The sequence below is a fragment of the Candidatus Dedyshia acidiphila genome (genome assembly GCF_051025295.1).
GTDB lineage: Bacteria > Acidobacteriota > Terriglobia > Terriglobales > Acidobacteriaceae > KBS-83.
Map to the genome: position 1 here is coordinate 1 of NZ_JBMGJV010000004.1, position 57,671 is coordinate 57,671.

44 protein-coding genes (1 of these 44 running past the window's edge) are annotated in these 57,671 nt (G+C 63.2%); 18 read left to right on the forward strand and 26 right to left on the reverse strand.

All coding sequences use genetic code 11. From position 1 onward, the window contains the following. Nucleotides 1-18 precede the first annotated feature (18 nt). From AC5IJH_RS02625 to AC5IJH_RS02690, 14 genes are all read right to left on the reverse strand, one after another. Nucleotides 19-1,131: a glycosyltransferase family 4 protein gene (locus AC5IJH_RS02625; RefSeq protein WP_491901240.1), complete on the reverse strand. Its 1,113-nt coding sequence runs from the start codon at nucleotides 1,129-1,131 to the stop codon at nucleotides 19-21. Beyond that, nucleotides 1,119-2,426, reverse strand: a complete 1,308-nt coding sequence (locus AC5IJH_RS02630; protein ID WP_491901241.1) for a TIGR04295 family B12-binding domain-containing radical SAM protein — start codon at nucleotides 2,424-2,426, stop codon at nucleotides 1,119-1,121. Before AC5IJH_RS02630 ends, AC5IJH_RS02625 begins: the two co-directional genes overlap by 13 nt. Further along, nucleotides 2,423-3,511 (reverse strand): NAD-dependent epimerase/dehydratase family protein, encoded by a 1,089-nt coding sequence (locus AC5IJH_RS02635; protein WP_491901242.1) that lies wholly within the window; start codon nucleotides 3,509-3,511, stop codon nucleotides 2,423-2,425. Before AC5IJH_RS02635 ends, AC5IJH_RS02630 begins: the two co-directional genes overlap by 4 nt. A 21-nt stretch (nucleotides 3,512-3,532) precedes the next feature. After that, nucleotides 3,533-4,660, reverse strand: coding sequence for an NAD-dependent epimerase/dehydratase family protein (locus tag AC5IJH_RS02640; RefSeq protein ID WP_491901243.1), 1,128 nt, complete (start codon nucleotides 4,658-4,660; stop codon nucleotides 3,533-3,535). Next, complete coding sequence (locus AC5IJH_RS02645; protein ID WP_491901244.1) at nucleotides 4,657-5,595, reverse strand: glycoside hydrolase 5 family protein; 939 nt, start codon at nucleotides 5,593-5,595, stop codon at nucleotides 4,657-4,659. Before AC5IJH_RS02645 ends, AC5IJH_RS02640 begins: the two co-directional genes overlap by 4 nt. A gap of 248 nt (nucleotides 5,596-5,843) precedes the next feature. Beyond that, nucleotides 5,844-6,728, reverse strand: coding sequence for an SDR family oxidoreductase (locus AC5IJH_RS02650; protein ID WP_491901245.1), 885 nt, complete (start codon nucleotides 6,726-6,728; stop codon nucleotides 5,844-5,846). Between the two features lie 71 nt (nucleotides 6,729-6,799). After that, on the reverse strand, nucleotides 6,800-7,378 hold the full coding sequence (locus tag AC5IJH_RS02655; protein WP_491901346.1) for a DUF2231 domain-containing protein: 579 nt from the start codon (nucleotides 7,376-7,378) through the stop codon (nucleotides 6,800-6,802). Between the two features lie 101 nt (nucleotides 7,379-7,479). Next, nucleotides 7,480-7,980 (reverse strand): c-type cytochrome, encoded by a 501-nt coding sequence (locus AC5IJH_RS02660; protein ID WP_491901246.1) that lies wholly within the window; start codon nucleotides 7,978-7,980, stop codon nucleotides 7,480-7,482. Continuing rightward, nucleotides 7,967-8,341 carry a cupredoxin domain-containing protein gene (locus AC5IJH_RS02665; protein ID WP_491901247.1) on the reverse strand — a complete coding sequence of 125 codons (375 nt, stop codon included), beginning with the start codon at nucleotides 8,339-8,341 and terminating at the stop codon, nucleotides 7,967-7,969. Before AC5IJH_RS02665 ends, AC5IJH_RS02660 begins: the two co-directional genes overlap by 14 nt. Before the next feature lie 52 nt (nucleotides 8,342-8,393). After that, the gene (locus tag AC5IJH_RS02670; protein WP_491901248.1) at nucleotides 8,394-9,842 is read right to left on the reverse strand and encodes a DUF1501 domain-containing protein; all 1,449 of its coding nucleotides are present in this window, start codon (nucleotides 9,840-9,842) and stop codon (nucleotides 8,394-8,396) included. Between the two features lie 22 nt (nucleotides 9,843-9,864). Next, a complete protein-coding gene (locus AC5IJH_RS02675; RefSeq protein ID WP_491901249.1) occupies nucleotides 9,865-13,086 on the reverse strand; it encodes a PSD1 and planctomycete cytochrome C domain-containing protein in 3,222 nt (1,073 codons plus the stop codon). Further along, nucleotides 13,083-13,991, reverse strand: a complete 909-nt coding sequence (locus AC5IJH_RS02680) for an ABC transporter ATP-binding protein (protein WP_491901250.1) — start codon at nucleotides 13,989-13,991, stop codon at nucleotides 13,083-13,085. Before AC5IJH_RS02680 ends, AC5IJH_RS02675 begins: the two co-directional genes overlap by 4 nt. Continuing rightward, nucleotides 13,976-14,836, reverse strand: a complete 861-nt coding sequence (locus AC5IJH_RS02685) for an ABC transporter permease (protein ID WP_491901251.1) — start codon at nucleotides 14,834-14,836, stop codon at nucleotides 13,976-13,978. The genes AC5IJH_RS02680 and AC5IJH_RS02685 overlap by 16 nt, the downstream gene beginning before the upstream one ends. Nucleotides 14,837-14,855: 19 nt before the next feature. Continuing rightward, nucleotides 14,856-15,938 carry a putative urea ABC transporter substrate-binding protein gene (locus AC5IJH_RS02690; RefSeq protein ID WP_491901252.1) on the reverse strand — a complete coding sequence of 361 codons (1,083 nt, stop codon included), beginning with the start codon at nucleotides 15,936-15,938 and terminating at the stop codon, nucleotides 14,856-14,858. 320 nt (nucleotides 15,939-16,258) lie between these two features. On the opposite strand from AC5IJH_RS02690, the gene AC5IJH_RS02695 reads away from it, so the two are divergent. From AC5IJH_RS02695 to atzF, 5 genes are read left to right on the forward strand one after another with little or no spacing between them, the layout of a single operon-like run. Beyond that, on the forward strand, nucleotides 16,259-17,284 hold the full coding sequence (locus tag AC5IJH_RS02695; protein WP_491901253.1) for a Vgb family protein: 1,026 nt from the start codon (nucleotides 16,259-16,261) through the stop codon (nucleotides 17,282-17,284). A gap of 36 nt (nucleotides 17,285-17,320) precedes the next feature. After that, nucleotides 17,321-18,040, forward strand: coding sequence for an urea amidolyase associated protein UAAP1 (locus AC5IJH_RS02700; RefSeq protein WP_491901254.1), 720 nt, complete (start codon nucleotides 17,321-17,323; stop codon nucleotides 18,038-18,040). A gap of 45 nt (nucleotides 18,041-18,085) precedes the next feature. Then, nucleotides 18,086-18,763 (forward strand): urea amidolyase associated protein UAAP2, encoded by a 678-nt coding sequence (locus AC5IJH_RS02705; protein ID WP_491901255.1) that lies wholly within the window; start codon nucleotides 18,086-18,088, stop codon nucleotides 18,761-18,763. Further along, on the forward strand, nucleotides 18,756-22,352 hold the full coding sequence (gene uca / locus AC5IJH_RS02710) for an urea carboxylase (protein ID WP_491901347.1): 3,597 nt from the start codon (nucleotides 18,756-18,758) through the stop codon (nucleotides 22,350-22,352). Before AC5IJH_RS02705 ends, uca begins: the two co-directional genes overlap by 8 nt. A gap of 34 nt (nucleotides 22,353-22,386) precedes the next feature. Beyond that, nucleotides 22,387-24,204 (forward strand): allophanate hydrolase, encoded by a 1,818-nt coding sequence (atzF, locus tag AC5IJH_RS02715; RefSeq protein ID WP_491901256.1) that lies wholly within the window; start codon nucleotides 22,387-22,389, stop codon nucleotides 24,202-24,204. A 9-nt stretch (nucleotides 24,205-24,213) separates the two neighbouring features. Here the strand turns inward: atzF and AC5IJH_RS02720 are convergent, their stop codons facing one another. Continuing rightward, entirely contained in the window at nucleotides 24,214-24,909 is a 696-nt protein-coding gene (locus AC5IJH_RS02720) for a glutathione peroxidase (RefSeq protein WP_491901257.1), read from the reverse strand. A gap of 232 nt (nucleotides 24,910-25,141) precedes the next feature. Here AC5IJH_RS02720 and AC5IJH_RS02725 point away from each other — a divergent pair, with 232 nt between their 5' ends. From AC5IJH_RS02725 to AC5IJH_RS02740, 4 genes are all read left to right on the forward strand, one after another. After that, nucleotides 25,142-26,044: a LysR family transcriptional regulator gene (locus AC5IJH_RS02725; protein WP_491901258.1), complete on the forward strand. Its 903-nt coding sequence runs from the start codon at nucleotides 25,142-25,144 to the stop codon at nucleotides 26,042-26,044. A 258-nt stretch (nucleotides 26,045-26,302) separates the two neighbouring features. Then, complete coding sequence (locus AC5IJH_RS02730) at nucleotides 26,303-29,308, forward strand: outer membrane beta-barrel protein (protein ID WP_491901259.1); 3,006 nt, start codon at nucleotides 26,303-26,305, stop codon at nucleotides 29,306-29,308. Continuing rightward, nucleotides 29,281-30,030 carry an outer membrane beta-barrel protein gene (locus AC5IJH_RS02735; protein ID WP_491901348.1) on the forward strand — a complete coding sequence of 250 codons (750 nt, stop codon included), beginning with the start codon at nucleotides 29,281-29,283 and terminating at the stop codon, nucleotides 30,028-30,030. Before AC5IJH_RS02730 ends, AC5IJH_RS02735 begins: the two co-directional genes overlap by 28 nt. A gap of 337 nt (nucleotides 30,031-30,367) precedes the next feature. Then, the gene (locus AC5IJH_RS02740) at nucleotides 30,368-31,156 is read left to right on the forward strand and encodes an MBL fold metallo-hydrolase (protein WP_491901260.1); all 789 of its coding nucleotides are present in this window, start codon (nucleotides 30,368-30,370) and stop codon (nucleotides 31,154-31,156) included. On the opposite strand, the gene AC5IJH_RS02745 is transcribed toward AC5IJH_RS02740, so the two are convergent. The 7 genes from AC5IJH_RS02745 to AC5IJH_RS02775 form a co-directional block, all read right to left on the reverse strand. Continuing rightward, a complete protein-coding gene (locus AC5IJH_RS02745) occupies nucleotides 31,153-33,345 on the reverse strand; it encodes a GAF domain-containing sensor histidine kinase (protein WP_491901261.1) in 2,193 nt (730 codons plus the stop codon). The genes AC5IJH_RS02740 and AC5IJH_RS02745 overlap by 4 nt on opposite strands. A 44-nt stretch (nucleotides 33,346-33,389) precedes the next feature. Next, nucleotides 33,390-35,321: a beta-L-arabinofuranosidase domain-containing protein gene (locus tag AC5IJH_RS02750; protein ID WP_491901262.1), complete on the reverse strand. Its 1,932-nt coding sequence runs from the start codon at nucleotides 35,319-35,321 to the stop codon at nucleotides 33,390-33,392. A gap of 152 nt (nucleotides 35,322-35,473) precedes the next feature. Then, entirely contained in the window at nucleotides 35,474-35,692 is a 219-nt protein-coding gene (locus tag AC5IJH_RS02755) for a hypothetical protein (RefSeq protein WP_491901263.1), read from the reverse strand. A 10-nt stretch (nucleotides 35,693-35,702) separates the two neighbouring features. After that, the gene (locus AC5IJH_RS02760; protein ID WP_491901264.1) at nucleotides 35,703-36,704 is read right to left on the reverse strand and encodes an FAD binding domain-containing protein; all 1,002 of its coding nucleotides are present in this window, start codon (nucleotides 36,702-36,704) and stop codon (nucleotides 35,703-35,705) included. After that, the gene (locus AC5IJH_RS02765) at nucleotides 36,701-39,229 is read right to left on the reverse strand and encodes a xanthine dehydrogenase family protein molybdopterin-binding subunit (protein ID WP_491901265.1); all 2,529 of its coding nucleotides are present in this window, start codon (nucleotides 39,227-39,229) and stop codon (nucleotides 36,701-36,703) included. The genes AC5IJH_RS02760 and AC5IJH_RS02765 overlap by 4 nt, the downstream gene beginning before the upstream one ends. Nucleotides 39,230-39,231: 2 nt before the next feature. Next, nucleotides 39,232-39,900 (reverse strand): (2Fe-2S)-binding protein, encoded by a 669-nt coding sequence (locus tag AC5IJH_RS02770; RefSeq protein ID WP_491901266.1) that lies wholly within the window; start codon nucleotides 39,898-39,900, stop codon nucleotides 39,232-39,234. 224 nt (nucleotides 39,901-40,124) lie between these two features. Beyond that, entirely contained in the window at nucleotides 40,125-41,111 is a 987-nt protein-coding gene (locus tag AC5IJH_RS02775; RefSeq protein WP_491901267.1) for a chemotaxis protein CheB, read from the reverse strand. A 329-nt stretch (nucleotides 41,112-41,440) separates the two neighbouring features. On the opposite strand from AC5IJH_RS02775, the gene AC5IJH_RS02780 reads away from it, so the two are divergent. Continuing rightward, entirely contained in the window at nucleotides 41,441-45,283 is a 3,843-nt protein-coding gene (locus AC5IJH_RS02780) for a CheR family methyltransferase (RefSeq protein WP_491901268.1), read from the forward strand. A gap of 12 nt (nucleotides 45,284-45,295) precedes the next feature. Then, nucleotides 45,296-45,940: a response regulator gene (locus AC5IJH_RS02785; protein ID WP_491901269.1), complete on the forward strand. Its 645-nt coding sequence runs from the start codon at nucleotides 45,296-45,298 to the stop codon at nucleotides 45,938-45,940. Nucleotides 45,941-45,953: 13 nt separating this feature from the next. Here the strand turns inward: AC5IJH_RS02785 and AC5IJH_RS02790 are convergent, their stop codons facing one another. From AC5IJH_RS02790 to AC5IJH_RS02805, 4 genes are read right to left on the reverse strand one after another with little or no spacing between them, the layout of a single operon-like run. Beyond that, nucleotides 45,954-46,691 carry a glycosyltransferase family 2 protein gene (locus AC5IJH_RS02790; RefSeq protein WP_491901270.1) on the reverse strand — a complete coding sequence of 246 codons (738 nt, stop codon included), beginning with the start codon at nucleotides 46,689-46,691 and terminating at the stop codon, nucleotides 45,954-45,956. After that, nucleotides 46,679-47,743: a radical SAM protein gene (locus AC5IJH_RS02795; protein ID WP_491901271.1), complete on the reverse strand. Its 1,065-nt coding sequence runs from the start codon at nucleotides 47,741-47,743 to the stop codon at nucleotides 46,679-46,681. Before AC5IJH_RS02795 ends, AC5IJH_RS02790 begins: the two co-directional genes overlap by 13 nt. Next, the gene (locus AC5IJH_RS02800; protein WP_491901272.1) at nucleotides 47,736-49,118 is read right to left on the reverse strand and encodes an MptA/MptB family glycosyltransferase; all 1,383 of its coding nucleotides are present in this window, start codon (nucleotides 49,116-49,118) and stop codon (nucleotides 47,736-47,738) included. Before AC5IJH_RS02800 ends, AC5IJH_RS02795 begins: the two co-directional genes overlap by 8 nt. Before the next feature lie 34 nt (nucleotides 49,119-49,152). Beyond that, nucleotides 49,153-49,920, reverse strand: coding sequence for a TIGR04282 family arsenosugar biosynthesis glycosyltransferase (locus tag AC5IJH_RS02805; protein ID WP_491901273.1), 768 nt, complete (start codon nucleotides 49,918-49,920; stop codon nucleotides 49,153-49,155). A 236-nt stretch (nucleotides 49,921-50,156) separates the two neighbouring features. Between AC5IJH_RS02805 and AC5IJH_RS02810 the strand changes: the two genes are divergently transcribed. From AC5IJH_RS02810 to selD, 7 genes are all read left to right on the forward strand, one after another. Then, a complete protein-coding gene (locus AC5IJH_RS02810) occupies nucleotides 50,157-51,713 on the forward strand; it encodes an aminotransferase-like domain-containing protein (RefSeq protein WP_491901274.1) in 1,557 nt (518 codons plus the stop codon). Between the two features lie 136 nt (nucleotides 51,714-51,849). Then, the gene (locus AC5IJH_RS02815; RefSeq protein WP_491901275.1) at nucleotides 51,850-52,464 is read left to right on the forward strand and encodes a DoxX family protein; all 615 of its coding nucleotides are present in this window, start codon (nucleotides 51,850-51,852) and stop codon (nucleotides 52,462-52,464) included. A gap of 32 nt (nucleotides 52,465-52,496) precedes the next feature. Then, nucleotides 52,497-53,393, forward strand: coding sequence for a phosphate/phosphite/phosphonate ABC transporter substrate-binding protein (gene phnD, locus AC5IJH_RS02820; RefSeq protein WP_491901276.1), 897 nt, complete (start codon nucleotides 52,497-52,499; stop codon nucleotides 53,391-53,393). A 17-nt stretch (nucleotides 53,394-53,410) separates the two neighbouring features. Beyond that, nucleotides 53,411-54,241, forward strand: a complete 831-nt coding sequence (locus AC5IJH_RS02825; protein WP_491901277.1) for a phosphonate ABC transporter ATP-binding protein — start codon at nucleotides 53,411-53,413, stop codon at nucleotides 54,239-54,241. 37 nt (nucleotides 54,242-54,278) lie between these two features. Continuing rightward, complete coding sequence (locus AC5IJH_RS02830; RefSeq protein WP_491901278.1) at nucleotides 54,279-55,940, forward strand: PhnE/PtxC family ABC transporter permease; 1,662 nt, start codon at nucleotides 54,279-54,281, stop codon at nucleotides 55,938-55,940. A gap of 20 nt (nucleotides 55,941-55,960) precedes the next feature. After that, the gene (locus tag AC5IJH_RS02835) at nucleotides 55,961-57,016 is read left to right on the forward strand and encodes a radical SAM protein (protein WP_491901279.1); all 1,056 of its coding nucleotides are present in this window, start codon (nucleotides 55,961-55,963) and stop codon (nucleotides 57,014-57,016) included. Continuing rightward, nucleotides 57,013-57,671 carry the 5' portion of a selenide, water dikinase SelD gene (gene selD / locus AC5IJH_RS02840; protein WP_491901280.1) on the forward strand. 406 nt of this gene lie beyond the right edge of the window, so 659 of the gene's 1,065 nt are visible here — the first part of the coding sequence; the start codon lies at nucleotides 57,013-57,015; its stop codon lies beyond the right edge, outside the window. Before AC5IJH_RS02835 ends, selD begins: the two co-directional genes overlap by 4 nt.

Genomic DNA, 57,671 nt, shown 5'->3' on the forward strand with positions numbered 1-57,671 from the left:
AAAAAAGCGAGGCGCAGCCTACGCGACATGTGCGAAGGACCTCTTCCCGGCCAGCTCGTTGTATAGCTCGCGATAATCCGCCGTAGAGCGATCCACTCCATAGCGTTCTCGGGCACGTGTCTGCGCTGCATGCTGGAGATGTGCGAGCAACTGCGGCCACTCGATCAGTTGTACAACCGCATCATGCAGCGATGCCGGATCGCGCGGGTCGAAATAGACTGCTGCATCGCCCCAGATCTCGTGGAAAGACGGGATGTCGCTCAACACCAGCGCACATCCAGCATGCGCTGCCTCCAGCGGGGCAAGACCGAATGGTTCGTAAAGAGACGTGCCCAGGTACATCGCGCTTTCGAGCATGGCTTCGCTCAAGGCTGCACGATCGAGCTGACCCAGCATGGTCACGCCGTCGACGTCTGATGTTTGCTTTGCGTTGGATCGTTCGTGCTGCTGCCCGGCAACGAGTACCGGCAGCGGCAAACGTGCGAGCGGTACCACGCCCGTGTTCTTGCCCTCATCCCAAAGCCGCCCCGCGGTGATGGCCCGGAGCTTGCGATTGTGGGACGAGCGAGAGACCACCGGGCTGCTGTTGTAGATCACACGGCCACGAGCTTCCAATACTCCGAAGTGGTCTTCGAGGGAACGCAACTGCGCCTCGGACGGAGCAACGACCAGGTCGGCGGCCTGCAGGCCTTTGCTGACGATGTCGCGATAGCCATGGATCCAGCCGGTGTCTTCCGGCTCTTCCCCAAAGCGGGCGTGCCACCAACTGATCACATCGCTGTGCGCGACCACCATCCGCGGAACGCGCGATGGCAGCGCACCGTAACAGAATTGGTTGCTATGCAGCAGATCGGGCTGCCAGGCGGAGACCAGGGACATGAGCTCACGCGTGCTCTCTTCAATCTGTGTCTCTCCCGGCATCCACTCGAGCGGCCAAGCCATCGCACGGAACTCGAAGCGTCTCGGAGAGAGTTCGCGCAGCCGTGCGATGTCTTTGGACTGGCTCTCATCCGGATAGCGGCCGAGGCTGACCAGGCAAACGTCGCAGCCGTCCTTCAGCAGGCCCTCCGTCAGGTCGAGCGAGTACATCCACACGCCGCCCAACGTGTCGGTTGTCATCAGGACACGCATTCGAGTTCCTCGAGTGGCACAGGGGTCTGGTCCTGAATATCGCTAAACCCGCGCTCAGAGAAGAGTCCGAGATAGTACCGGTGCGCGCGCTCCCAGGCCTCATCGTCGGGCGGCGCGCCGAAGGTCTGCACGTACTGCGGGCTGCCGGGGAATGGAAACATCGGGACGGGCTCAGAGACCCAGACGCCCCGCTGCTTGAGCGTGTTCTGGAATGAAGCAACGAGAGCGGGATCATCCTCGATCGTCTTGATCAGGTTCGCCTGCACCCACGGAATGTGCCGCCGCGCTTCCAGCAGAAGCTCGGTGATGCGGTCCGTCGAGAGGCGGCAATTCTTGCGCACCGCATCGCGGCCCTCCTCGGTCACAGACTCCACGCCGCACTCGAACGAGATACAGTGCGCACGCCCGAGCAGCGCAAGCGAATCTTCGTTCCACAGGTCGATCCGCGTTTGGAAACCGATCGCCACAGGCCGCTTTGCGATCTCTTCAAGCAGCACCTGGACCTGCTTGCCCACGCCAAAGATCTCATCAATGAAGTAGATATATCCGACACCACGCGCGATCATCGCATCGATCTCGCGCAGCACCTCTTCCACCCTCCGCTCGCGGTACTTGTTGCGGAACAGGGTCTTGTTACAGAAGGAGCAGGACCAGGGGCACCCGCGCGCAAACTCCACTTCTGCGCCAAGATGACCGGGTATGCCGGCTGGCAGATCGTGGAAGACGTGGTGCAGATGCGTGTGCCGCTCGAGTGGATAGCCGGCCAAAGACAGCGCGATGATCTCCTGCATCGCCACATTCCCCAGCCCGGGGCTGGTGTGCAACCGGTCACCTTCACGCCAGCAGCAGCCCGGCACCTGATTCCAGTCTTTGGTTGCAAGCTCGGGCAGCGTCTGGTCCGGCTCGCCACGCAGAACCACGTCCGCTCCCGTCTTGCGCAGCGTGGCGGCGGGTGTAGCCGAGCCATGCGGGCCAATCAGCACCGTCCTGCCAAGATCGCCCAGTGCCTGCACCCACGCGCGCGGAATCCGTAGCTCCGGCTGTGGGCAGCGCCAAAACAGGTACGACGGTGCGGTCGGTATGACGAGGAAGTCTGGCGCAAAACCAGCGACGCGCTCGCGCACGCTCGCCATATCGGAGCCCTCCATGTGCGCATCGATCAGCAGTGTGTCATTCCCAGCGCGATCGAGGAACTGCTGCGCCGACAGCAGCTCCAGCGGTAGATGAGGATCGCGGCAGCCAAAGTAGGTGGACCCCTCGAAGCTCCAGGCCGGATTCACAAGGGCGTATCTCATGCCACCTTCTCCTCTTCCAAGACATGAGCCTGCTCGTACTGCAGAGCGACCTGCGGATGGGCGAGAGCGAAGCTGTGAATGTCTCTGAGCACATCATCGACGGTGCGGCGCGGCATCCAGCCAGTCAGGTGTTCGAGTTTGCCCGTGTTCGAGATATAGAGCGGCTGATCGCCGGGACGAACCTCACCTCGCGCATAGCGAGGATGGCGATCGAGCATCGCTTCGATGCGGGACAGTATTTCGTTGACGGAGGCCGCGCGCGCCATCCCGCCCCCCACGTTGAACACTTCGCCGCGCGTCTTCGCGACAGCGCGCCGGGCCGCGTCCATGGCATCGATCAGGTCGTCGACGTGAAGCAGGTCGCGCACTTGCCGGCCGTCGCCATAGATCGTGATCGGTCGCTGATACAGAACTGAGTAGAGAAAGTGCGCCACCCAGCCCTGATCCTCGTTGCCGAACTGATGCGGCCCGCAGATACACGACATGCGAAAGACCACCGTGGGGATCCCGTAGATACGCGCATAATCCCGCACATACTGGTCGGCTGCGCCTTTGGAGCAGCCGTAGGGCGAGTGAAAGTCCAGCGGTGTCGCTTCTGTCGCGCCATGGAAGGAGGCGTCCGTAGCCACGTAGCGTGTCTTGTCTGCGCGAACCTGGAGCGATTCCATAGCTCCGTAGACCTTGTTTGTGGATGTGAAGAGCACGAAGGGAGGCTGCGGCTGGCGGCGCGCCGCTTCGAGCACGTGCAACGTGCCCTGCGCATTGATGGCGAAGTCTTCTTCAGGCCTTGTCAGGCTGGTCGTTACGGCGACCTGGGCGGCAAGGTGATAGATCTCCGTGCAGCCCGAGGCTGCCTGGCTGACCCGCTCCGCGTTGCGCACATCTCCGGTGATGACCTGCAGTCGTCGCTCCGCACCAGGCAGCGAGCGCAACCACTTCAGATTGGTCGAGACCTGCCCTCGCGACAGGTTGTCATAGATAACCACGCGAGCCTGTGTGGTATTCAGCAGACGGGCTGCCAGATTGCAGCCGATGAACCCGGCGCCGCCGGTGATCAGGACAGTGCGCGACTCGTGCTCCGCCATCGTCAATCCTTTCTGCCCCTCTCAGGCCGACAAACCGAACCGCGCGAGCTCCTGCATCGCCACGTCCGCCTTATCCTCCGCTTGCTGATCCGCCAGCCACGCGGCCAGTTCGCGAAAACCCTCCTCGTGCGAGACACGCGGGCTATAGCCCAGTGCTGCCTGCGCGCGCGAAATGTCAGCGAAGCAGTGGCGAATATCGCCGGCACGATACTTACGGGTGATGACAGGAGGGATCGAGACGCCGAGCGCTGCGCTCAGCTTCTGTGCGACCTGCGAGATCGTTATTGGCGTGCCGGATCCGATGTTGCAGACCAACGGCTCCTTACCCTGATACTCCAAGGCCAGCAGGTTGGCCTGCACGATGTCATGAATGCTGACGAAATCGCGGCGCTGCTCCCCATCCTCAAAAATCAGCGGAGGCTGCCCATTCAGAAGGCGCGATGCAAAGATGGCGGCAACACCCGTGTATGGGTTCGACAGCGCCTGGCGCGTGCCGTAGATATTGAAGAACCGCAGCGCCACGACGGGCAGACCATAGTTGCGGCTGTAAATGACGCAGAGATCCTCTTGGTCGCGCTTCGAGAGCGCATAGACGGATGTCAGGTCGGACGGCTTGTCCTCGCGGGTCGGCACTGGAACCAGCGGACCACCGCAGGTGGAGCACAGCACCTCCCACTGCCCCTCCCGTAAGCTTTGCACGCTGCGTACTGGTGGCGCAGCGAGCGCATCGCACGCTTCGCAGCGATACGCGCCCTCGCCGTAGATCGACATGGACGACGCGACCACCAGCTTGGTCACACGCGACTTGCCGTCAAGGATCGCCTGCAGCAGCGCCGCCGTCCCCTGGGTATTGGTCATCATGTAGCGGCTCATCTCGTACATGGACTGCCCGACACCGACGTCCGCGGCAAAGTGATAGACCGCATCTACGCCAGACAGAACACGGCGCAGCACTTCGCGATCGCACACATCTCCGCGTACAAAGTCGACCTCCTTCGCCAGATAGTCAGGCCGCACGCCTCCGTGGACCTGCGGGCTGAGGCTGTCGAGCACGCGCACTGCATGTCCGGCTCGCAGCAGACCGTCGGCGACATGCGAGCCGACGAATCCGGCGCCTCCGGTGATGAGCACATTGCGTCGTTCGGTCATGCGATCTGCACCTCCTGCAGGGATACGGGAGACGGCGTTCCAGACGGTGGCGGGGGAGCGTACCGCTCCACTGCCCAGCGGGCAAACGAGGCGAACTCGCCCACATTGACAGGCGGGCTCGTATGGTGCGCTTCAAGCCCGAGATGTTCGGGAGTGAAGCAGAGCGTAATCGTCACGCGAAACGGCTCGAGTGCACGCATCATGCGATCGAACCACGCGATCGCGTCGGGACGATAGAAATCAGCCCAGCTCAGTCCGGTGCGCAGGTATTCCACTTTGTGTGCGCGCATCCACGCAACCGCTGCGTCCAGACGGTGATCCTCAAAGTGAAACCACTGACACAGACCGATGGATCCGTCAGTCGGGAACGATCTCTCCGCCAGCTTGGGCGTGCCGTCATGCCGCAGCAGTCCAAGATAGTAGTGGCGGTAGTAGGAGCTGCCCTCTGCTTCGCGATGGCGCGTCTCCGCCGGCCATGTTGGCGGCAGATCGAAAAGGCTGTACCAGTGAATACGCTCCGCGCGTCCACGTAGCAGGTCGACAGTGCGTTCGAGTCCGAAGACCTGCACCTCCTCTGCACCGAAGCTGGACGCGCCCACCTCTGCCACCCATACCGGCTTCTGCGCGACTTCCATGGCTTCCGCAAGACGTGCCGGCCAGTCATGGATCGACCAGTGATTCCAATCCAGCGGAAAGCCGTGCACTGCCGCGCGATCGACTACGTCGAGCACGCCGTAAGAGCGCATCAACCGAAGAAAATCGGGATCGCAGGATGAGACTCCGCCGAGCACGATGGGCAGATGTGGATTCACGCTCCGGATCGCAGCCGCTGCCTGCTTCGCCATCTCGGCAAAAATTCGCCACTCAGGATCGAGGTGAAAGTTCCAGTGGGAGAGATTATTCGGCTCATTCCACAGCATCACTGCTTCGACCATGACGCTCCGCGTGCCTCCTTGGCACTTCCATGTATGGCTTTGCGCTTACAGAATCCGAAGCGATCGTCCCACGTATGGAGTTCTCTGCTCATCCAGCAGTGTGATGCTTTGTACCCACCTCCGTGTCGTTTGCTGAATTTGCAAAAATTGATCACTGTTTGCGCAAGGCCGTTCCAAAACAACGAAGCCCCTGCAGGATCGTTCGATAGCGAACAATCCCACAGGAGCCGCGGTCTGATGCACGCGACTTACACGGGTGTGCGGCCACCAGTCGCGCCATAGATCTCGCCCGAAACATAGCTCGCGTCATCCGAAGCGAGAAAGACGAAGACACGCGCCAGCTCGACTGGTTGCGCGGGGCGTCCGAACACTGTGTTCGCTCCGAACTTCTCGACCTTCTCATCGGGCATAGTGGAGGGAATCAACGGCGTCCACACCGGTCCAGGCGCTACACCGTTCACGCGTACCCCTCGCTCGGCCGCGAGCTTTGCGTAGCTCTTGGTCAGGCTTGCGATGGCTGCCTTGGTCGCCGCATAGACAGGCAACTGCTCGCTCGGCTCATAGGCCTGAATCGAAGTCGTGCTCAAAATGACCGAGCCCGGCTGCAAATGCGGCATCGCTGCTTGCGTGAGATAGAAATTGCCGAAGACATTCGTGCGGAAGGTGTGCTCAACCTCCTCTTGCGAGATCTCATCGAGCGACTCATGCGCCATTTGGAATCCGGCGTTATTCACCACGATGTCGAGACGCCCGAACTGGTCCATCGCCGTGCGCACCAACTCTTCGGCATAACGCTGATCGCCGATGTCGCCCGGCTGCCGTACCGCTTTGCGGCCCGCGCCTTCGATAACGCTGACGACTTCGCCCGCGTCTGAATCCTCTTCGCGAAGGTAGGACATGACCACATCCGCGCCCTCCTTTGCGAAGGCAATAGCGACCGCGCGCCCGATGCCGCTGTCAGCACCGGTGATGATGGCCACGCGATCCTTCAGCTTGCCGGTGCCGACATAGCTCTGTTCGCCGTGATCTGCTGGCGGATCCATCTGCTTGACGGATCCGGGATGCGATTGCTTCTGCTTGGGAAAAGGGGGCTTCGGCCCCATCTCCCGGGGATCGTGCACTGCTGTCGCCATAACGAACCTCAGGGGGTGACGTATCTCTGAAGTGAGATGCCCTGGCGAACAGCGTTGGGCGGAATCGCCGACTAGGCTGCGTTCCGCACACCGATCCTATGCTCGTAGACTAGGTTTCCCCCCAGGTGCGCCGACAGCGAAGTGATGCCGTACCCGGCAAAGGCCAGCCACCGTGCGCCGGAGCGCTGTCCTCGTCGCCTGGCCACCCAAGAGCCCAGCATGAGCACGACACCCGTGACATTCAAGATGGCATGCACGGCGCCGATCCGGCGTGGCGCCTCGCGTTCGATCGCAGACCAGTCGGTGATACCGGTCACCGCAGCACCCGTCGCACCGAGCAGTCCAAGGCCGAGGGCGCCATCCGCAACCCGATCGCAAGTCTGCGATCCGGAGATCGCGCCTAGGCCGTCGAAAGCTGCCGTGACCGTCCACGCCCCGACGGGTATATCCGTGAGCACGGCGTGCAACGGCTCATGCAGCCATGTGCCATGCAGAAAGGCACGCAGCGGCTCACCCGCAGGGCCGAGCGAACGAAAGACTTCATCAATGGATCGCTGCACGGCCGTAGTTGCCTCAGGCGTGATCCAGGTCTGCCGCTCTGCATAGGCTGCAACAGGGTCGCGGCTCTCGACCGGAGGTTGGCCTGGCATGGTCGTCACGTTTCCATTCATATGTATTGAGATGCTGAGGCGCCCGACGTTCCGTCTGCAACCAGAGGCTTGCATGGGCAAGAATGGCGATGAGATCGAAATTACTTGCTGCCACCATACACAGCCGGGTCGCCGAGACTGCCTGCCTTCGGCAGATGCCGGATGTACACCACCAAGCGCCACATGTCGTCATCCGAGAAGACGCCCCGGGACGGGGGCATGCCGGAGGGATACAAGCCATTCTCGATAATCCACTTTAGTTGTCCATCGGTGTAAGCCTGCACCCGCGCGCTGGCCAGGGAGGGCACCGCAGGAGCCATGCTGGTGGCAAAGGGAACGCCCGTGTTCTGGCCGTCCAGTCCGTGACACACCATGCAGTAGGAGGCGAACACCTGCTGCCCCTCCGCGACGTTCTCAGCAGTGGCAGCCACAGGGTTGGGGTCATGTGTGCCGCCTACAGTAACGTGTTGCTTCACCCAGTAGGCCACTGACGCTTCGGCCCGCGACGACGGCCGCGCAGCACAGCCAGCAAGGGCAAGCATGCCCGCGGCGGTCAACAGAGCGAGCGCGGCTTGCACCTGGCGCAAGCTATTCGACCACATGCACCGTCATGGCCATCTTCACGTGCCCCACCCCGCAGTACACACCGCAATCCCCCTTGAAGTCGCCCACCTGGTCGGGCGTGAGCAGGACGTCGTTGAACTGACCTGGCTTCATCACGGCGTTCACACCGAGCGGCTTGATCCGCAGACTGTGCGAGACATCGTCCGTGGTCAGGTGGAGTTTGTAGGGCTGGCCCTTGTGCAGCGTAATCTCGGATGGGCTGTAGCCGAACTTCATCGAGTGAATCTCGATCACCTGCGGTTCGGCATCCGCGTGATTGGCGTATGCAGGGGCAGAGACCGTGACAGCACACGCGGCAACTGTGCCGCAGGCAAGAAGACAAAGGCGACGAATAAACATAATTAGTTTGCGAACTGTTCGATTGTAAGCCCCGGTGCGGTCCACACACCGGTCAAGCGATGATGTCATGAATCACATTGCCAGCCACGTCGGTCAGCCGGTAGTCCCGCCCACTCGAACGGAAGGTCAGCTTGGTGTGGTCAATGCCGAGCAGGTACAGGACGGTGGCATGGATGTCGTGCACATGCACCGGCTTGTCCACGACTTTCCATCCGAAGTCGTCGGTCGCGCCGTATGTCATACCGCCCTTGATACCGCCCCCCGCAAGCCACATCGTGAAACCATGCGGGTTGTGATCGCGGCCGGCGTGCGTTCCGGCACCCCCCAACTCCACCACGGGCGTGCGGCCAAACTCCGACCCCGCGACGATGATGGTTTCGTCAAACAGTCCGCGTGCTTTCAGATCCTTGATCAGCGCAGCGAACGGCTGATCTGAGTCGTGCGCGTTCTTGCGATGCGCCTGAATGTCCTGGTGTGCGTCCCACGGGTCACCCTGTGAGTAGTAAACCTGCACCATGCGCACGCCGCGCTCAATCAGTCGTGCCGCCGTCAGGCACCCCCGCGCCGTGCTGCCCTCGCCGTACATCTTCAGCGTGGCCGCGCTCTCCTTCCGCACGTCGAAGACGTCCGGCGCCTCGGTCTGCATGCGGTACGCCGTCTCCATCGACCCGATGGTCGCCTCGAGCTGCGGATCACCCTTCTTCGGCAGCTGAAGTTCATCAAGCTGGCGGACGAGATCCAGTTCATGCCGCTGCTGGCGCAGGTCAAAGCGATCGTTGTGGATGTCGGGAATCAGCTTATACGGATCGAAGTTACGATCTCGAACGTCGCTGGACACATAAGTCGCCTGCGTCACCGGAGGAAGAAACGCGGAGCTCCAGAGCGGTGGGCCCACGGTTGTCGGCACCTGCGGGCAGAGAACCACGAAGCCCGGTAGATTCTTATTGTCCGTTCCCAGGCCGTACGTGAGCCACGATCCCATCGAGGGGCGCCCGATGACGTTCGCACCTGTGTTCATCATGATCAGCGCCGGCTCATGGTTCGGTATCTCGGTATAGACCGAGCGCACCATGCACATGTCGTCCACGCACCCGCCCAGGTGCGGCCAGAGCTCACTCATCTCGATCCCGCTCTTGCCATATTTCGTAAATGCGAACGGAGACTTCATCAGCGTGCCGGTCTTGCGCTCGTGCCCCAGGTCGCCACCCGGCATGGGCTTGCCGTCGAACTTCGTCAGCATCGGCTTGGGATCGAAGCTGTCGATGTGCGAAATGCCGCCGTTCATGAACAGAAAAATGACGTGCTTGGCCTTCGGCTTGAAGCCAGGGTCCTGCATCATCCAGGGCCTGCCTGCAGCGCCGTCCAGCGCGGCGCCAGGCGTGGCTGCCGCACGGGCCAGCGATTCGCCCATCATGCTGGCGAAGCTCATCATGGCAAAGCCGCCGCCAATGCGGCGAAGCGCATCCCGGCGATTGATCGGGGTCGGACGGTAGCAGGACATCGAAATCTCCTGGTGTGCTGCGCTAGTTCAGAAATTCGAATTCGTTGGAACTGAACAGGGCCCGGCAATATTGCTTCCATGCCGTGATCGGCTGCTGGTTGACGACATAGCCCGGCTTCTCCGGCGTCGTGCGCAGGAAGTCCAGCCCCATCTCCAGCTCCTTTGGCGCAGGGTCGCGTCCATAGAGCAGTTGATAGGCTGCGCGAATGCGGGCCGCATCATCACCGCTCGTGTACACGCGTGCAGCGAGCCGGCCCGCTTGGTCGTACACGAACGCATCATTCATAAAGTAGAGCCGCTGAATCGGCACATTGGTCGAAAATCGCTGCTCTGCAGTGAAGGTCGGGTTCGGAAAATCGAACGCCTGCAGGTACGAGTCGATACGGAATCGGCTCACCTTCGCATAGACGGTGCGGCGATGATTGCTCACGCCCAGTTCAGTCGCAGGTCCACCCGCCTCTTTCCCATCCAGATCGCCCGCAACGAAGAGCATGGAGTCACGAAGCTGTTCCGCATCTAGCCGCTGCAGGCTGAAGTGCGAATAAAGGCGATTCTGCGGGTCGGTATTGTGTGCCTCGGGAGTCTCCACGCTGCTCTGCTGGTACGTCGCAGAGAGCAGGATCGTCCGGTGCAGTTGCTTGAGCGACATGCCGCTTTTGCGGAACTGGAGGGCGAGGTAGTCGAGCAGTTCGGGATCCGATGGCGGATCGCCGACGGCACCGAAGTTATCGGGTGAATTCACAATTCCTGTACCGAAGTGCCACTTCCAGACGCGATTGACGATCACGCGCGTCGCGAGTGGGCTGGCCACAATGTCATTCGCAAGTTGCAGCCGTCCGCTGCCTTGGGTGTAGGGCTTCTTGTTCGGCGTGCTGAGCACGGTCAGGAAGCTGCGCGGCACTTCGTCCCCCAGCGCATGCGGATTGCCGCGCAGGTTCAGCGCGATGTTCACCGCCTTTGGCTTATCCGACATGCCATGAACAAAGGGGTAGCTTTCCGTCGCGTCCTTCTCCTTGTCCTTCTTGGCACCGGGATCTGCCGGGAACATCGACAGAAGGTACGCCTGCTGCACCGGACCCACCCGCCGCGCCAACTCCCACCCACGGAACACGAATAGCCCCGGCTCAATACCGACACCGCCAAACTCGTCCCCGCCCGCCAGGTCGCGCTGGAACAGGTCTGTGTACAGATTCGCCTTTTCGGGCGTCATCACCTTCAGCTCGAGTGTGCAGCCAGGACAAAACTCGTCGTAAGTGTCGAACTGGTTCGGCTTTACGTCCTTCTCGCGCTCCGTCGGTACCCCGGCCTTGGCCTTGATCTTGTCGTTCTCTTCCGTGATTTTGGCGTCTTCCAACTCGAGTTCCTGAACGCGCTGCTGGAATGCTTCGGCCAGATACTTCGCCTGGTCTTCCGTGCCACCCTGCGCGATCATCCGCTGCCAATCCTTCAGGTACGAGTAGTAAAGCGGCGGCTTCGCAAGAAACTTCACCCAACGGTTCAACAATTCAGGATCGAGCCGCGCCGCATCCGCTGCCTCGTCGGCCTTCATCTTCGGCTTTCCCGCGACCTTCCACGCAGCCTGCATGTAGGCCGACGTCTGCGAGGCGTAGGCAGCCGCTAACTGCTGCGACGACCGCATGGCATACTTCTCGACGGCTTCATCGTGTTCGTTCTTCTTCCGAAACTTCTGTTTCCAGGCCTCGACCTCAGACTCTGGAACGAAGTTGTATTCCTTGTACGTGGAGCTCGCGAAGATCCCACCCAGGGCGTAGTAGTCCTTCGCCAGAATGGGATCGTACTTGTGGTCGTGGCAGCGCGCGCAGGCGACCGTGAGCCCGAGAAAGCCGCGCGTCACGGCGTCGATCCGCTCATTCCGTTCGTCCGCTCTTCCCTGCACCGGCTCTGCCTGATCCCAGATCCAGGGCGCACCACCCAGAAAGCCAGTCGCCTTCAGGTCCTCTGGCGATGGGTGCGGCGACATCAGGTCGCCCGCGATCTGCATCGTCACGAATTTGTCGTACGGCAGGTCCTGGTTGAAGGCCTGGATCACCCAATCGCGGTACACCCACGCACCATCGAGCGGCATGTAGCCCCGGCCACGCGGATCGAGTCCGCGAATGTCATCGTCTCCATAGCGCGCCACATCCAGCCAGTGACGCCCCCAGCGCTCGCCATAGCGCGGCGAGGCGAGCAGCCGATCGATCACCTTCGGCCACGCGTCAGCCGATGTGTCTTTTTCGAAGGCCGTAACTTCTTCGGGCGTCGGCGGCAGCCCTGTCAGGTCAAGCGTCGCGCGCCGGATCAGTGTCCGCTTGTCTGCGCGCGCAGCAGGTGAAAGCCCCTTCTGCTCGAGCTTCGCAAGCACGAACCGGTCGAGGTCGGTCTTCGCCCAACTCGCATCCTTCACCTGGGGTAGGGCTGGTTGCGCCAGCGGCAAAAACGACCAGAAGCGGCGCATCTCTGGCGTGATCTGCTTGCCGGCCACACGCATCGGTGCAGCAGCCTGCGGCCAGGGCGCACCCATCCTGACCCACTGAGCAAGCGCCTCGATGTCTTCGGCGCTAAGCTTGCCGCCCTTCGGCATCTTGAGTGCGCCCGTCTGCAGCACCGCCTGCATCAGCAGGCTCCTGTCCGGATCGCCTGGCACGACGGCCGCGCCCGATCCGCCGCCTCTGAGCAATCCCTCGCGTGAGGAGAGGCTCAGTCCGCCAGCCGCGCGATCCTGGTGGCAACCGCCGCACTGGTTCGCAAAGATGGGTCGGATTCTGGTCTCGAAGAAGTCGTCCCCAGCGGGACCGTGCGCCTGCGCGGCAGAGAGTGCGACCGGCACTGGCTTGGCACTCTCGGTCACATCCCACGCCAGCCCCTGCTGCACCCACTGCTCCAGCCGGGCGACGTCCCCGTCGCTCAGCTTCGGTCCTTCGGGTGGCATCTTCAGATCGCCGCTCTGCCGCACTGCCTGGATCAGCAGGCTCTTGTCCGCATCTCCCGGCACTGCGGCTGGCCCGGATTCGCCCCCTTTCAGGATGCCCTCACGCGAATCCAGGTGCAGTCCGCCCATGGCCTCGCTGGCGTGGCACTTGTAGCAGTTCTGGGCCAGCACGGGCCGCACCTGCTCATTAAAGTAGCGGACCTTGTCGTTCGCGGGCGCTACAGAGGGCTGCTGCGCGGAACTGACTACGCCGGCGCAGGCGTAAGCCAGCAAGAGGGTCGCAGCTGCCCAAGTGGTGGAAAAGCGGGTCATGCACTCACTCCGGGGGAGGAAGAGGACAGGCCCGAATGCGACAACTGCTCGATGGATTCGACCAGGTCAAGATACTCCCGCCCGTGAGACGTCAGCGACATTCCTTCTGCCGGCAGACGGCGGTCGAGGACCACACGGCTGCCCTGCTCGGGGCTGGGCCGCGCCAGCACGACCAGCCGGGTCCCCAGGAAGAGGGCCTCCGCGATGTTGTGAGTCACGAACACGACGGTCGGCCGCTGCTCCTCCCAGACAGAGCGGAGCAGCCGCTGCAGCGACGCGCGCGTACCCGGATCCAGCGCGCTGAAAGCCTCATCGAGCAGCAAAACGCGCGACCGCATGACGAGCGCCTGCGCTATCGCGACCCGCTGCTGCATGCCGCCGGATAGCTGGTGCGGGTACTTGCGGGCATCGGATTCGCTCAGCCCCATCCGTCCAAGCTGCTCCATGGCGGTCAGCCTCAGTTCCTTGCGGAAGGCGTGCACGCGCGGCCAAAGCAGGCGCGCAAAGGTATGAAAGCGAGCCGTCTCCGGCCCAAACATCACGTTCTGGAGAACAGTCCGGTCGGGAAACAGTGAATACCGCTGGGGCACATACGCGGAACGCGAATCGACGCGCTCCACGGGGCGACCGGCGACCGAAATCCGGCCGACTGTTGGCCGTTCCTGGCCAAGCAGGAGCCGCAGCAGAGTGCTTTTCCCGCAGCCGGTTCTCCCAAGAACGACGACGAACTCACCAGGATGAATAGCGAGCGAAATGGACTCGAGCACAGGGCATACGGCACCGCTGGCCGCCGGGTAAGAGAGGCTGACCGCCTCGATCGCCACAGCGGGCGCAGCAGCCATCTCGGGCGATGCCGGCCAGCTCAGTGCGTTAGCGACCGGAGCCGCGCTCAAGACTGGAACCATGGGTGCAGTCTCCTGTTCAGCAAGCGGAGCGAGAGGTCGACGAGAAAGAGCAGCAACGCCACCCAGAGCACATAGGGCAGGATCACATCCATGCCCATGTGCCGCCGCATGATCGCGATGCGGTAGGCAAGCCCGTCGGAGGCGGCGATCATCTCGCCGGCGAAGAGAAATAGCATCATCGGCTTCAGGTTCAGGCGCAGGCTGTTGATGATCTGCGGCCGCACCTGGCGCAGCACCACGCGGTAGGCGACGTCCATGTTGCTGGCATCCAGCGTGAACGCCTTCACGATCTGCTCCTGCGGCACGGCGCGCACCATCTGCGCCACATCGAGGATCAGCGTGGGCGCAATGCCGATGACGATGAGCGCTATCTTCGACCACTCATCAATGCCGAACGCGATGAACAGGATGGGCAGCAACGAGAGCGCAATGATCTTGTCGAAGAACAGGACAAAGCGGAGGCAAGCCGCGCCGAACCATGGGAACAGACCGATGTGCAGGGCCAGCAAGATGGCAGGCATGAGCAGAAGCAGGCTGATGCCGAAGCGGCGGCCGCTGGCCAGCGTATCCCGCATCAGCATCGAATGGCGGACTCGCTGCCACACGGAAGCGTTCTCAGGCGCGACATAGTCGTCCTCTTCGGCCGGCTCAAGGACTGAGGCATGAATACCAGCCGCGAGCTGGTGTGCATTCGGCACCACACGGTCTTCGCTGTTCTCGCGGTGGCGGCTGTTTGTCGTATGCGCATAAAGCCCCAGGCAGATGAGGAACAGCACGCAGGAGAGCAGCTGGCTCCAGCGGTGGCCGGGGCGGGCCTGGATGTCGAAAGGCGCGGCGATGTTCATCGGCTTCGTCTCCAACGCGTTACAGTTTGCCCTGCTCCGCGGACTGCATGTAGGTCGCGTCGAAGCGCAATCGCACACGATCTTTTTTGCCCTGCACGGTTCCGTCGGGGTACGAGATGGCGACATCGTCGGCCGATCGAGTGCCCTCACCCAGCAGCGCATGGGCGAAGCAGAACTGGCGGACCAGGTTCATCTTGTCCTTCAGGTCCGGGCTGGTGGTGAAGGAGACAGCCGACTTCGGGGTGGAGAACAGTGAGGTGGTCTTCAACTGCTCGCGGTAGGAGTCCGGCGAGTCACCCGACGCGGCCGCGCTCATCTGGATGGCTTGCGCCTTGCCGTCGGCGAGCTGCTGCACCGCCTCGTACCAGGCCCCGCTGATCGCCTTCGCGAACCGCACGCCGGAGCCGTCCGGCCGACGCAGCACTTCACTGCGCACCACCAGCAGATCGAGGATTTCGCCCGGGATCTTCGACGAGTCGAAGAGCGAGTGCACGCTCTTGTCGGCCAGGATCTGCGATGCCAGCGGCTTCCACGTAACGACCGCCGGGTTCGACTTGTTGTTCAGAAACGCGGGGACGATGTCTGAGTCCGACGTGTTGATCAGCCGCAGATGCGGAAGCTGTGCAGACTGGCCGTTCAACACCATCGCGCGCTCGAGCAGATATTGCGAAACGGTCTTCTCGACCAGCATGATGCGCTGCCCGGGTAAAGTGCCAAGCGTCAGTCCATTGCGGACCAGCACCGCGTCGTTGCCATTCGAGTAATCGCCGACGATGATGGCCGTCGAATCGACACCGGCCGCCGCCGGCATATCGAGCGCCTCCATATTGGTCATGGTGCAGGCGTCGATGTTCTTGGCAACAAAGGAGTCGAGCGAGGCGGCGTAGTCGAAGCGCTGCACGCGGATGGTGACGCCGTACTTATCGGCCCACTTCTTCAAAATGCCGGATTTCTGCATGTAGAAGTACGGGTTCCAGCCGGCGTACACGGACCAGCCGACGGTGAAACTCGGCGTGTCTGCATGAGCCGTGGCCGTGGAAAGGCCGACAGTCACAATCAGCCCGCAGATGACGGATCGCAGCAGATTCGCGGTCGCTCTCATAACCCTCAGGACGGAACATTTGGGGCGCACGCCGCCCGTGGATTTCACGGACCGCGACGTGGCGGTGGGGCCTGAACAGGGAGGCGTACGGCGCTTGCAGATTTGAGCCTGATCTTAGCGGGGGCGTTTAAAAATGCCAGCCGGTATCGCAAGTTGCCGATGCGGAGCATAGGACATATCTATCCGGGGTGCGCTCTATGCCGGCGATAGACGATAGCTATAGTTCACGGCGGATCGGCCCGCTGTTTGGTTTAGTAGAGGCAATCCGGCTCCTGCAACTATCTACACGTCACCGTGCTCACGCCAGCAGAGGATCACGCATGCTTGTTCGACCATTTGAGACGAAACAGGGCCGCGGTTCCGCTTCGTCGTGGCGCATGCTGGCGGCATTGCTTGGCGTGGTAACCATTGCGGCAGGTGGACAGGATCAGGCTGCCGCGCCCAGGGTCGTTCGGGCCGGCGTGCGCACTGCGGGCGTCGTGCGGCCGATGGCTTCCCTCACGCCTCAGACGGTCTTCAAGCTGCCGGGAACACCTGACTGGTCGGTCGTGACCAGAAATTCGGTGTGGGTCTCCAGTTCGCGCGTGAACCAGGTGTCGCAGCTCGTGCCACGAACAGGGCGGATCGGACTGACCGCCCATGTTCTGCTTCCCTGCTCGGGGCTGGCCTATGGATGGGGTGCTGTGTGGGTGCCGAGTTGCGGGGCGCATGATGTGGAGCGCGTCGATGAAAAGACGGGCAAAACGATCGCATCCATCCCGGCTGACCCCGCAAACAGCGAGGGCGGCATCACGGTTGGCGCGGGCTCGGTTTGGGTGGTAGCGAAGCCGAGCCGGCTGGTGCGCATCGATCCGGCGAAGAACTCGATCGTCGCCAGCATCGATCTGCCCCCGGGGAGTGAGAATCCCGCATTTGGCGGGGGCTTCGTGTGGGTAACCGCGTCCGCCAAGAATGCGCTGCTGAAGGTCGACCCTGCGACCAATCGTGTGGTGAAAACGGTGCCCGTGGGGCCCGAACCACGCTTTCTGACGGTCGGTTCTGGTGCGATTTGGACCTTAAACCAGGGGGATGGAACGGTCAGCCGCGTCGATTTGATTACCAGCGAGGTAATTGCCACGATTACGTGCGGAGTTCCGGGATCCGGTGGCGAGATCACGTTCGGCGACGGGGCGGTTTGGGCGACGATGTTCGACTTCCCGATCACGCGGATCGACCCGAAGACCAATCAGCCGGTGCGGCAGTGGGCGGGGGCGGGCGGCGATGGGATTCGGTATGGCCTGCACTCGGTCTGGCTCTCGAACGGACGCGAGGGCACGGTGTGGCGCCTCGATGCTTCGCATTTGTAACTTTCGCGTGCCGGAACAGACAAGACAAGGAGACACATGGGAGCACGAGGCGAACTGTTGTGGGAGGAGACGCTGCCGGGCTGCGCGACGTGGTCGCACGTGCTGAAGCGCGGGACCGCACTGCGCATTACCGCGGAAAGCGACAGCGCGAACGTGGGCGCAATCTTTCTGAACGCAGACCTTCCAGCCGAGCGCCTCAATCTGCCCGACACGTTGAAGGCGCAGCACATCGCGAAGCTGACGACTGGAGCGGTGCTTTATTCCGACATGGGGCGAGTTCTCTGCTCCGTCGTGGATGATACGGTCGGCTGGCATGACCCGCTGGGAGGCTGCTCCGACGCGCAGATGGTTGCGCAGAAGTACGGCGAGCTCAGCTATCAGAAGGCGCGCAACGAATGGCACCAGAATGCGCTTGACGGGTTCGTGATCGAGCTCGCGAAGTACGGGCTGGACGCGCGCGATCTCCCGATGAACGTGAACTTCTTCAGCAAGGTCGCAGTCTCTGACGACGGCAGCATGCACTTCGTTCCGGGACATGCGAAGGCAGGCGATGCCGTCGAACTGCGGGCCGAGATGAACACGCTGGTGATCCTGAACACGTGCCAGCACCCGATGGATCCCGATCCGGAGTATCGCAACGTGCCGGTTCGCTTACGGCTGAGCCGTACCTCCGCTCCTGCTGCCGATGATGTGTGCAGAACGTTCCGGCCGGAGAATGCGCGAGGCTTCACGCTGACCGAGCGCTACTTCCTCTAGAGATCAGCTCCATTCACCGGACCACTTCTCCCGAGGAGACCAGTTATGCCCGAAGCAATACTCGAGACCAGCGCGCTCTCGGCAAAAGACGCCGATTTCAACGCCGTGGTGAATGCCGGCGACCCGTTCGTGCACGAGGTGCGACGTGGGGAGACGGTGCGCATTGTCGACATCGAGGGCAATCAGGCAGTGGACACACTCTTCTACAGCCTGGCGGATACGAGCGAGCGCTACAGCGCGCAGGACACGATCCGCACGCAGCGCAATATCTATCTGACGACCGGGACTCAGTTGATCTCGAACCGGCGCAACGTGATGCTGACGATCGTCGCCGACACGTGCGGACGCCACGACACACTGGGCGGCGCGTGCGCGGCCGAGAGCAACATGGTGCGCTACGCCATCGAAAAGCGTGCGATGCATGCGTGCCGCCAGAGCTTTCTGAAGGGCGTGCAGACATGGTCGGCACAGACAGGCCGCGCGATGGACAAGCGCGACCTGACCGCGAACATCAACTTCTTCATGAACGTTCCTGTCACGCGCGATGGCGGCCTGACCTTCGAGGACGGCGTCTCCGATGCGGGCAAGTACGTTGAACTACGCGCCGCGATGGATGTGCTGATGGTGATCTCGAACTGCCCGCAACTGAATAACCCCTGCAATGGTTACAATCCGACGCCCGTTGCGGTTTTGATCTGGAAGGCGGAGGGTGCGCTTGTTTAAAAAGGTGCTGATCGCCAACCGGGCCACGATTGCGTGTCGCATTGAGCGCACGCTGCGCCGCATGGGTGTTGGGTCCGTGGCCGTGTACTCGGAGGCAGACCGCCATTCGCTGCACGTCTTCGATGCGGACGAGGCGATCGCGATCGGTCCCGGTCCGGCAGCGCAGAGCTATCTGCTGGTGGACGCGATCCTCAACGCAGCAGAGCAGACGGGTGCGGAGGCGATCCATCCCGGGTACGGATTCCTCAGCGAGAACGTCGCCTTCGCACGCGCGTGCGAAGCGCGCGGGATTCGCTTCATCGGGCCGCGTCCGGAGCACATTGAAGCGTTTGCGTTGAAGCACACGGCGCGGGACATGGCGCGCCGATGCAACGTGCCGTTGCTGCCGGGGACGGGCCTGCTGCCTGATCGAGAGGAGGCCCTGGCTGCGGCGCAGCAGTTGGGCTATCCCGTGATGCTGAAGAGTTCGGGCGGCGGCGGAGGCATCGGGATGCGCGTCTGCCGCGCTGCCGCCGAGCTTGAGGATGCGTACGAGTCGGTGGTGCGGCTGAGCCGGGCGAACTTCGGCGACAGCGGTGTGTATCTCGAAAAGTTCGTGGAGCGAGCGCGGCACATCGAGGTGCAGATCTTCGGCGATGGACGCGGCAGCGTGATCGCGCTGGGCGAGCGGGACTGCTCCGCGCAGCGACGGCACCAGAAGGTGCTGGAGGAGACGCCGGCGCCAGGGCTGCGCGACGCGACGCGTCAGGAGCTGTTCGAGGCCGCGGTGCGGCTGGGTGCAGCCGTGGGGTACGCATCGGCCGGCACGGTTGAGTTCCTGTACGACGAGGATACGGCGGAGTTTTACTTTCTCGAGGTAAATACGCGCCTGCAGGTGGAGCACGGCGTGACCGAGCAGGTGACGGGCATCGACCTGGTGGAGTGGATGGTGCTCGAAGCAGCAGGAGAGCTGCCGAGCCTGAAGAACTTTGCCGTGCAGACGCGCGGCGCGTCGATCGAGGCGCGACTGTATGCGGAGGATGCGGCCCAGACTTTTCAGCCCGCTCCCGGCAAGTTGACGATGGTGCGCTTCCCTGACGCGGACCTTGCGCGCATGGAGACGTGGATCGAATCGGGCGCGACGATTCCACCGTTTTACGACCCGATGGTTGCCAAGGTGATCGTCACGGGACGTGACCGTGCAGAGGCGCTGGCGCGCCTGCAGGCGGCTCTCGCTGCGATCGCGATCGACGGTACGGAGACCAACCTGCGCTATCTGCGGCAGGTTGCGGCGTCGCCGGAATTCGTCGCTGGTTCGGTGACGACATCGTTTCTCGGCGGCTTCGCCTACCAGCGCCGGGCGATCGAGGTGCTGGAAGGGGGCACGCAGTCGACGCTGCAGGACTACCCGGGGCGCGTGGGCTACTGGAATGTTGGCGTTCCGCCTTCGGGGCCGATGGACCATCTTTCCTTTCGAATTGCGAACCGGCTGGTCGGCAACCCGGAGCAAGCGGCGGCGATCGAGTTTGCCACGATGGGCGGGCGGTTACGTTTCCACAGCGATACGGCGATCGCGATCTGCGGCGCGGACATGAATGCGAAGCTCGACGGCACACCGATCGCGCGATGGACCGCTCACCGCGTGAAAGCGGGCAGTGTGTTGTCGCTGGGCGCGGCCGCGCAGGAGGGCACGCGCGCGTACCTGGCCGTCTGCGGCGGATTCGACACGCAGCCGTATCTTGGCAGCCGCAGCACATTCCTGCTGGGCGGTTTCGGCGGAGCCGCGGGGCGCGCGCTGCGTGCCGGCGATGTGCTGCATCTGGGCCAGGCTGATGTTGTCGCTGGGCCGCCAGCCACGCTGCCCGCAGACTTCGTCCCGCCACTGACACGCGCCTGGCGGGTCGGCGTTCTCTTCGGCCCACACACTGCGCCCGAGTTTTTCACGGAAGACGATATCGAGATGCTGTTCGCGACCGACTGGAAGGTGCACTACCAGAGCGATCGCACGGGCGTGCGGCTGGTTGGCCCGAAGCCGCGATGGGCGCGGCCGGATGGCGGCGAGGCTGGACTGCATCCGTCGAACATTCACGACAATGCGTATGCGGTCGGCACCATCGATTTCACGGGCGACATGCCGATTCTGCTGGGGCCGGATGGTCCGAGCCTCGGTGGCTTCGTGTGTCCGGCGACGATCGTTCAGGCCGAACTTTGGAAGATGGGACAGTTGAAGGCTGGCGATACGGTGCGTTTCGAGCGCATCACGCTGGCGCAGGCGGAGCAGATGGAGCGCGAGCAGGATGCCTTTCTGGAGAGCCTTGCGACGCCGCCTCCCGTGCTGCCCGCCCAGTCTGCACCAGAGCCAGCGATCATCGCTGCCTTCACAGATCGAGCGCAGCCGATGGTGTTTCGCGCAGACGGAGATAAGTATCTCCTGGTCGAGTATGGCGAGCTGCGGCTGGATCTAGCACTGCGCTTTCGCGTGCACATCCTCGAGCAGAAACTTCGCGAGCGTGCACTTAAGGGCATTCTGGATATCACGCCCGGTGTGCGGTCGCTGCACATTCACTACGACAGCCGGATGATTGCGCGAAGAGAGCTGGTGTCGACTCTGGATGAGATCGACCGCACGATGCCGGAGCTGTCCGACATTACGGTGCCGTCGCGGATTGTGCACCTGCCGCTCTCCTGGGACGATCCGCAGGCGAAGCTGGCGCAGCAGAAGTACACGCAGGCCGTGCGGCCCGATGCACCCTGGTGTCCGTCGAACATCGAGTTCATTCGCCGCATCAATGGGCTGGCGAGCATCGAGGATGTGTACCGCATTGTGCACGAGGCGAGTTATCTCGTGCTGGGGTTGGGGGACGTCTATCTTGGGGCTCCGGTGGCGACGCCAGTGGATCCGCGGCATCGCCTGGTCACGACGAAATACAACCCGGCTCGCACGTGGACACCGGAGAACGCGGTGGGCATTGGCGGCGCCTATCTTTGCGTGTACGGCATGGAAGGGCCGGGCGGCTATCAGTTAGTGGGGCGCACGATCCAGGTGTGGAATACGTGGAAGACGACGGACGCGTTTCCGGCAGCGACGCCGTGGTCGCTTCGCTTCTTCGACCAGCTTCGGTTCTATCCCGTGAGTGCGGATGATCTGTTGCGGGCGCGGGAGCAGTTTCCGCATGGACGCTTCCCGCTGCGCGTGGAGGAGACGAGCTTCAGCCTTGCGGAGTATCAGCGCTTTCTCGACTCGATCCAGGCGGAGGCTGCGGCGTTCAAGCGGCATCAGCAGGCATCGTTTCACCAGGAGCGCGAACGCTGGCGCGAGGCCGGACTGCTGACGGTCGCCGATCGCGAAGAGCCACAGGTGGTATCTGCACCTGTGATGGTTGCGGATGGCTGCGAGGCCGTGTCGTCGCCAGTGACTGCAAGCATTTTTCAAATTGCTGTGAGCAAGGGCGATGCAGTGCGGGATGGCCAGAAGCTGATCGTGCTCGATGCGATGAAGACGGAGATCCTCGTGGCGTCGCACCTGGACGGCGTTATTGAAGAGGTTCACTGCGCACCCAACGCACTGGTCGAGGGCGGGCAACTGCTTGTTTCGGTGCGACCGCACTAAGCAGAGCAGCGATACGCAACAGAGGCAAGCATCCATGGACATTACGACACTGCACTCCGACTACAGCGCGGGCCGGCAGCAACCCGAGTCGGTCGTGAACGCGATCTATGACCGCATCGAGAGCGATGGACTTCGTCCAGTGTGGATCTCCGTCGTGGACCGGGCGCAGGCGCTGCGTCGCGCTCATGATCTCGCGCACGAAGAGATGCGTACGTTGCCGCTGTACGGCGTTCCCTTCGCGGTGAAAGACAACATCGATGTTGCCGGAATGGAGACGACGGCGGGCTGCCCAGCGTACGCGTATACAGCGGCGATCTCCGCGACGATCGTGCAGAAGCTGGAGGCAGCCGGCGCGATCCTAATTGGCAAGACGAACATGGATCAGTTTGCGACCGGACTGGTGGGGACGCGGTCGCCATACGGCGCGTGCTCGAGCGTGTTCGCGCGTGACGCCATCTCCGGCGGATCGAGCTCGGGCTCCGCGGTGGCCGTGGCCAACGGACTCGTCTCGTTCGCGCTGGGCACGGACACGGCCGGCTCTGGTCGTGTGCCGGCGATGTTCAACAACATCATTGGTCTGAAGCCCACGCGCGGCCGGGTCAGCATGCATGGCGTGGTGCCCGCGTGCCGCACGCTCGACTGCGTCTCAATTTTTGCGGAGACCTCGGCCGATGCAGGACGCGTGCTGAACGTGGTGGAGGGGTTCGACGAGCTCGATCCATTCTCGCGGGAGCTACGCACCGGTACGGGCGCCGCGCCGTGGAGCACCAGCATCGGCGAAGCGCGCTTCGGCGTGTTGCCAACGGAGCAGCGCGAGTTCTTCGGCGATGCGCAGAATGGCACGCTCTATGAGCGGGCGGTGGATGCGGTCGAGTCGCTGGGCGGCCAATCGGTTGAGATCGACTACGCACCACTCCGCGAGGTCGCGTCGATGCTCTATCGCGGACCGTGGTTGGCAGAACGTTTCGTTGTTGTCGAGGATCTGCTGCGTTCGCGACCGGAGGAGCTCGAGTCCACCGTGGCGGCGATCATCGCGCGGGGCGAACACTTCTCTGCAGCCGACTCGTTCCGCGCTGCATATGCGCTCAAGGCAATGCGAGCAGCCCTGCAGTCGTTGTGGAGCCAGATCGATGTGCTGCTGCTGCCTACTGCTCCGCGCAGCTACTCGCATGCCGAGATCGCCGCGGCGCCGATCGAGTGCAACAGCAACCTTGGCTTCTACACAAACTTCGTGAACCTGCTGGACCTGGCGGCTGTGGCGCTGCCCGCAGGCATGCGACCAGACGGACTTCCTTTCGGGGTCAGTCTGATCGGTCCTGCGTTCGCGGAACGGGCCCTGCTGCCGCTGGCCGATGCTCTGCACCGGCGGCTGGCGGAGACATTGGGTGGGTCACAGCGAGAGTTACGAAAGACTCCGCCGCTGCCCCCTGCAGACACACCCCATGGCTGCCTCCGCATGGCCGTAGTCGGCGCGCACCTTTCAGGACAGCCGCTGAACTGGCAGCTTACGCAGCGCGGTGGCCGGCTGCTGCGGCAGTGCCGTACCAGTCCGGAGTATCGCTTTTACGCGCTTCCCGGGACGGTGCCCGCGAAGCCGGGGCTCGTGCGCGTACCGGGATTCGCCGGCCCCGGCATCGAGGTGGAAGTGTGGGCGCTGCCCGCAGACACTGTCGGAACGTTTGTCGACGGGGTGCCGCCGCCACTTACGATCGGCACGCTGATACTCGACGACAACACACAGGTGAAAGGGTTTCTAGCGGAGCCGGCAGCCGTTGACGGCGCAAGAGAGATTACGTCGTTCGGCGGGTGGCGCGCTTACCTCGCCAGCGAGCGCGCAACGGCGCGGGCCTGAGCGCTTCGCTTATTGGCTGGCAACATCGACCGGCGGGTGAGCAGCGTCCGTTGGTTTGTAGCGATGCTCCAGGATCTGTTCGAGCGTCGCTTTCATCTCTGCGCTGTCCGGAGCGACGTCCGGGTCGAGCCGCGCGATCAGCTTGCCGTCAGGCCCGATGATGAACTTGGTGTAGTTCCAATGCACCGGGTCGGCGGGAGCCTTTCCCTGCGCCTTCGTCAGGAAGCCGTACAGGGGCAGGGCGTCGTCGCCGCTGAGCTTTGCTGGAGCCGAGACGATGAACGGCACCTTCGCGCCGGCATAATACTTCTGAATTTCGCCGTCTGTGCCCGGTTCGGACGCGCCGAAATCATTCGATGGCACACCGACGACTGTGAGGCCGCGAGCCTTGTAGGTTTCGCTGATGGCGACGAGCGGTTGGAGTTGTGCGCTGTAAGTCGACTCTCGCGCGAGATTGACCAGAAGCAGGTAGCGTCCGCGGAATGTCGAGAGCGGGATGTCCTTCCCGTCGCTGCCCGGCAGAGAGAAGCTGTAGGCGGTCGGCTCGGTCGCGGGCGGCGCCGGCCTCTCAGGAGCGGCGTGCGCGCGGCCAGGGCGCGGAGTTCCGGCGCTGCACACTGGCACGGCCAGTGACACAAGCGCGATCAGGGCGAGCGAAGCGACGCGCCTGCTCGGCCATCCCTCAGCGACTCGGATAGACGTCATCACTCCTCCGTGCGGTTGCCCCAGCATAGCTCGACCCAAGACGCTGACCTAAGAAGATACGCAGGGTCGATGGTCTGATCTATAGGACTTACCACTTTCTTCTATGCGAAAGGCCCCGTCCATGGTTTCCTGTAGCTACTCGGGTGGCTTCGCCGCGCTGCGAAGCTGCTGTACCCGCCGGTCGAGCCACGTTGCCGCCCCGGAGTGAACACCCCACTCAGGCACAGGACGCATGGACATCAACCAGCTTAAGACCTTTCTAGAGGTCGCGCGGCGCAGCAGCTTCTCACGCGCTGCGGAGTCGCTGCACGTGACACAGCCCTCCATCTCCGCCCAGATTCGCTCGCTCGAGACGTATCTCGGGCATCGCCTGCTCGAACGGGGCGGAGGCAAGGTAACACTCACCGCGGCCGGGCGCGTCTTTGAGCCCTTCGCGGAGGACTGCCTGTCGCGTTTGAATCACATGACGCTGACACTGGCCGACCTGGAGCGTTCGCCGCGCGGGTCGCTGAGCGTGAGCGCGAACGACTCGACCGCGCTGTATGTGCTTCCACTCTTCTTCAGCAAATTTCACAAGCAGTTTCCAAAGGTCGCGCTCAGCATCATCCGCGCCGAGCGGGTGAAGTCGCTGAAGCTGGTTCTCGATCGCGAAGTGGATTTCGGCGTCGTATCTTTGCCGTTGAAGGAGCCGCGCCTTCATATCGAGGTGATTCACAAAGATGATTTCGTGCTCGTGGTGCCGGCCGGGCACCCACTTGGTGGAGCGGAGCGCGCAACGTTACACCAGGTCGCGCAGCATCGCCTGCTGCTGCCAAAGCAGGGGCGGCGGCGGGAGCAGCTGGACGAATCGTTCGCGCAAGCCAACCTGGTGCCGCGCGTGGCCATGGAGCTTGACTCGAACGAGTTGATGAAGCGGCTGATCCTGAACGAGATCGGCATTGGCTTTCTGCCGCGCATCAATGTGTTGAGCGAGATCCAGGCAGGCACATTGCGAAGTGTCACGATCGAAAATGTAGATATCGCGCGCCACCTTGCGCTGATCAGCCGTAAGGATCACGTGCTGACGCGAGCCGGTCATGCGTTCTTCACGTTTGCGACTGGCGGCGTACGACCGCGGTATGAGAGCCGTTCGTAGCGTGCGAAATTCGTTTTCGTTATACCGGCCATAACGTATCGCGGAACACGTTGCTTTCCTATATTCCCCCCGACATAATTCCCTCACCCCACGGGAATATGGCGGCTCCCTTCCTCTGATCCGCACTGCGGCAGACGTTGCGGGAGAGCTGTCGCCGCTCCACGCCGAGCGATCCACTCGACCTACCGCTGTGATCGCCGGATCCGCATCCGGCGCTGCCTCTGCTTCGCATCTGCTGCGCACTTCTTGGGGGAACTCATGCGTCACTTTGGCCAGTCGATCGTCGTTGCTTCATTGCTGTCCGCCGCCACACTCGCACTCGCGCAGACCGCCACCACATCTGTGCGCGGTGTGATCACCGACAAAGGCGGCGCACTTATCGCCAATGTCGACATCGTGCTCACGGAGCCGTCGATCGGCTTCACGCAAACACACCGCACCAATGCCAGCGGCGAGTACAGCTTTCAGCAGATTCCCCCGGGCACTTACCAGATCAAGGCGAGCGCGCCCGGCTTCGCGGAGGAGAACGCGAAGGCACAGCTGCTGGTGAATCAGCCGGCCACTGTGAACCTGACACTTTCCGTTGGGACAGGGCAGACAACCGTCGAGGTCAGCGCGGAGGCGACGGCACTGAATGCGACGGACGCCACGATCGGCACACCGTTCAACCAGAGTCAGATTCAGAGTCTGCCATTCCAGGGCAACAATGTGTTCTCGCTGCTGTCACTGCAGGCGGGCGTGCTCACGCTCGGCGATCAATCGCAGACGGCGATGGATTCGGACAGCCGCGCCGGCGCCGTGAATGGCGCGCGCTCGGACCAGGGCAACCTGACACTGGACGGCATCGACAACAACACGCAGACGCAGGGCTATGCGTTCAGCGGCGTGCTGCGGCCGACGCGCGACTCAGTGGATGAGTTCCGCGTCGTGACGACCAGTTCGAATGCAGACTCCGGCCGCTCGTCGGGCGCACAGGTCTCGGTGGTAACGCGGAGCGGCACGAACAAGACGCATGGCAGCGTGTATGAGTACTACCGCCCGTCGAACACAATCGCGAACGACTGGTTTATCAAGCAGTCGGAGCTGGCCAGCGGCCAGCCGAACAGACCAGGCAAATACATTCGCAATACGTTTGGCGCCTCACTTGGCGGGCGCATCATCCCGGACAAGCTGTTTTACTTCGGCAGCTACGAAGCAGACAAAATCTCGCAGAACCGGCAGGTGACGAACGAGGTGCCGAGCGCCGGTCTGCGCCAGGGCAACGTGACGTACCTCGATGCAAGCGGGAATGTGACGACGTTGACGCCGGCCATCATTGCGCAGATGGATCCCAACTGTTCGAGCCTGGGCACATGCCCGCAGGGGCCGGGTGTGGACCCTTCGTCGCTTGCATACTTCGCGACGCTGCCACAAGCGAATGGGAATCTGCTGGGTGATGGTTACAATTTTGGTTCGTATACGTTCTCTTCCCCGAACCCGCAGTCGGACATCACCAATATCGTGAAGTTTGACTACAACCTGAATGCGCGGCAGCGCCTGTTCCTGCGCGGCAATCTGCAGAGCGACAACCAGATTGGGACGGTGCAGTATCCCGGTGGCTCACCCAGCACGACGCACTTCGACAACTCGCGCGGGCTGGGCTTTGGGCACACCTGGGCTATCTCGGACACGCTCGTCAACAGCGTTCGCTATGGATACATCCGGCAGGGCTTCGCGAACCGCGGCTCGTTGAAGGGTGATTACGTGACGTTTGCGAACATCACGCCCACGGCAGCGACGACGTACGACCAGATCGTGAACGTGCCCGTGCACAACATTGTGGACGATCTGAGCTGGAGCCACAGAACTCACACTTACCAAACCGGCGTGAACTATCGGCTGCTGCATAACAATCGCCAGGGCAATGCCACTGCGTATAACAACGCGCAGGTGCAGTACTACAGCCTGGGCGCCGGCGCGATTGCAAACACCGGGAACAGCCTGGACCCGGGCGCGTTTCCGCAGCTTGGCATTGGGGCTGTGAGCGGCGACTTTTCGAGCGCGTACAGTGACGCGATCGCAGCGGTGGCAGGCGTCATCCCGGTGGCGACGGAGTACTTCAACTACAAGGTCCAGGGGCGGAATAATCTGACGCAGTTGCCGCCGGGTGAACTGACGCGCAGTTACAAGTCGAACGAATTTGAAATCTACGCGCAGGATAGCTGGAAGGTGACGCGCGACCTGACCGTGACCTACGGCCTGCGCTACACCAGCCTGCAGGTGCCCTACGAGGTGCACGGGCAGGAGGTGGCGCCGACGGTCAACCTGCATCAGTGGTTCCAGCAGCGTGGCATCGATGCCGCGCACGGCGTGACCACGCAACCGGAGGTCTCGTTCAGCGCAGCGGGCCATGCCAACAGCGCGCCGGGATTGTGGGCCAAGGACAAGGCTGACTTCGCACCGCGCTTCGCGATTGCCTACTCGCCCACCCGCACCTCCGGGCTGCTCGGCCGGATTTTCGGTGAGGGCAAGACGTCCATCCGCGCTGGCTGGGGGATCTACTACGACCACTTCGGCGAGGGGATCGTCGATACGTTTGACGCGAACGGCGCCTATGGTCTGTCGTCGCGCGTGAACAGCCCGATCGACCTGACGCCGGACCAAGCGCCACGCTACAGCTCCACGTCCTCGGTGCCGCTCAGCATTATTCCGCCGACGGCGGCGGCGACGACGCTGCCGGCGACGCCCGGCAATATCGAGGCACTGACCTGGACGGTCGACAACCACGTGAAGACGCCGTACGCACAGGCGATGGACTTCTCCGTGCAGCGCGAGGTCGCGAAGGGGTGGACGGTGGAGGCGGCGTATGTCGGACGCTTGGGCCGGCGTCTGCTGCAGAACCTGGACCTTGCCACGCCGGTCAACCTCGCCGACTCGGGGAGCGGCATGACGTGGTTCCAGGCGGCTGCCATCCTCTCCGCAGCGCGGACGGCGAATACGGATGCAGGTGCGATTGCGCCGATTGCGTACTTCGAGAACATGTTTCCGAATGCTGCCGCGAACGGCATGAGCGCGACACAGAACATCTACAACGACCTGTGGAGCGCGGGCACGGTCGGCAATGAGACGTTCCCGCTCTACTCGCTCGACCTTGGCTATTACCCGGGCAGCCCGGGTGGCCAGACAAACCGATTTTTGATGGGCAGTACGCTTCGGTCTACGCCTGGTCGTCTGTTGGATCGAGCGACTACCACGCACTGCAGCTCTCAGCGCATCACCAGATGAGCCACGGTCTGCAGCTCGATGCCGAGTACACTTTCGGCAAGTCGATCGATCTGGGGTCCGACTCCGAGCGCACGGACTTCAACAAGGGCCAGACCTCCTCGAGCATCATCAATGCGTGGAATATTCGCGGGAATCGAGGCGTCTCTGACTTCGATACGCGGCATGCAATTTCTGTCGATGGCGGTTACAATCTGCCGTTCGGCCAGGGTGCTGCATTCTTCAGCAACACGAGTTCATTCCTGAACCGGTTCATCGGCGGCTGGAACCTGTCGGGCCTGTCTCACTGGACGAGCGGGCTTCCCTTTTCCGGGATCGACGGCGCTGGCTGGAGCACGGACTGGGCTGTGCAGAGCTTCGCTCGCGTCACCGGCAAGGTCTCCTCTGGCGGCCACCGCATCATCAACGGCCAGCCGAACGCCTTCGAGAGCCAGACGCAGGCACTGGCGAACGTGACGGCGCCATTCGCCGGGGATTCCGGCTCGCGCAACGCATTCCGCGGTGACGGCTACTTCTCGATCGACAGCAGTCTCGCCAAGGTGTTCCCCATCGTCGAGTCGCAGACGTTGAAGTTCCAGTGGGACGTCTTCAACACGACCAACTCTGTTCGTTTCGATCCGGCGAGCGTGCAGGGCAATCCGTTCAGCGCCAGCAGCTTCGGCGTGTACAGCCGCCAGTTAGTGGAGGCGCGGCGCATGCAATTCTCGTTGCGCTACAGCTTCTAGGCGGCCGGAACCATCGGGCGCGTGCTTGGCAGACGAGCGCGCGCCCTTCTTTTTGCTGCATGGCGGCAGACCTGCGATGCTGTTCCACACCGGCGAGGCATGATGACCAAAGCATGGACACTACTGGCGGCAGCAATGCTGCTGCTCCCTTTCCAGAGAAGCGCGACGGCTCAACTACCACAGCCTGATGGCGGACGCTTCGAGCGCGGCACGCTGCCGGAGCACTGGCTTTCGCAGCAGCCGAGATGCATGGAGATTCCTGACTGGCAGGTGCATGAGTACAACGCGAACTTCTACTTACTGCGGCAGTCGCCGTGCACCGACTACGAGAAGCCGTTTGTCTTTTTTACTGTTTGGCCGCGAGCGTGCCCTGCTGATCGATACCGGCTCGCGCAATGGGAACCTTGCCCCAGCGCTGACCGAGGCGATGCACCATTGGCTCGCGCGCAATCACCGCAGCAGCATCCCGCTCGTGGTGGTGCATACGCACTCGCACGAAGACCACGTGTTCGGAGACAAGGAGATTGCCGCGCTTCGTGACCCGGCGGTGCCGGTGACGCTGATCCCGGCAGAGGTGGAAGCGACCAAGCGCTTCTATGGCATTGCGCATTGGCCGCAGGACGTGGGGCAGGTGGATCTGGGCGACCGGGTGATCGACCTGATCCCCATTCCCGGACACGATACTGTCAGTGTGGCTTTTTATGACCGCAACACTGCCGTGCTGCTGGCTGGCGACAGTCTTTACCCGGGACGTCTTTATGTCGTGGATTTCGCTGCATTCCAGGCCAGCACGGAGCGGCTGATCGCGTTCACCGCGGGCAAGCCGGTGGCCCAGATTCTGGGCAATCACATCGAGCAGTCGAGCACGCCCTTCCTCGACTACCCGGTGGGAACCATGTATCAGCCGCAGGAGCATGAGCTGCAGCTCTCACGCGGGTCACTGCTCGAACTGGAGGATGCACTGCTCAGCATGCACGGCACACCACAACGTCTGGCGCTTCGCGATTTTTCTATCTGGCCGGTGGGCGCCAAGTTCCAGTCACCCAACGAGGAGAGCGCGTACAAGCAACACGTGGCCGAGCAAAAGCGCCGCATGTGGGACCAGGCAGCGCCGCCCGCGCCTTAGCTGTGGGACGGCGTGATTGCCGCGGCAGGAGCGGCTTTCTGCGTCTCTTCCGGCTCGCGGGTCGCGCGCGGCAGTGAGGCGGTGACGGTAGTCCCGGACGCGCCGGGGCTCGTGCTGGTGATGAGGTCCAGCGTGCCTCCGTGTTTCTCGATCAGGCCACGTGACACCCACAAGCCGAGTCCGGTGCCGACCTCGGCCTTGGTCGTGAAGAAGGGCTCAAACAGCCGATCGCGCACGTCTTCGGGGATACCCGAGCCAGTGTCGGAGACAACGATGTCGACGCGGTCCGGCTGACGACACACAACGATCCCGATGGCGCCGTGACTGGTCGCATCGATCGCGTTCGAGATCAGGTTGGCAAGCACCTGCTTGATCTCGCCTGCATTGGCGAGCACGAGGCTTTCCGGATCCGCCTGGCAGTGCAGACGGATGGAGCGAGCCTCCGCACGGCTGCGGTAGAGGCCGCACATCTCGGCGGCAGCGACGCCGATATCGACGACACCCGCCGACTCGGATTCGCGATAAAAGCCGAGCGTCTGCCGCACAACATGACTCAGCCGGCGAAGCTCGCCGTCGGCAACACGCAGGTGCGCCATAGCTTCGGCTGGAAGATCATCCATGGACGAGACGAGATAGATCAGGTTCGTCAGTGCCTCGAGTGGATTGTTGACTTCGTGCGCGACTGTCGCGGCAAGCCGGCCCGCGGCTGCGAGCTTTTCCGTGCGGCGGAGCGCCTCTTCGGCCAGGCGCGACTCTGTCACGTCCAGAGTGACACCGCTGATCCCGATTGCCTTGCCACTCGCGTCACGCTGAATACTGCCGCGGGATTCGACCCAGAGCACACGGCCCGACGGAGTGATGGCGCGATGCTCCATCTGGATCTGCTCAGCATCGGAGTCGAGCACGCTCTCGAGGGTCGCCAGCACGGCCGCGCGATCGTCTGGATGGACGAGGTCGCGGCCGCCGTCGAAGCCCGGCTGCGCCTCGAGGGGTATCCCGTGCAGCAGCTTGAACTCGTCGGACCAGGTGATGCGTTGATGGACGAGGTCCCACTGCCAGCTGCCCATGCGGGCGGCTGCGTGGGAGAGCCGCAATTGCTGCTGCTGCTCCAGCACCGCGCGATGTAGTTGCGCATTTTCGATGGCGGCTGCGGCGCGGCGTGCCAGGTCTTCTGCCATCTGCACGTCATCCGCATCGAAGAAGCGCGGGCTGCCGGCGGCGAGCAGGCGAATGACGCCGAGGATGCGCTCGTGCCCGGGCAAAGGAACCAGGATGCTGGAGTGAATCTGCATGGCCCGCAGCATGTCCAGTTGCTCAGGACTCTGCGCTGCCGCGGCGATCATCTCGTCCGTGATTTCGGTCGCGATCTCCGGCTGGCCGGTGCGCAGGACAAGGCCGACGCCGCGATCATCGCTCATCACTTCGGGAAAGCGGCGCTGATACTCCCTGGCCTGCTCGAGCATTGCCGGATCCGCATGCGCCGTGATGATGCGGTTGGCGACGCCGTTCTCTTCGACGTACACCACGCACCAGTCCGCGATGCTCTCCACGGCCAGTTGCGCCACCCGCTGCAGGGTAGCTTCGTAGTCAAGCGACGAGGCGAGTGCAGCGCTTGCGTCCGCGAGAAAGGCGAGACGCTGCCGTTCACGCTGTGCTCCGTCACGCAGCTCGCGCTGTTTGAGTGCGGTGGCCGTGAGGTTGCCGAGAGCGGCCGCGTAGTCGAGATCGCGGGCGGTGAAGTGTCTCGGGTGACGCCAATAGAGAGTGATGGTGCTGGGACGCAGTCCGCTCGCGGGTTGACCTTGCCGGCTGAGCGGGACCACGAGCATGCTGCGAATGCCCTCTTTGCGATAGGTTTCGCGAAACGGCTCGAGCATCGGCACAGTGCCAATATCTTCAACCGCCATGATGGAGGTCGGCGGAGCAGCCGCGGAGGATGCCGGAATTTCGAGACGATACGAGGGGGAGAGCCCCAGGCTCGCGATGGCACGCCAGTTGTGCTGGGCATCGATCTCGGACCAGACGGCATAAGCATCTGCCGCTAGCACGTTGCTCGAGATCTCGAGAATGCCCGAGAGCACGGACTCTTCGCTTGAGGCGTCCAGCAGCATGGACGAGGCCGCGAGCAGCACTTCCAGTGCGTCAGCGCGCTCGGTTTGTGTCTCTTGAGTGTTCGGCCGGTTCGGCATTCAAGAGAAATCATACGCACCGATAGCGTGCTCAGGGTGAAGAGCTAGCCGTGAGGTTTTGTATCCGCGCCGGTGTTGACGGGTGGGAATGCCGTGATGCGCAGCTTCGCGGCGGCGTACGGGATCAGCGTCGCCGTTTGCGCGGGGCCGGGCGCGGGTGCAGCCGCTGGTACCGGATCGGCGACACCATCCTGCGCTCGCCAGCCAGGCACCGGGTGCGCCGCCAGTTCGATGACGACGGGCGCATTCTGAGCAGTGAACGGCGAACCCGCGACGATTGGACGCTCCGTGACATGCGCGGAGAGCGCTGCAGGGTCGAGCGCGAAGTTCCAAGCGCTGGCGGGATAGACCTGCCAGTCAGACGCGGGGCCCCGGTCGCGGAGCTTGAGCCAGTCCTGCTGAACCTGCAGCGAGAAGACCAGCGGCCCACGCTCGACCGCCACGGAATCGTGGAACCAGCGGGAGGTGCGCAGCTCCATTGGGAAGCTCAGCTCGACGGTGTCCCCTGGATTCCAGGTGCGATCGAGCACGGCGAACGAGCCGGGCTGCGGCGCAGGCTCGGCTTTCCCATTGATACGAATCGTCGCGTCCTTCGCCCAGTCCGGCACACGCGCGCGCAGCGGGAAGGCGAGTGGCTTGTCGTGCTTCAGCGTGATGCGCACATCCGGACGGAATGGGTATTCGGTGTCGACGGTCATGTGCACGGCTGTGCCTCGCAGCTTTGTCGAGACCTCGCACGGGGCGTAGGCCGCGAGCACGAGTCCGTCATCCGCCGAGCGCATGACGAGGCTCGAGGTGAACTTGGGCCAGCCCTGGTGGTAGTTCGCGGTGCAGCAGCCGAAGTTGGGTTCGAGGCCGTAGATGTTCGACTCGGGCCCGTCGGTCGTCCATGGCCGCTGGTGCAGGCTGACCTCAACCTGATTGGGCTGCTGGTTGTACTGGTGCGCCCACATGGTATCGGTGAACGCGCCGGGGAGCGCGTTGTACGCGATCCGCTCCAGCCGGTCGCCGAGCGCGGCGTCACCGACGATGGCAAGGGACTGCTCGAGCGAGAACATGGCCTCGACGACAGTGCAGAGCTCTGTGCCTTGCGACGGATTGCGACCGGCAAGGTGCTCATCTGCGGAGAAGATGCCGTTGGGCAGACCGTGGTATTGATCGAGCGTCGCAAGCTGGCGCTTGATCGCATCACGATCCTGCTGCTGCCCCGAGAAAAGGTACCAGACCGGTGACGTTTTCAGAGCCATGGCCTGGTTCACGCCGTGGCTCTGCATGGCGCGGTCGTTGTTTTCGCCGGGCCTCAGGTTGAGATACGCAGCCGTGCACGGCTCCGTGAATGGAAAGTTTACAAACTGGGCCTGCCAGTCGTAGCCCTGGCTGTAGAGCAGGCGCGCCAGGTTGAGCAGCATCGGATCGGGCTGACGCTCCATGAGCCATGCGGCCGAGAGCGCCTCATCCTGCCAGCGGTAGCGGCCCCAGTCTTTCAAGGGACGCCCCGGGAGCTGGCGCTGCTGGTAGGCGAAGTAGCGGGACATGGCCGGCAGCACGCGAGCGTCGCCGGTCGCCTCGTGATACTGCGACCAGACCTTGAGCATGACCATCCGCGGCCACCAGTCGTCGTTCGACTGGGGACCGAACATGCCGTCCGGCCGCTGTGTACGGAGGGACCAGTCGACAAAACGCTCGGCGAGCGACTTCAGTCGCTCGTCATCGAGCTGCCACGCGAGGGGTACGAGTCCGTCGAGATAGTAAGGTCCGCGCTCCCAGGATTCACCGCTGCCGCCGAGCCAGCCGCTGTTCGGGCCGACGTCGGGCCAGACCTCGTATAGGTGGCCTGACAGGCCAGTGGCCTGGACCTTGAGCTGGTCGAGCAGCCAGCCGCGCGGCCGAATCGCGCCGAGCGGCAGCGGCGTGAAGGCGCGCTGACCCCGGAGTTGGCTGGCTGGGCTGTCTGCGGAGAACGCGCGTGCAGGCACGGAGAGTGCCGCGGCGGAGAGTGCAGCCGCCTGCAGAAAAGAGCGGCGAGTGGGTCTGGCGTCCGATGTAGACGCGAACGGTTTCCGAGCAGAACGGTCCTGAGTCACAGTGTTCCCCAACGGCGCGCGAGGCGGCTAGCGTGCGAAGGCGATCAGGACTCGCACGGCTCCCAGCAGGCGCGGCCCTGCTGGCAGTTTGACCTATGGACGTAGTGTTCATCCGGACCAGCCTTACCCATGGTCTTCAGACACCAGTAGGTAGTGGTGGAGCCGACGAGCTCCTCCATGTCGTCCGCGAAGTCACCAAAGGCTCCGTACGAAGACTTGCTGCGAAGCGACGCACAACGGATCTGCACAAGCGATGCTGACATCGAGGATCTCCTATCCGATCGCGCTGGGGTCGCGCTGCATCTTGCCGGCGGCCAGCAGGATGGTGCGGTAGATGGCTGTTTCGAAGAGCTGCACCTTGTAGGCGTTGCCGGAGAGCGGCGTGGCATCCTGCATGGCAGCCTTTGCCGCGGCACGTGCGGTGGCCTCGTCGATGGTCTTGCCGGTGAGCGCGGCTTCCGCCGTCGCCGAGCGAATCGGTGTTGGGGCGGCGACGCCCATGGCGACCGCAGCCTTGCGGCAGCGATCCCCATCCATCTCGAGCACGATGGCTGCATCGGCCAGCGGCCAGTCGAAGCTCTCCTTCTCACCGTACTTCTGGTAGGCGGAGCGCGTGCCCGCTGCGGGCGTGGGCACCATGACGGCGGTGATCAGCTCGCCCGGCTGGAGAGCGGTCTCGTTGATCAGGCTCTTCTCCGGCGCGGTGTAGAAGTCGCGCATGGCGACCGTGCGCTTGCCGCGCTTGCTGGTGAGTTCGAGCTGTGCATCCATCGCCAGAAGGGGCACGGCCGTGGATGACGGGTGGACCATGGCGCAGGTCTCGTTGTTCATCACCGCGTGATACTGGTTCTCACCCTCGTGCGCGTGGCAGTCTTCGCTGGTGCCCTTCTTGCGGCAGTCGAAGTCGCTCGAGCGGAAGTACCAGCAGCGCGGGCGCTGCGTGAGGTTGCCGCCGAGCGTGGCCATGTTGCGCACCTGCGGCGTGGCTGCGTGCCCAGCGGCATCGGAGAACGCAGCGTAGCTCTTCTGCACCTCCGGATGCGCGGCGATTTCACTGAGCGTGACCAGCGGGCCGAGGTGCAGGCCGTTGTCGCCCGCGCGAATGCCGCGCAGGCTTTCGATGTTGCGGATGTTGACCAGCTTGGGAGGCGTGAGAATGCCTTCCTTCATCAGGTCGAGCAGGTCAATGCCGCCTGCCTTGACCACCGCTCCGCCGTCGAGCTCGGAGAGCGCCTGGTCGACCGTTGAGCAATCGACGTAGACAAACTTGTTCATGCCTGCTCCTCCGTGCTGATCCTGCCGAGCGCTGTCAGGACGCGCGACGGCGTCATCGGGATGTGGTGCATGCGGACGCCGGTCGCGTTGTAGAACGCGTTGCCGATCGCCGCGGCCAATGTGATGATCCCGGCCGATTCGCCGATGCCGGCTGCATCGGTCGAACTCTGCGCGAGGTAGTTTTCGATCAGCACGACTTCGATCTCCGGCACTTCGCGGGAGCCGAGAATCTTGTAGTTCTCCAGGTTCGCGTTGAGCATGTGGCCCGAGCGGTCGTCCATGATGCGCTGCTCGAACAATGCGTACGAGATGCCCTGCAGAATGCCGCCGTTCACCTGGCTGATGACGCCGGTGGGGTTGATCGGACGACCGCAGTCATGCACGCCGAAGACTTTGTCGATGTGCACGCGCCCGGTCTCGGTATCGACCGTGAGCTCCACGTAGTCGACGCCGCCGTAGGTGATCTTGTCCTTGGCATACTCCGGACGGCGCGTGGCGCGCGCGGAGATCTCATCGGTCGGCATCTTCGCGGCAATCTGCTTGAGCGTGTAGGTGCGGGAGTCGTCGCCCGCGACCATCACCTTGCCCTGATGCACCGTGAGCTGGTCCGCCGTGGTGCCGAGCTTCGGCGCGACTGCCGCGAAGAGCTGCTGCTTCGCGTGGTAGGCGGCGTTGCGCACTGCCGGCGTGATCGAGCCTGCCGTGATGCTGCCGCCGGAGTCTGGACCGATGGGGTAGCGCGTGTCGCCGATGCGAACGATGATCTGCTCGGGCGGGATGCCGAACTCCTCAGCCACGCACTGCGCCAGGATGGTCTTGGTGCCGGTGCCGAGATCCTGCACCGCGGACATCAGCTCGACCGAGCCATCGCGGGAGACGCGGACCTCGCACGAGCTGTTCATGTTGACGAAGCGGTACCAGACTGACTGCGCCATGCCGGCGCCGCGCTTGATCGGGCCAGAGTCCGCGCCTGCGGGACGGCGGCTCTTCCAGTTGGTGCGCTCGCGGATGATCTGCCGCTCCACGCGCCGTGCCGGACTCTCGTCGATCTTGTCGCGGAGGTCCATCGGGTCCATGCTGAGCTTGACCGCGAGATCGTCGATCACCTGCTCATACGCGAAGCAGCCCTGCGGATGACCCGGTGCGCGGAACGCCGCACCAGGACCGGCGTTGATGAAGACGTCGTACTCCTCGGTCAGCAGGTTGGCGGTCTTGTAGAGATTCGTTGCCGGGCCGGCCGTGCCTGCGCCCGTGCCGACACCGGCGGTGCCATAGCTGGTGAGCTGGACCGCGGTCAGCGTGCCGTCCTTCTTCGCGCCAACCTTCAGGATCTGGTGCGAGTCGGGGCGATTGCTGACGATGTGCTCCTGCTTGCGGTTGAGCATCAGCTTGACCGGGACACCAGCCTTTTGCGAGAGGTAGGCCGCGACCACGCCCTCGTTGCCTGCGCCGAACTTCGCACCGAAGCCACCGCCCATGTACTCGGTGATGACGCGAACCTTGCTCTTGGGCAGCTTGAAGACGTCCGCGAATTCGTTGCGGACACTCGAGGTGCCCTGCGTGGAGGCGTAGACCGTGACCTCTTCCGGCTTCCAGTCGACGACATAGCCGTGCGTCTCGAGCGCGGAGTGGGTCTGCACCTGCGTGAAGTATTCACCCTCGACAACGACGTCGGCATCCTTGAAGCCCTGCGCGACGTCACCGACTGTCTTGCGCTGCGGCCCATGGACGTTGCCGACCTGCGGCACGCCCTTGGGACCGCCACCACCGCCCGCGCTGCCGGCGGCATCGGCGGGACCCGGAAAGACCTTGGGTGAGTCGGTGGCGCGGGCTGCGCCGCGTTCGACGACAAACGGCATCGTGTCGTACTGCACCTTGACCAAGGCGACTGCATCGCGGGCGATCTGCGGGGTGGTCGCGGCAACACCGGCGATGGGCTGCCCTGCGTAGCGGATGATCGGGTAACGCGATGGCGTCTCGAGCTTGGGATCGCGCAGTTCCGCGAGTCCGTACGTGTGCTCGATGACGTGGACGGCCTTCACTCCCGGAAGCTTCTCGGCAGCGCTGGTGTCGATCGACGTGATCTTGCCGTGCGGCACGGTGGCCGTGATCATCTCGGCGTAGAGCATGCCGGGCAAGTTGACGTCCGCGGTGTAGCGGCCGGCGCCGGTCGCTTTCGCCGGACCGTCGTAACGGATGGTGGGCTTGCCGATGTAGGTCAGCTCGGAGTTCTGCGCGAGCGGTGGCGGCTCGTCCGCTGGCACTTCGCGCTCGATGTGCTTGAGACCGTCCTGCGGAATCCCGATGAGGAAGGAATCTTTGCGCTTGGGGCCAGGCGTGGCGGCGGTGGTCGGCGTCGCCGCGTCCTTGTGCTCAGCCTCGCGGGTGGGCTTGGCTTCGCCCTGCACGCCCTGCGGACGGGACTTCTGCTGGCCGCTGCTCTGGCTTGCGTTTTGGGTGCCGCTCTGACTGTTGCTCTGGATACCGTCTGCGGGCAGTACTTCGTTGATCAGCTCAGGTGCCATGGTTAGACCTCCTCTGCCCGGGTGAGTGAGATGAGGCTGGCACTCTGGCGCTCGCGTGCCACATCGAGCGTGGCAGCGAACACCTTGGGATACGTGCCGCAGCGACACAGATTGCCGCTGACCGCGTGCTTGACAGCGGCGAGATCCGGGTTCGGATTGCGCTCGAGCAGCGCTGCGCAGCTCATGACCATGCCGGGTGTGCAGAAGCCGCACTGCATGGCATCGTGCTTCACGAAGGCGGCCTGCACCGGGTGCAGGCGCTGGCTGTCGCCGAGGCCTTCAATGGTGGTGATCTTGTGGCCCACGGCGTCTACCGCAAGCGTCATGCAGGCGAGCTGCGGTGTGCCGTCGACCCACACCGTGCAGGCCGAGCAGGAGCCGCGATCACAGACGACCTTGGTGCCCGTGAGCCCGATGTTGTCCCGCAGTGTCTCGGCGAGGGTGTAGCGCGGCTCGACCTTGACGGCGTGCACTTTGCCGTTGACGTGCAGCTTCAGATCGACAGCATCCGGCCCGAGCGAGGGATCGTCTTTTGCGCCCTGCTGGGCTTCGCGTGCCAGTGCGGTGGCCGTCTCCAGCACGGTGGTGGCGGCGGTCACGCCGGCGCCTTTCAGGAAGCCGCGGCGGGTGAACGCGAGTTTCGGCTTTTTCGATTCGGGTGTATCAGGCACGGAAGATGCCTCCGGGATCAGTATCGGCAATGCGAGGACGGTTTGATTAAAGGTCGGTGCGGAAGTGAGCGCAAACGCTTTCCGAATCATTCTGAACCCGGACAGCAGAGTCGGGCAAGCGCGCCTGCCGGGTGCACGGCCGATCCGGCGCGGTTTGTTCGCGCGGTCACAGAGCATCTGTCAGAACAGGCATAGGGGAACGGCGCGCAGGTCAGGCGCGCAGGTCAGCGGGACTCAGTATCGAGAGTGTCGGTATTGAGAGTGTCGGGACGGGGCGCATCGGGGAGCAGCGCCGAGGTGGTCTCTCGCTCGACCAGCGTGCGCATGGTCTCGAGCATCTGCTGGCGCTGGGCGATCTCGGCTGCGAGTGCTTCCGCGGCCGAGGGATCAAGCTCTGCCCTCTCCTGCTCGAGCAGATCGAGGAGCTCTTCGGACTGGCCCACGGCCTTCCACATGGCGCGCTCGATGGTGCCGCTTTTCTCCGCGATCATTGTCTTCAAGCCGAAGCGATGCCCGACGTGGCAGGAGAACTCCTTCAGCCGGCCCAGGGAGCGAACGCGCATGACGCCACCACACTCGGGGCAGGCCTGCCGGGTCAACTCCCCCTCGGGGGCAGGCGCATGGAGCGGTCGAAATCCGTTCGTTTCTGCCATGGTCAACCTGGTCAGCAGTGGAGCGATCTCGGGCGTGGTCAGGATGTACTGCACGTTGAGGCCACGGATCGCGCTCTCCGGCATGGAGCGGTAGGCGGCTTCCTTGGGGTCCTGCACGATGGTGGCGCCACCGCGCTGCTGGATCTCCCAGAGTCCGGCGGCTCCATCGTCGAGCATGCCGCTGAGCAGAAGACCGCTCACGCGCTCTCCGTGGTGGGCGGCGGCGGAGCGAAACATGGTGTTGATGCAGGGCCGGTGCAGGTTCTCCCTGGGACCGTGCCCAAGGTGAACGGTCGCTCCGGTCAGGAGAAGGTGATAATCGGGAGGCGCAACGTAGATGTGGCCTTTCTGGATCGGCTGCTCATCCCAAGGATGGAGCGCCAGCAGCGGCCCGACTCGATTGAGCACTCCGGGCAGAATGCCTTCGCCGCGCTCGGACTGGTGCAGGGTGAGGAAGATTGCCGCATCCAGGTCCGCGGGAAGACGCGAGACGAGTTCCTGGACGACGTCGAACGCGCCGGCGGAGCCGCCGATAGCAATGATGTCCCTTCTCACCATTTGTTAAATTGGATGCGAGACAGGTCTCCAGAATTCCGGAGCAGACTCGGCTTTCGTCGCCTCGGCAGACCACGGTGTTGACGACTGCCAACAATATTTATGTTGTCTGGGGAAGCTGGACTACCCCTACTGATTTGGGACATCCTAGGGGTGGACGAGTCCGGCCCGGAGTGAGAGACCTCGGCCAGGAGCCTTCCCCTCTCAGCAAGCGACGGTCCTGTCGCTGCTGCGCCTCAGGTTGGGCCGCAATCGCGACGCTTCGCGAGTCTCTTTTCGATCCTTTACCGCGCGGCATTGCGAGTTATCCTTGCCCTGCAACAGGCGCTCCCATGAAGAAAAAAGATAGAAAAGTCGCTGGTCATCCGACCGACGATCAGCACTCGCCCCCCGAAGAGTTGGCCGAAGCAGGGAATAGTGAAGAGACGCCCGAGGAGGTTTCTGTCGCGCTCGTCGTAGCGGGGCACCCTGTTGACCCGGAAGCTCTCGAAGAGAGCCGGCATGGATCGGCGCTGCTGAACCTCTCGATTGAGCCGACGCCGGAGGCGCAACACACGCCTTCCCTACCCTACCCAGTGGTCGGCTTTGGCGCGTCCGCAGGCGGCCTGAAGGCCTTCCGCGAAGTTCTCGAGAACCTGGACACCACTACGGGGATGGCTTTTGTGCTGGTGACGCACATGTCGCCGGACCACAAGAGCTACCTGACCGAGATCATCGAGCGGTACACGCGGATTCCGGTGCGCCCGGTGATCGCCGGCGAGCGCCCCCTGCCCAATCATTTGTACGTGCTGCTGCCCAACCAGATCCTGCAGATGAAGGGCGGCATGTTCGTGGTCGAGGATCGCAGCGACTTCGCGCGTCCCCCTCTGGTCATCGACACCTTTTTCCGATCGCTCGCAGCGGACCAGAAGAATCATGCGATCGGCGTGGTGCTGTCCGGAGCCGATTCAGACGGCGCATCCGGGCTGAAGACGATCAAGGGGGAGGGCGGCATCGCCCTGGTGCAGACGCCGTCGACCGCGGATCAGCCGGGCATGCCCCGCAGTTCTATCTCTGCCGACCACGTGGACCTGGTGGTGCCGCCGGCGGAGTTGGCAGTCGAGCTGGGCCGGCTGGCTTACCAGTTCTCCCGGCCGGAGGTGCGCTCGCTCGAGAACGGCGTGGCGCCGCCGGATGACGAGCATTCGTACCAGCGCATTCTGCAATTGCTGCGCAACGTGTCCGGGCTGGACATGCGCCAGTACAAGCCGGAGACACTGCGGCGGCGCATGGCGCGCCGCGTTCTGCTGATGCGCAAGGACAGTCTGGCGGACTACTACAAGCTGCTGCAGTTGCGGCCAGAGGAGCTGCGCCTGCTGCAGGAGGACCTGCTCATCAACGTCACCCGGTTCTTCCGCGACCCGGGGTTGTGGGATTCGATCCGCGACAACGTGCTGCCGGAGCTGCTGCGGGAGCGGAGTACGGATCGTCCGCTGCGGGTGTGGACGGCCGGCTGCTCGACGGGTGAGGAGACCTACTCACTCGCGATCCAGATCATTGAATACCTTTCGGCGAACGGACTGGATGTGCCAGTGCAGGTCTTCGGTACGGATGCCAGCGACCAGTCGATCGAGATGGCGCGGCTGGCGGTGTACCCGGAGTCGCTCGCGAACGAGATTTCGCCCGAGCGGCTGCGCCGGTTCTTCGTCAAGGTGGATCGCGGATACCAGGTCTCCAAGCGCGTGCGTGACACCTGCATCTTTGCGCGGCAGAACCTGTGCAACGATCCGCCGTTCTCGCATATCGACATCCTGAGCTGCCGCAACGTGATGATCTATTTCAACCAGATGTTGCAGCGCCAGGTGATGATCACGTTTCACTATGCGCTCGAGCCGGGCGGCTACATCATGCTTGGCATGTCAGAGGGGCTGCGCGGTTACAGCGACATTTTCTCGACAGTGGATCGCAAGCACAAGATTTACCAGAAGAGCGGCGTCCTGCTGCCAAACAGCTACGACATGCCGCGCAACTACTCGCTGACGCAGCCCGCCGGCACACCACGTCATGCCGGTGCGCTGAGCGAGACGAACATCTGGCCCGAGATGGAATTGCAACGGGCGGCGGACCGGATTGTGCTGGCGCGCTTCGGGCCACCGGGGCTGATTGTGGACGAGCGGCTGAACGTCATCCAGTCGCGGGGACAGACCAGTCCGTACATCGAGCTCTCGCCGGGTGGCGTGAGCTGGAACCTGCTTCGCGTGCTGAAGGAGGGTGTTGCCAGCGAGGCGCGCAACGCTGTGCAACGTGCCATTCGCGAAAATGTGCCGGCGACCGCAACTGCAGTGCTGAATGACCCGGAGAGAGGCGAGCACAAGGTTCAGATCGATGTGCTGCCCATCACGAGTGCGATGGCGCGCACCCGCTGCTACCTGGTGCTGTTCCAGGCTGCCGCAACTGCCCAGGCAGGGCCAGTGGACATGCTGGCCTACAACGCCCTGACTCCGGATGAGAAGGATCGTTTGATTGCGCAGCTCCGGCAGGACCTCAGCTCCACGCGCTTCCACCTGCAATCGCTGATCGAAGAGCGCGATGCACGCAACCAGGAGCTGGTGTCGGCGAACGAGGAGATCCAGTCCGCGAACGAGGAGTTGCAGAGCACCAACGAAGAGCTGGAGACGACCAAGGAAGAGCTGCAGAGCGCGAACGAAGAGCTGCAGACGGTGAATGAAGAGCTGCAGCAGCGCAACACCGTGCTGACGCAGACCGGCAACGATCTGACCAACCTGCTGAACAGCGTCAACATTCCGCTGCTGATGCTGACCAGCGACCTGCACATCCGGCAGTTCACCCCGCCGATGCAGCGGCTGCTGAGCGTGCGCTCGGCGGACATTGGTCGAGCGATCGGCGAAATCCGTCTGCAGCTCAGCCTGGAAAACATCGAGCCCATTCTGCACGAGGTGCTCGAAACGCTGGGCACGCGCGAGCTCGAAGTCCAGGATCGTGACGGCCGCTGGCACCTGCTCCGCGTCCGCCCGTATCGCACGGCGGAAAACAAGATCGAGGGGCTGGTCGTAGTGCTGCTCGACATCGACCAGCTCAGGCGCAGCCAGCAGCAACTGGTAGACGCGCATCACTTCGCGAGCACGGTGATGCAGAGCGTGCCTGTGCCGGTCGTGGTGGCGAATGGCGATCTGAGCATCCGCACCTCCAACCAGGCCTTTCGCGAGTTGAGCGAGATGAATGCGAAGGAGCTGGACGGGCGCTCCCTGCCCGACCTGATGCAGCACCTCTGGTCCATCGATGGCATGCGGACGAAGCTCGAAGATCTGCTCGCGTTCCCCGATCGCACCATCTCGTTCGAGCACGAGTCGGGAACGGCCAAGAAGCTCACCATGCTGGTGAATGTGCAGGTGCTGGCGACAGAAGGAGAACGCATCCTGCTGCTGATGCTCGAGGACATTACGCTGCGGCGTGAGTCCGAGCGCCAGGTGACAGAACAGAAGGAGGCGCTGCAGAGCAAGGTGCAGTTCACCGAGCGAGCGCTGAACCGCACGAAGGAAGAGCTGCGCAGCCTGGCGGCACACCTGTTCACCGTGCAGGAAGAAGAGCGGGAGCGCGTGGCGCGGGAGCTCCACGACGATGTGAGCCAGCGGCTGAGCTTGATCGAGATCCAACTGACACAGGTGCAGACCGGGACGGGATCAGGGCCGACCCTCGACTCCGCCCGCGAACAGTTACAGGCACTGAATACGGACGTGCGGCTGCTGTCTCACCAACTGCATCCGTCGATGTTGAAAGATCTGGGGCTGCCCGCAGCGTTGCGGGCGCTGGTCGAGGAGTTCGGCATGCGTGAAGGGATGCCTGCCACCTTCTCTGCCAGCGAACTTCCGGAGACCTTCCCCGATGCTGCCGCGACGGCGATCTACCGCATCACACAGGAAGCCTTGCGGAACGTGACAAAACACGCCGGGCGCACGCACGTGAAGGTTTCGTTGCAGTTTGTTAGCGGCCGGTTGGAGCTGAGGGTCGTGGACTTTGGAATGGGGTTCGATCAGGAAGCAGAGACCCCCGGCGGCGGGCTGGGAATGATCAGCATGCAGGAGCGCGCCCGCAATGCAGGAGGCACCTTTGAGGTGCGTTCCGCCTTGGGCGAAGGCACAACGATCCATGTCTGCATTCCGCTCAATCAAGACTGAGAGGTACGAATCATGAAACGCGTACTACTCGCCGACGATCACTCGCTGATGCTGGAAGGCCTTGCCGGCCTCCTTCGGACAGAGTTTGAAATTGCAGGCTCGGTGTCGAACGGCCGCGCCGTGGTGGAAGAGGCCGAGCGGCTGAAGCCGGACCTGGTGGTGCTGGATATCTCGATGCCGGAGTTGAACGGTATGGAGGCGGCACGCCGCATCCGGAGACAGGTGCCCAGCGCCAAGCTGGTCTTTGTGACCCAGCAGCTCGACCCTGCTTATGTTCGCGCCGCATTCGAGGTGGGCGCGATGGGATACGTGGCCAAGCAGTCGGCCGCAAATGAGCTTCGCCACGCGCTTCGGCTCGCACTGGTCGGGCGTTTCTATGTGACGCCGCTGGTGCAATCGCGCGATCCGCACCTGACCTCGACACGCAGCGACCGCCTGAACCCCGGGGCCATGTTCGGCCGGCAACTGACGGTGCGGCAGCGCGAGACACTGCAGCTGATCGCCGAGGGCAAGTCGGCCAAAGAGATCGCGTCCGCGCTGAACATTTCGGTCAAGACGGTTGAGTTTCATCGCAACGCGCTGATGAACGAGCTCGGCATCCGCACGACGGCGGAGTTGACGCGGTACGCACTCAGTCACGGTATCGTGGGCGACTAGCGCAACCTAATATTCAGGACAGCGGCGTGACGCTGTTCCGCGCGTGCAGACGTTGCAGACTGCCGACGCGGAACACCACGAGAACCAGCCGCCACGCCGTTTTGATGGACGCGCGCAGAGAGCCCGACACCTTGGACACGCCACCCTGCCGCCGACGGCAATCGACCGGCACTTCGAGAATGCGTAACCGCCGCTGCGCTGCTTTCATCTGCATCTCGAGGTTCCACCCGTAGGTCATCTCCGACATGCGCAACTGCTCCAGGCAGTCGCGGCGAATCACGCGCATCGGCGCCATATCCGTATAGCGCACACCATAGAGCAGATGAATAATCCTGCCGGCGAGCCAGGCGGCGAGCACCTGGGAGGGCAGCATGCTTCCCGGCTCGGCGCGGCCGCGCGTGCGCGATCCGATCACGAAATCATGCGTGCCGTTGATGACTGGCGCCAGCAGAGCGGGCAGCTGCGCGGGATTGTCGCTGCCGTCCCCATCGAGGAAGGCCAGGATGTCGGAGGCTGGATCGGCAGCGGCCACGCCAGCCGCACAGGCGCGCCCGTAGCCGCGAGCCGGGGCCGCGACAACTCGCGCGCCGGCAGCGCGAGCCACTGCTGCCGTCCCGTCCGTGCTGCCGTTATCGACGACGATGCACTCGCGGACCCAGCCCCGGGGTATCGCCTGCACGACGGCGGCGATCGGCTCTTCCTCGTTCAGTGCCGGGATGATGAGGGTGACACGCGGTGCTACAGACTCCATCGCAACCCACAATTGCTGCAGGTCGCGGGCGGCGCATCGCTCATCAATTGGCCGCGGAACTGCTGGTACGCAGGCCCGTTCCAGATTTCGCGCAAGGTCTGTTGTGTCGCATCGCCCAAGGTGAAGCTGCCGTAACCATGCATGGAGAAGGGCGCGATGCAGCACGGGATGGCGCGCCCGGTCGCGGTAAAGTACATCAGCGACCAGGGACGTCGGCATAGCGACCAGGGGCTGTCGTCACGGCTCTTCTTGATGCTGGTGCCGGGCTCGGTAGCGCCTGAGGCGTTGAATGTAATGCCGAGCGATTCGGCGAGCGACGTGGCGCGGGCGATTACTGCCTCCTCGTCCACGGTGGTCTTCTCGAACAAGGCACTCTCCGGTCGAGCCAGCCCGTGGCCGCCCTCGGTGAAGAACACGAGGCGCTGCAGGTAGACCTCGCGGACATGGAGCGAGTCGGCGATGCGCACGAACTCTTCGAGCTGGTGCAGCGTCTCCCGCAAGCCGGTCAGCCAGAGCGAGACACGCGGCAGCTCGTGCCCACCGCTGATCTGCATCTCGCGGAAGCGGCGCACGTTCTTCACGATGCGATCGAACATGTCCTTGCCGCGAACCTGCTGAAAGACGCTTGCATCCGCGGCATCGAGCGAGACTCGCAACTCATTCAATCCGGCGTCGATCAGCGCGCGACCATTGCGCTCGTTGAGCAGCGTTCCATTGGTGTTGAAGAGGACGTAGATGCCGCGCCGGCGCAGGTAATCAACCATCTGCGGCAGGTGCTTCACGAGCATCGGTTCGCCGACCCCGTGCAGCACGACGCGCTTGAGGTTCTGCGCCTGGTCGACGATCTTGACGAAGAGTTCCCAGGAGAGATCAGCCTCGGGCTCCAACTGCTCGTAGGTGCGCGGGCACGTGGTGCAGAGCAGGTTGCAGCGATTTGTCACCTCGAGGTAGAGGCAGACCGGCTCCTGCTCGACGATGACGGAGAGTTCATCCTCCGGACGCTCGAAGTAGCGGCGCATGGACTGCGGCGGACTCACCAATGTGTCACTCATGTTCCCTCGCGATTGTCAGCATGGTCGTGTGGGCATCCAGCATGTGCGGCGGCTCCGGACTGCCAGAGAGACGACTTGCGAACGCCACGGCAGCCCGGCGCTCGAGTGGGTCGGCGATCAGCAGGAAGAAACAAAATCCACCGTAGAGCCAACTGTTCATGCGGAACATCGGCTCTCCCGGCAATCCCAGTTGCGTGGACAGCAGGTATGTCGCCGCGAGGACCAGGTAGATCGCCGGTCGCCATGGCCACAGCACAACAAAGGGTAGCAGCCACAGGAAGTACCAGGGGTAATGCGGAGAGAAGCAGAGCGTCAGCGCGGTAGCCAGCACGAGCCCGCTGCGGATTCCCTCCTCTGCAGTCCGGCCGGCGCGACGCCAGCATAGCCAGGCGAGCACAGCGAGTCCGGCGGCGCAGAGCACCAGGTAGAACTCTGGCCGAATGAACAGGTGGGTGATGCGCTCAAACAGTTGCAGCGGGAAGTAGCGAGTGCCGCTTTCGAGGCCTTCCTCCTGCGCATACGCAGGAAGGAAGCCAAGGACGCCCTTACCGACCGTGAGATACGGAGCGTAGCCGAGGACGACCAGGCCGGCAAACAACGCGACTCCCCACGCCGCAGCACGCAGACGCTGTGGCAGCAGAGCCGGCAGCAGCGCTGCGGGGTAGAGCTTGATCAGCGTAGCGCCGGCCAGCCATGCGATTGCGCCTTTCCAGCGACCGCGCAGCATCCAGAGCAGTGCCAGCGCGATTGCGGTGAGCGCGCCTGCGTCCACGTGCCCACTGCTGCCAATCTCATACACGCAGACCGGCTGCCACGCGTAGAGCAGGATGCGCTCCCGGGCTGCGCCGATCGCACCGAGACACAGCAGGAGCGCCCAGCAGGTGATAGCCTCGCACAGAACCATCGCCGCCTTCATCGCAACCACGGAGGAGCGGACGGAGGTGACGGCATAGAACACCATCTGCGCGCCGGGCGGGTAGATGGTGTGGGCGTAGTCCCGGCGGTTGATGCGGGGATAGACCTGAGCATCTCGCAAGCCTGCGAGTTGTGGGTCCGCCGGGATGTGGCGATAGGGATTGATGTGCGCGTGCTGCACTTCCCCGTCCCAGACGTAGCGATACACATCGGTCGAGAGGAATGGCGGCGCGGCGACGGCCAGCATGCGCGCACTGAGCGCGACAGCAAGAATGATCCAGAGAGTCAGCCGATTCGAACGTCCGCGCTCGATTACCGACAGCCCACCTAACCAGATCGCAAGTTGGCAGAAGATGGTTTCGCTCAGTCCGTGGGTGAAGTGCGAGAACTCGTGCACGCCGGTTCGTGTGAGCTCAACGAAGAGAGCCCCCAGCAGTAGCAGGCCCAGGTTGGTCGCCATCGCGGTTGGGGTACGCCATGCATTGATTCTCGAACTAACGGTCGACACGGGCGCGGGCCTCTCGTTCGATCGCGGCGAGCGCAGCCGCCGTGTGCGGTGCCCGGGACTCGCCCTCGGTCCGCAGCTCCAGCATCAGCCGTTCGAGCATCGGCGCATCGTCCACGTCATACCAGGTGCGAAGATGCCGGACCCGGAGGCTAAGGCGCTCCGCCTGCCGTTCAGTATCGCGCAGCACGGACGCGGTGCTCCACGCGACATCCTCGAAGAGCTCCGGATGCGCTTGCCGCATGCCGATCAGGTAGTAGCCGCCGTCGTCTGCGGGACCCAGCACGACTGTGTCGGCCTCACCGGGCAGCCCCGGTTCGCAGCCGAGGATGCGAAGTGCGGTTTCATACTCCTGGGCTGGCACAGTTGGGCTGTCGGAGTCGATGAGGCAGAGCGCACCGAACCCGCACTGGAGAAGATCCTGCGCGGCACCGAGCAGTCGCTTGCCGAAGGTGCCGTCCTGCTGCGGCAACAGGAGCGAACCCTGCGGCAGGACGCCCTCGAATGCAGCCTCCTGGCCGAACGGGGTGTAGCTGACCACCGGCACCGCGCGCCGTCCGGACGCTGCGCAGGCAAGCGTGTTCATGGTGTCTTTCAGGAAGGCGATGTTGAGTGCCGCAGCCTGCTCCGGCGTACACGGCGGACTGAGCCGAGTCTTGACCTGGCCGGGCACGGGCGCCTTGGCCATCACGGTGAGCGCGCATAGGCCGTCCCACTCGCGCGAGGGCTGGGCCGGATCGAGCACGCGGAAGTTCATGCCGCGTTGCAGTGCTTCGGTTGTTCCTGATCATGCCGGATAAGAGCGCATTGTTCCGATAGGGTGTCTGGCCCCGCCATATTGCCAAGCTAAATGAACCCCCTCGGGTCCCGGCATTGGAAGTTGGTCTGGCACCACCCGATCGAAACTGGCCTTGTCTGTTTGTTCCCTCGGGAGGATGCTAGGTTTAGCGGATCAAGCGCATCTGCCTGATCGCTCGAACCTGGAGTGCTGCGATGACGCCTGGACCAGGCTTGAATACGACTGACGTTCCGGTCACGAATGACCCGATGCTCACGCGAGCAGCGATTCCGGCGCGACTGGCGCGGCCTCCCGTTGGGCGACGTGCGCTGCGCAAGAGCGCGGGATTCGCGGTCACGCTCAATCGCGGAGGACGCGATCCCCTGTTGCAGCAGTTGGCGCGCTCGATCACGGAGAGGATCGGCCAAGGCACGCTGCTGCTCGGCGACCGCCTGCCGGGCGAACGCGCACTGGCGAAATCGCTAGGGCTCAGTCGCAATACAGTCAGCGCCGCTTACGAACTTCTGGAGACCCAGGGCTTGATCCGGCGGCTGTCGCAACGCGGGGCCTTTGTGAGCCAGCAGAGTTCGGCGAGCGCGACTCCACTGCGCTGGAGCGACAAGGTGGCGCAACGCGCTCACGTTCTCGATGAGCCCGTGCTGGAGCTGCTGGCGCAGGGCAGTTTCCCCTCCTCTGGCTACAAGCTCTCTGCGGGTACACCGCTGATCTCCTGCTTTCCTCAGGCCGACTACCGCGCGGCCATCGACCGGGTGCTCACCTCGCAGGCCGTGACAGCGATCTCGATGGCTCCTACGGAGGGGCAGCCCCGTCTGCGGCAGGCCATTGCCGCGCAGCAGAAGGTGGATCCGGCGCGCGTGCTGATTGTTGCCGGTGCGCAGGAGGGCATCGACCTGCTGGCCCGCTGCTTTATCGATCCGGGCGATGCTGTGGTCATGGAGCGGCCCACCTACCCTGGCGCCATCCAGGCGTTCCGCGCGGCCGGAGCCGTGCTGCACGAGTGGGACACCAAGGAATGGTCTGCCCATGCGCTGGAGCGGCTGCTGATGGCGCACCGTCCGAAGTTCATCTTCACGATGCCGACCCATCACAATCCAACTTCGCGAACGATGACGCAACAACAGCGGGTCGAACTGCTCGAGACCGCGGCGCGACACCAGGTGCCGGTGATCGAAGATGACGTGTACTCACAGACGACGTTCGATAACGTCATCCCGCCTTCCCTGCTGGCGCTCGACCAGAGCAATATTGTCATCTCGCTGAGCACGTTTTCTAAGCTGCTTGCGCCCGGACTGCGTATCGGCTGGATCGTCGCTCCCCTGCGCATCGTGAAGCAGCTTTCTCTGATCAAGATGCGCGCCAATTTATTCACCGAAGGTCTTGGCCAGCTCGCGCTTGCGGAGATGATCGAGAACGGCACGCTCGCATCTCACCTCGTCCGCCTGCGGCAAAAGCACTTAGCGCTGAAGACGATCGCGGTTCGCGAACTGCGAAAGAACTTCTCGGCTGGAGAGATCAGCTTCGCTGAACCCCTGGGTGGTCTTTACCTGTGGTGCCGGCTGAGCCAGCCGCGCGATCAGGAGGCGCTGCTGGTTCATGCGCAGCGGCTGGGCACTTCGTTCGCGCCGGACCGCGCCTTCTATGCGGGTACGCCCGATGCTCAATACCTAAGGCTGTGCTTCTCCGCGACAGATGCGGCCGGGCTGCCGGATGCTATTCGGCTGCTGGCCCAGGCCTGCCGCACTGAGGGATGAAAAACGCACCTGTCGCGCCACTGCGCAGAGGCCCAGCTCTGTTGGTGCGGTCCACAGTGGCCCCGCTGACGAAAACTGGACCCGCTCGCGCCAGTGTTACTCTCGCTGGACCCAAGGTGGCCTAAGTGGAAATGGCATGAGAACGAACTGGATCAACGACAGCTTCAAGTACATGTTCGGCGGCCACATGTGGACCACCATCGTGTTCGACCTGCTACTGCTGGCGGGCATCGCGATCGGTATCTACGTGTATCGCCGCCACGCCGAGCAACGTACCTTGCTCCATGTCTGGACATGGGTGGCGCGCCTGGTCGTCGGCGCCATGTGGTGGCAACAGGTGATTTGGAAGGTGCCGCCGGACTACAACGGACTTCGCTTCTGGACCAACGAGATGGTGAAGTACTCGTCCACTGACCTGCAGAGAGTGTTCGTAACCAAGGTCATCCTGGGCCACTTTGCCTTCTTCGCGCCGCAGGTCTTCCTCGTGGAGTTCATCATCAGCGCCACGTTACTACTTGGGCTGTGGTCTCGGTTCGGGTCGGTGCTGGGAGCGGCGATGGCGCTGAATTTGTCGCAGGGACTATATCGTTCGCCGGGCGAATGGCCCTGGACTTATATCTTTCTCATTCTCGTCATGGTGCAGTTCTCGCTCCTTCCGCCGGGGCGCAGCCTGGGGCTGGACGTGCTGCTGGAAGAGCATCAGACGCAACGGACCGGGCTGCTGTACCGCCTGCTAGCATGGGTCCGTTGACGACTCGGGTAGTGCTGGTCTGGAGAGAAACAATGTTGCTATTTAGCAATCTGCAGTCGTCTCACTCGTGGCGGATTCACCGCATTGCCGTTGGCGTATGCATGCTCGCACTCGTCGTCTTTGCCGGCTGCACAGCGAAGCCATCCTCCAACGAGGCCCGCCTGCGGATCAGCATGATTCCCACGACCGATCCCGGCAAGGCGCTGCGGCAGAACCAGCCGTTGCTTGCCTATTGGCAGAAGCAGACCGGCGAGACACCGGAGCTGACCATTCCGACGAACTACGCCGCAGTGGTGGAAGCGCTGGCGAATAACAAGGTGGACATTGCTTATCTGGGCGGCTTCACTTACGTGCAGGCGTCTGCACGCGCGGGCGTCCGGCCGCTGGTACAGCGTGGCATCGACCAGCAGTTCCACTCCGTGTTCATCACGCAAGCGAAGTCGAAGGTTCATTCCCTCGCCGACCTGCATGGACACTTCGTCTTCGGGGACGTCAACTCGACCTCCGGGCATCTGATGCCGCTCTATTACATGCAGCAGGAGAAGGTTGCGGCGGACGTCATCAAGAATGCGAGCTACAGCGGCGCTCATGATGCTACCGCTCTCGCTGTTGCGAACGGCAAAGCAGAAGCCGGCGCGATGGATGAGCAGGTCTACAAGAAGATGCTCGGGAACGGCCAGTTGAAGCCGGATACGGTTCGTGTGTTCTACACGACGCCGCCCTTCTTCGACTATGTCTGGGTGGCGAATAAAAACCTGGACTCGAAGACCGTCGACGCGTTCACAAACGCCATGCGGAGCCTGAATGCTGGGAGTCCTGACCAGAAGTCTCTGCTCGATCTGCTGAACGCGAAGGAATACGTCGCAGCCAATGATGCCGACTACAACAAGTTGCGAGATGCAGCGATGAGTGCAGGACTGTTGCATTGATCTATAGCCTCAACAGCGTGGGACGGAAATTCGGAGCGGGAGCTCGCTCGTCTATTGCGCTGCGCAATATCTCGCTTCACATTGCGCCGGGCGACCAGGTCGCTTTGCTGGGTTCCTCCGGCTCCGGTAAAACGACACTCTTCCGGTTACTGAACGCGACTATTTTTCCGTCGAGCGGTCAACTGCTCTATCGGATGGCAGACGTGTCCGCCATGCGGCAGTCACATCTGCGGGAGATGCGCCGCAGGATCGGGTGTATTTACCAGCAGCACTATCTGGTTGCGGGTATGTCCGCCCTGATGAACACGATGAGCGGCGCTCTGGGACGGTGGAGCCTGGCGAGCACTCTAGGCAATTTGATGAGTCCGCGTGCGATTGAGGTTCAACGTGCAGAGCATTGTCTCGAGGCGGTCGGACTGCAAGACAAGCGCCATGCGCGGTGCGACCAACTCTCCGGCGGTCAGCAGCAGCGTGTCGCGATCGCGCGGACACTCATGCAGGAGCCCGAGGTTATCCTCGCCGATGAGCCAGTGTCTTCGCTCGATCCCGCGCTGTCCGATGAGATTCTCGAGCTGCTGGTCCGGCTTGCCGACGAGGCGCGTCTGACCCTGCTCATTTCACTGCATCAGGTCGAGTACGCACGGCGGCATGCGAAGCGCGTTGTTGGATTGCGCGCCGGTGAGATTGCCTTCGACTTACCGACGCAGAAGCTCGACGATCCGACAGTCCAAGAGCTGTATCAGCGCTCGCGTGGCGACCGCGAGACGACGGCGGGCGCTTCGATACTGGATCTTGCAGGGGGTTCCGATGGCGCCGACGCTGGCCAGAAGCGCGCCTGCCTTCGCTGAGCCATTCAGCGCACGTGTGACCCGGTCGCGAGTTCCCTTGGCTCTTGCGCTACTCGTCATCTGGGCAGGGTGGCTGTCCGAGGTCGATCCGCGCGTGCTGATCTCCCGCGGGACATGGCACTCGATCGCTGATCTGATCGGCCGCCTCTTTCCGCCAGACCTGTCTTCAGATTTTCTGAAGGTTGCCCTGCATGCCACCTTCACCACTGCTGCTACTGCCATCATCGCGACAGCGCTTTCCGTACTGCTCGCGTTGCCGCTGGGTGTTCTGGCCAGCGGGCGGCTTTGGCGCTCGAGCATCGGCGTCCATGGTGATCCTTCCACGATGACGTGGCTGAAAGCTCTGAGTTGGGCAGCGCTGCACGGCATGGGGGCGGTGCGGTCTGTGCCGGACCTGGTGTGGGCGCTGCTCTTCGTTGCTGGCCTGGGCCTTGGCCCGCTGCCGGGAACTCTGGCGCTCGCGGTGTCTTACACGGCGCTGCTCGGGCGCGTGTATGCAGATATTTTCGACGAGGCCGATGTGCGGCCGCTTGAGGCTCTGCATGGAGTAGGCGCGTCGCGAATGCAGATCCTGCTGTTCGGGATCCTGCCGCAAAGCCGGTCGCTGCTGACCTCGTACACCCTCTACTCTTTCGAATGCTGTATCCGGTCTGCAGCCGTTCTGGGCTTCGTCGGCGCGGGCGGCCTCGGGTATGAGATCAGCCTGTCCACTCGACTGTTCGAGTTCTCGCAGGTGCTCACCCTGATGGGCTGCTTCGTGCTGCTGCTTCTGCTGGTCGACCTACTCAGCCGCGCGGTGCGCACCCGGTTGAGTTCCGGAGACATGACTGACCAGGCAAAGCCGATCTCGACTGCCCGACGCGGCACCATAGCAGCGTCCGTCGCGCTTCTCGTGTTCCTTGCGTTTCCGATAGCTGGCGTCCGCTGGTCCGGTTTGATGGAAGCCGACACGATACCCAACCTGCTGCGCTTCTCGGGTTCCCTGCTGCGGCCGGACTGGTCTCCAGATTTCCTGAGCAGCGTCGGCAGGCTTGCGCTGCAGACAATCAGCATCTCCGTACTCGGAACTGCGACCGGGGCGGTGCTCGGGATGATGCTCGCATTTCCCGCGACACGGCTGCGCGTCCGACGCCATGAATCGCTCGAGCGCTCCTGGTGGCGGCGGACGCAGCGCGAGCTGGTCTACTGGGTCGCGCGTATGATAGCCAATCTGCTGCGCGCAACGCCGGAGCTGGTGTGGGTTTTGTTCTGCGTCGTGGCGGTGGGCTTCGGTCCCTTCGCCGGCTCCATCGCTTTGGGACTGCATACGGGTGGCGTGCTGGGCAAGCTGTTCGCAGAGACTATGGAGGAGAGCCCGCAGGAGCAGGTCGAGGCCTTGCTCGCGTTGGGAGCGACGCCGCTGCAATGTATGTTCTGGGCTCTGTTACCGCAGGCGTGGCTGATGATGCGGCGATACATTCTGCTTCGCTGGGATATGAATCTCCGCGCCGCGACCATCCTCGGCCTGGTTGGCGGCGGCGGCCTGGGGCAGGCGCTGTATAACGATGTTCAATTGGGTGACTACGGCAAGGTGTCGACGCTGATCCTCGCCGTCATGGCGCTCGTGATCACGTCTGACTGGCTCAGCCAGCCGCGTGCACGAGCAGCGATCCGTGCGACCCCGGCGCGTGTATCACTGGCGACTCAGGCTCTAGGATAGAGAGGCGTGGACCAATAGCGATGGCGACCCAAACGATACCAGTACAGCGGCGTTTCGCACTCGGCCTGGGGCTGACGAACGAGTGCAACCTCGCGTGCTCGTTTTGCTACCGCGACCCGGCGCGACTGGATCGCATTTCGCTCGAGCAGGTGCAACGCATCCTGGCGGCGCTGCCCGTGCGCTCGGTAAATCTTGGCACCGGCGAAAACGGTATGCATCCGGACTTCCACCGCATCATCGGATGGCTGAAAGATCAGCCCTTGCGCATGACGATGACGTCGAACGGCCATAGCGTCGAGCTGCTCACGGACGAGGAACTCGGCTTCTTCAGCGATATCGAGTTCTCGCTCGACTACGACAACCGGGCCCAGCAGGATGGTCAGCGCGGGTCGGGAAACTGGGATTTGATTCATCAGCAGGCGGCCCGTTGCCGCGCTGCAGGCGTCCCTGTGACTGTAATCGCGGTAATGATGAAGTCGAACTACAAGAATCTGGCGAATGTAGCACGCATCGCGAAGCAATATGACGCGCCGCTGCGCATCAATGTGTATCAATCTGTGCGCACTGATATTTATGCGCTCACTTACAACGAATACTGGGAGGGTTTTCGTCTTCTGCTCGAGCAGACAGACCTGATCAGTACGGGGGAGCCGCTGGTTCGCGCCATGGCCGGTCTGCCGGCTCGCCAGGGCGGCTGCGGTTGCGGCACGGTGCGCGTCACCCCGCGCGGTACCGTGCAGCCATGTGTCTACTGGCCGGGGGAGGGCGATCCGCTGAGTGTGCTGCTCGATCAGGGACCAGCAGTGATCGAGACTCAGGCGTTCGTGGACGCACGCTCTCTGCCGCAAGCATGCCAGGGATGTGCGCACGTCGAGCCCTGCTACGGCGGATGCGCGGGGCGCAGGCGGCTCCATCACGAACTGGCGAACCCCGACTTCTACTGCCCGATAGTGCGCGGAGAATCCCGCCCGCTGCACGTCACGATGGCACCCCACCGCGATCTACCAAAGAGCGAGAGCGCATGCACCACGATCGTGATGGCGCGTGAGACGGACACAGGAGAGATGGATCGATGAGCGAGTCTGTAATCGACACAGCGAACGTGAAACTGACCGCGCAAGTGAAGGCCGGCGGCTGCGCGAGCAAGATCAGCCCCGCAGTTCTGGATCGGGTGCTGTCGCAACTGCCGAAGCAGACCAACCCGAACGTTCTGGTGGGTTTTGAGACCGCCGATGACGCCGGCATTTACAAGCTGACCGACGATCTGGCGCTCGTGCAGACGGTCGATTTCTTTACCCCGATGGTCGACGACCCTTACACCTACGGCCAGATCGCAGCGACGAATGCGCTCAGCGATGTGTACGCGATGGGCGGTATTCCGATCAGCGCGCTTGCCGTGCTCGCCTATCCCGAGAACGGCGATCTGGACACCCTGGCGGCGATCATGCGCGGTGGTCTCTCGAAGATGCAGGAGGCCGGCTGCGCCGTGATCGGCGGCCACAGCGTGAAAGACGCAGAGATGAAGTTTGGCTACGCCGTGACTGGCACGATTCACCCGGACCGCGTGCTCAAGAACAAGGGCGCGCAGGTTGGCGATGTGCTGTTCCTGACCAAGGCAATCGGCACTGGCGTGATCACGACTGCGATCAAGCGCGGCGTCGCACAGCAGGACTGGATTGATTCCGCCGTGAAGAGCATGACCACACTCAACAAGAATGCAGCCGTGGCGAT

Coding starts and splice junctions, on each gene's coding strand:
- AC5IJH_RS02625 (WP_491901240.1), bottom strand. CDS start 1,131: ATGCGTGTCCTGATGACAACCGACACGTTGGGCGGCGTGTGGATGTAC.
- AC5IJH_RS02630 (WP_491901241.1), bottom strand. CDS start 2,426: ATGAGATACGCCCTTGTGAATCCGGCCTGGAGCTTCGAGGGGTCCACC.
- AC5IJH_RS02635 (WP_491901242.1), bottom strand. CDS start 3,511: ATGGCGGAGCACGAGTCGCGCACTGTCCTGATCACCGGCGGCGCCGGG.
- AC5IJH_RS02640 (WP_491901243.1), bottom strand. CDS start 4,660: ATGACCGAACGACGCAATGTGCTCATCACCGGAGGCGCCGGATTCGTC.
- AC5IJH_RS02645 (WP_491901244.1), bottom strand. CDS start 5,595: ATGGTCGAAGCAGTGATGCTGTGGAATGAGCCGAATAATCTCTCCCAC.
- AC5IJH_RS02650 (WP_491901245.1), bottom strand. CDS start 6,728: ATGGCGACAGCAGTGCACGATCCCCGGGAGATGGGGCCGAAGCCCCCT.
- AC5IJH_RS02655 (WP_491901346.1), bottom strand. CDS start 7,378: ATGCCAGGCCAACCTCCGGTCGAGAGCCGCGACCCTGTTGCAGCCTAT.
- AC5IJH_RS02660 (WP_491901246.1), bottom strand. CDS start 7,980: ATGTGGTCGAATAGCTTGCGCCAGGTGCAAGCCGCGCTCGCTCTGTTG.
- AC5IJH_RS02665 (WP_491901247.1), bottom strand. CDS start 8,341: ATGTTTATTCGTCGCCTTTGTCTTCTTGCCTGCGGCACAGTTGCCGCG.
- AC5IJH_RS02670 (WP_491901248.1), bottom strand. CDS start 9,842: ATGTCCTGCTACCGTCCGACCCCGATCAATCGCCGGGATGCGCTTCGC.
- AC5IJH_RS02675 (WP_491901249.1), bottom strand. CDS start 13,086: ATGACCCGCTTTTCCACCACTTGGGCAGCTGCGACCCTCTTGCTGGCT.
- AC5IJH_RS02680 (WP_491901250.1), bottom strand. CDS start 13,991: ATGGTTCCAGTCTTGAGCGCGGCTCCGGTCGCTAACGCACTGAGCTGG.
- AC5IJH_RS02685 (WP_491901251.1), bottom strand. CDS start 14,836: ATGAACATCGCCGCGCCTTTCGACATCCAGGCCCGCCCCGGCCACCGC.
- AC5IJH_RS02690 (WP_491901252.1), bottom strand. CDS start 15,938: ATGAGAGCGACCGCGAATCTGCTGCGATCCGTCATCTGCGGGCTGATT.
- AC5IJH_RS02695 (WP_491901253.1), top strand. CDS start 16,259: ATGCTTGTTCGACCATTTGAGACGAAACAGGGCCGCGGTTCCGCTTCG.
- AC5IJH_RS02700 (WP_491901254.1), top strand. CDS start 17,321: ATGGGAGCACGAGGCGAACTGTTGTGGGAGGAGACGCTGCCGGGCTGC.
- AC5IJH_RS02705 (WP_491901255.1), top strand. CDS start 18,086: ATGCCCGAAGCAATACTCGAGACCAGCGCGCTCTCGGCAAAAGACGCC.
- atzF (WP_491901256.1), top strand. CDS start 22,387: ATGGACATTACGACACTGCACTCCGACTACAGCGCGGGCCGGCAGCAA.
- AC5IJH_RS02720 (WP_491901257.1), bottom strand. CDS start 24,909: ATGACGTCTATCCGAGTCGCTGAGGGATGGCCGAGCAGGCGCGTCGCT.
- AC5IJH_RS02725 (WP_491901258.1), top strand. CDS start 25,142: ATGGACATCAACCAGCTTAAGACCTTTCTAGAGGTCGCGCGGCGCAGC.
- AC5IJH_RS02730 (WP_491901259.1), top strand. CDS start 26,303: ATGCGTCACTTTGGCCAGTCGATCGTCGTTGCTTCATTGCTGTCCGCC.
- AC5IJH_RS02745 (WP_491901261.1), bottom strand. CDS start 33,345: ATGCCGAACCGGCCGAACACTCAAGAGACACAAACCGAGCGCGCTGAC.
- AC5IJH_RS02755 (WP_491901263.1), bottom strand. CDS start 35,692: ATGTCAGCATCGCTTGTGCAGATCCGTTGTGCGTCGCTTCGCAGCAAG.
- AC5IJH_RS02760 (WP_491901264.1), bottom strand. CDS start 36,704: ATGAACAAGTTTGTCTACGTCGATTGCTCAACGGTCGACCAGGCGCTC.
- AC5IJH_RS02765 (WP_491901265.1), bottom strand. CDS start 39,229: ATGGCACCTGAGCTGATCAACGAAGTACTGCCCGCAGACGGTATCCAG.
- AC5IJH_RS02775 (WP_491901267.1), bottom strand. CDS start 41,111: ATGGTGAGAAGGGACATCATTGCTATCGGCGGCTCCGCCGGCGCGTTC.
- AC5IJH_RS02780 (WP_491901268.1), top strand. CDS start 41,441: ATGAAGAAAAAAGATAGAAAAGTCGCTGGTCATCCGACCGACGATCAG.
- AC5IJH_RS02785 (WP_491901269.1), top strand. CDS start 45,296: ATGAAACGCGTACTACTCGCCGACGATCACTCGCTGATGCTGGAAGGC.
- AC5IJH_RS02790 (WP_491901270.1), bottom strand. CDS start 46,691: ATGGAGTCTGTAGCACCGCGTGTCACCCTCATCATCCCGGCACTGAAC.
- AC5IJH_RS02795 (WP_491901271.1), bottom strand. CDS start 47,743: ATGAGTGACACATTGGTGAGTCCGCCGCAGTCCATGCGCCGCTACTTC.
- AC5IJH_RS02800 (WP_491901272.1), bottom strand. CDS start 49,118: ATGGCGACCAACCTGGGCCTGCTACTGCTGGGGGCTCTCTTCGTTGAG.
- AC5IJH_RS02805 (WP_491901273.1), bottom strand. CDS start 49,920: ATGAACTTCCGCGTGCTCGATCCGGCCCAGCCCTCGCGCGAGTGGGAC.
- AC5IJH_RS02810 (WP_491901274.1), top strand. CDS start 50,157: ATGACGCCTGGACCAGGCTTGAATACGACTGACGTTCCGGTCACGAAT.
- AC5IJH_RS02815 (WP_491901275.1), top strand. CDS start 51,850: ATGAGAACGAACTGGATCAACGACAGCTTCAAGTACATGTTCGGCGGC.
- phnD (WP_491901276.1), top strand. CDS start 52,497: ATGTTGCTATTTAGCAATCTGCAGTCGTCTCACTCGTGGCGGATTCAC.
- AC5IJH_RS02835 (WP_491901279.1), top strand. CDS start 55,961: ATGGCGACCCAAACGATACCAGTACAGCGGCGTTTCGCACTCGGCCTG.